This is a genomic window from Ruminococcus sp. 1001713B170207_170306_F1 (assembly GCF_015668065.1).
In the GTDB taxonomy this organism is placed as follows: Bacteria; Bacillota; Clostridia; order Lachnospirales; family Lachnospiraceae; genus Blautia_A; species Blautia_A faecis.
Genome location: NZ_JADPEX010000019.1, coordinates 1 through 57,671, shown reverse-complemented (window position 1 = coordinate 57,671; position 57,671 = coordinate 1). Strand labels below are relative to the sequence as shown.

The window sequence follows — 57,671 nt, the reverse complement described above, 5'->3', positions numbered from 1 at the left end:
TTTATCTTCTGAAATTTCTGCACTCTGAATACGAAATTTTCTTCTTATCTTTCGTATTACAGCTACATCACAGCTTCCACCTATCCATGCATTTGTCTCCGCAACTGCATTACTCAACGCACGCTCAAAATCATCCTCTCCCCAAATTGTAGTATTTTTCCGTTCCAGTTCATATCCAAGCTTTGGAAGAACTCTCTTAATTATTAAATAGCCAGCAACCACATCATCCCCACTGACCATTTCCCTATCTAACAAAATTGCAATTTGTGATAAGTAATAATCATGAATCAGATCAACAACATTCGTTATTGGCATTTTCCAGTCTAAATAATCCAGATCTTGATGCTTACTTACAACCGGACAGGTACATGCATACAAAAGTGCCATCATTGGGTTTCGAAGAAGAATCCTTATATTCTTATGCGCCACAATATTATTCCACTCGTTTTCATCAAAAAGGCCATGATATTGTTCTTCTCTAAGATCACAGGTATGAATCATCCAAAAATGACTAAGTCCATAATCTCTCAAAAAATCAAGCCGTGAAGATATTACAATCTGAATTCCCTGTTGCTGTGATAATTTCTTAATTTCCGCAACATATCTCTGTGCACCAGAGCCTGTTAGTTCGTTAAATCCATCAATAAATAATGTGACATCTGGATGCAAATGTCTGGAACATGTTAATGAAACAAAACGGCTCTTAGAGCGCTCATCTATTTCCTTATATATACACTTCAAGACATAATCTAATATTCTTTCGTTTCCAAATCCCTCGCGCGCCTGTAGTGAAACATATACTGCCATTTTTCCATCCTCAAGCAATCTTCTGCACTCTTGATACATCATAGTACTCTTGCCCATTCCGCCGTCGCCAAGAATCAGTGCATTACAGGATACTTCCGGATGTTCATTTTTGTAAGTCCATAATTCCCTCATAAGCGTCGTCAACGGAGTTTCTGTATTATTATTTATATATGTCCGGCCATTCCATTCCAAATCTGCAAAAAGCAGGTTGTTCACTTTGACACCATCAAAAAGATTTCCATCCTGGGAAAGCTGATAACAGGCTTCACGAGCATTAAAAAGCTCTGGTGATACATTCTTTTCTCTTTTAATTCCCGGAAGCCTTAATGAGAAAGGGTAAATTTGATCATTTTCCGATCCAGTTCGTGCAAAGGGATACAATGCCCAGCCTTTTTTCTCATACCAGGCATGAACTTCAAGAATCCCTTCTCCTGTATCTAAATCAAGTTCTCCAGTAAGGAAACAAGATCTTGCCCCATATTGAAGTGCAAGGTTTCCACTTTGGCATTCCAAGAACTTTTCACGCTGCTTGCGAATCAGATTTTCATGTTCATGACCTGCCAACCATAGCTGCACATCTGTACTTTCCAACAATTTTTCAACCTCGTTTCGCTCCTGCTGTGTCAAAAAATCAAACGAATAATGTGTAAGAAGAATTGTTGGCTTGTTTGGAGCACATTCGTCCAATGCATCTAACAGTACACCTGATCCAATTACGAAGTCACGATTTCTTCCCTGACCGTAAGTCAAAGTTGAATCCACATGTAGAATATTAAACTGCTCTGTCTTAACCACAAAATGCGGTTTTGTGTACATCTCTGCACGTTCTGTTCCAAGCAGTTTTCTGATAAAATTTATGAAATCAGTTTCCCCTTCTTTTAGGATTCTAATATCAGATTCTGAAATATTTCCCTCAGCCGGAGTGTAATATGAACTATTCCAATCAGTTAATCTATCTATAATCTCTTTTCTTTCGGAATTTGTAACTTTAACGTCATGATTTCCTGGAACTATAAATAACCGTGTCAAAGGCACCATTCCAGCTTTACATATCGATTTTAAATACTCCACACAGGCATCTGTATAGCAGCCATTCCACTCTTTAATATCACCTGTGCAAAACGCATAGTCAAAATTTCGATTCAATCCAGCAATATATTCTGGCAATTCACGCCTCATAAGACGTGTTTCTGTTGCTTTATCATTTCCCAAGTGCAAATCAGAAAAATGAATCCATCTAACTCTCCCCACTATACATTCTCCTTCATCTGTATTTATAGATAGATTGTATTATAAATCGCCGATATTTCATTAACTAACTTTATACAACTTGCTAGTTCTGGTACTCTTCTATCACACATTCATGTTTCTTCGTCTTCTTATCATAATTAATCCCAACCAGCAAAATCTCTCCAGTATATTCTGCAATAGACTCCGGATATTTTTTCTCGTAAATCTGTTGAAGAGCCGTTTTCGCATTCTTATTCCATTTCAATTCTACTACGAGCGCTGGATAATTGGCTTTGTATTCTGGTTTCGGTATATACACAAAATCAGCAAAGCCACGACCAGTAGGAAACTCTCGGACAGGTTTGAAATAATACTGCATAGAACTTAAGTATGCAATCGTAAGTACACTGCTTAGGGAATTTTCGTCATTGTACTGGATTCCAGATGCATACTGAGTGTGAATCTTTTCTATACTTTCTACAATGGCTTCTTCATCCATATCCAGGGTTGCCTCCAAAAGACTGGCAGAGTTCTTCCAAAATGCTGTCATTTCACTCCATTTTTTGTTCTCTACAGCAAGCGTAAGTTCCTGCCGAATTTCTTCATTAGGAACAAATGCAGACCTTCGATTCTGATCGTATCCCAGATAGCCAAGATGGATCATATACGTAAGAACCTCATCGCGGTTCTGTATATTTACCGTATCATTTTTAAAAGTTGCCGTATTCACTTTCACTTCAGCGCCTGACAACATTTCAATAACAGCGGACTTTAAGCCATCGAAATCCATATTGATCAACGGCACGATTGTCTCGTAAGAAGCAGTCTCTGACCAGTAGCTCTTAAATTCGCCATTTAGCATAACTCCCACAACCGCCCGTGGATTATATATTTGATGCTCATTTAGGAGATAACCATCATACCACCTTTTGACCTTTTCGTAATTCTGATGATATTTTTTTGCAAGCATCTTCACTTCACTTTCTGTGAAACCGACATAAGGCGCCATATTGCCTGCACTAAGCATAGTAAACTCATCAAAATTATTTAGTGCTGACTGGGTTTTCATTTTTTTGATTGGAAGGATACCTGTCAGATATGCGAGAGCAATATATTTAGTTGGCTCAGTACCTTTAAACAGTCCCCTCAGGAAATTAATATAATTTTCCTGTACAGCCTGATTCTGCGCTTCATCTCGAATCAAAACATCCCATTCATCAATAATAATGACAAATTTCTGTCCTGTTTGATTTTTAACTCTTGAAAGCGCATCAGACAAAGAACCCTCTTGGAGAACCAAACACTCTGGATAAATTTCGCGCAACTCGTCCAGTACGCTTTTTGTAATAAACTGTACCACTTTGTTCTTATCTTCACAATTTGCCAGAAACCACTGGATATCAATGTGAATTACATCATATTTGTTAAGATACTTTTTGAAATCCTGTGTTTTTCCTATTGAAAGGTCGGAAAACATCATCTCAGAATCTGCACCTTTGCTGTAATATGCTGCAAGCATATTCGCCGCATAGGATTTCCCAAATCTCCTGGGGCGGCTGTTGCAAATATATGCATCTGTAGTCTCCAGAACGCGATTCATATATTCGATCATACCAGTTTTATCTACATAAATTCTGGAATTCAAAGCAGCCTGAAAAGCACTGTTGTCCGGATTCACAAATCTTCCCATCTATCACACACTCCCTATACAAAAAAGCTTCCACAGTATCACTATTTTCTACCAATAATGATATCATGAAAACTTTTTGGTCTCAATAATTTTATGCGTGTTTATGAATTCTTACTTGTAAAGTGTGAACTTCCAGAAATTTTACAACTAAATCCAGCCTATATCCATTCATGTGAACTTCCAGAAATTTTCCGCCTAAAACTCGCACCACAGCCGTAGCTGTGGTGCATTCCTTGTCTATTCCTTTATTTCTCTCTCAGTTTCTTCCACATTCAGGAAGTTCATTATCTCCTCATAAGACCGTCCACTCTTTACAATTGCTGACAGGATTTCATCTTTCCTTATCGCATCCCGCTTGTCCAATAGCTCTTTCAAAACTGCAGTTGCATGGTCATATCTTTTCTTCGCTACGATCACATCCGCTTCCGCTTTTTCAATCTTTTCATCCAGGGCTTCCCTGCTCGTTCTTCTTGTTCTTGCCATCTTTTTCTCCTCTTTACTCCGCCTTTTTCAATTCTTTACTCAACTCGGATGCATAGTTTTTTATGTGATTCGCATCCAGACCAAACGCATTTAATATTGTTTTCTGATTAGCTGTTACTGCATGATCCAGTCTGTATACATTATCCAGTTGACGCACCATTTCTATCTTTTCAAGTTCCTTTAAGGCTGCTGGAACTGTCATATAATTCGGCTTCTTTTCCAGTTTTTTCATCTCTTCTTTCAGCTTTATATACATCTTACAGCGCAGTATCATTGCCACAAATTCAACAAAAATCTTAGCCCTTTCTGACTCTTCTGAATACACCCGGATGCTCTTATTTCCAAGATAGGATTTATCTCCCCGGAAAAGTTTTTCTGATGTATCACGGCTCTTATACAACTCAATTGCTTCTTTTGCGCTCATCTTTTCCGATGTGATTATACAGAAATATCCTGCCAGATCCAGTTCCCTTTCCACCACACTGCAGCGCTCTTCCGGCAGTACAAATGCCTGTGTTTTTTCATCATAATGGAGAGTAAAATACTCCTCAAACCCTGGCCCGAATTCTTTTACTTTGTTCTGATATTTCTTAAGGTACAATGTCATCTGGTTGAGCCTGTTTTCAATCCCGGCACGCTCTGCACTTTCTTTGGAAATGCTGTAGTACAGATGAAAATACCGTTCTTTTTTATCTCCCGCATAAAGCCTGTGCTTTACAGTCTTCCCATATACTCCATATTCATAGATGTTATTCACCCGCTTACTTTCAAAAGTTCCCTTATGCTCCAAAACCAGTTCATTCACCAGCGCGGACATTCCCTTCACCATGATCACGAAGCTGTACCCGCATCTATCCATATATTGTATGTTTTCACAGCTGAAATAACCCCTGTCCAAAATAAAGCCAATCTTCTTATAGCCATATCCAAAAGCTTTGTCCAACATGAACTGAAGCTGTGAGATATCGTTCAAACTTCCGGGATATTTCTCGTAAAATAATGGTTCCTGGTTATGTGTATCATATGCAACCGCATAGTTAAATACAGGCTGTCCCACATCTACTTTCGGATGTCCGAATTCCACCATTTCAATGTCTCCGGCCTGGCAGTTTTTGTTCGTAGAATCGTAGGAAATATATATTTTTTCACGATGGTTTCTGGTCTCATTCCATGAGTTTAAGAACCCAATACTCTGGTCATCTGTTACGGAATTCAGGAAATCTGAGACGGTAGAATCGCTGTATTGTTTCATCCCATTTGTAAAAAGAGGATGGTTATATGTATAGTCTGGATAGTACTGTGCAGCATTGTTTTCTGCAATGATCGAGTATACTGCCAGATCCAGAAAAAGCCCCAGGTCACACTGTTCAAAATACCCACCAAGGAACTCGACCAGGTTGTATTCTTCTATAATTTTACGCAATACAAAATATGCTCCCACACGCAGGCAGCTGCTTCTGGATGTCCTGTTTTTTGTCTCTGGAAGCTCTGCATCTGGAAAATATTTCAGGAAATTTTGATTCGGCTGCATCAGTTCCGGGTCTGTTTCAGACAGCTTTCCTATTGTTACTCTTTTTGGAAAAGTATATTGCCTGACAGGGTCATAAATCCTGTCATATTCATACTCAACATATACAGCATCCTTCTTTTTCCGACGTGTGATTTTTCCCTGCACAAATGGTATTTTTACTAAAAAATCCAGATACATTAGGCCCTCCTTTTAGGCGGTAATCCACCTAAAATAGGTGTACCATATATCCCGGTCTCATGCAAGCAGAACCTGCAGAAAATCGGGATTTTTTCAATTTTTTATTCTCTAAATTTTATTTAGGTGGAACTTTTTCTGGAAGTTCACATTTTTGCAAGAAATTCCGCATAAATACGGGCTTTATTTAAATTTATTTTCGTTAGGGCTACTCATTTTTGGAAGTTAGGTTTTTTTCAATGTCTGAAGAAGTTTCAAAAGTGTATCAACCTGGAAACCATCTGGAACATAAACTTTCATTCCCTGGAAATAGATCATAAGCTGGTTATCAGCATTAGCCGTTCTGTTTCCTTGGGAATAAGCAGTGTTAGCAGAATGAAGTACTTCGCCAAATGTAGTGACTGTTTCTGAATTTAGTCTTGCCATAAGTGTGCCTCCCTTGATATATGATGTTTCACAGTATATCAGGAAGAATAGCGAGAGTCACTACGCCATGTTTTGAGGCACTTACATAAATTCCACCAATAAATCCCAGAATAGAAGAAAATTACTTTTCATCCATATACTTTCCAGCATCCTTCAGGAAACTTGCAATGATAAGTATGATTACAATGGCTATCGGAAATGCCGCCACAATGCTCACCGACTGTAAGTTATTCATAGAGCTCTCTGCAAAGATCAGTGCCATTGGAAGCAAAATCAACAGAATGCACCACATCAACTGAATGAGCCTATTAGGCTGTTCTCCTTCTTCTAGTTTCTTGTAGCTATAACAAGATGCTGTCAATGCAATCGAATCAAAAGATGTTGCATAGAATGCAATCATAGTAATCAACACTGCTACAAATACAACCGGGGCTCCCGGAATAGTCTTTATGATATTAATAATCAGTCCATAGAGGTCTCCATCAGCCTGATACATTGCAATAAAATCTGCTGCACCTGACGTCTGAAGTCCCATAGAATAATTACCAAGAATAATGAAGCTCACAATTGTAGATCCAACACCGAATACGTAGCCGCCAACAATAGTCTGACGAACAGTTCTTCCCTTTGAAATGCTTCCGATGAAGAACGGAGCAGCTACACACCATACCATCCAGTATGCCCAATAGTAGATTGTCCAGTTCTGTGGGAAACTTGTAGTTCTCTGCGGATCAGTAAACGTGGAAAGTCCAATAAAGTTCTGTACCATTCTTCCGAATGATTCGACACCTGTATCGATGATGTATCTTGCCTCACCACCAAACAGGAGAATGTATGCCAGTAATCCAAAGAACAGGTAGATGCAGACTTTTGCAAGTACACTGATACCTTTAAATCCATGGAGCAATGAATAGGTATAAACAAAGCATGTGATAATCAAAATGATCAGGGTAATTGTCGTTCTGCTAATTGTTACATGAAACAGTTCCGTGATGATGCTTGCCATCAAAGGGGTTGCTACAGAGAATGTTGTAGCGGTTCCTGCAAGAAGTGCAAATACAGCGAGCAGGTCAATGATTCGTCCCCCCCATCCATCCGTATGCTTCCCTAAAATCGGACGGCAAGCTTCCGAATACTTCTGTCTGCTTCTCTTTCTAACATGAAGCATAAAGCCAAATGCGACTGCAAGAACAAGATAGAACGACCAAGGAATAAAGCTCCAGTGAAAAATCGGGAATACCCCTGCCCAGTCCTGAATGCTACCTAATTCTGCGATATGAGGATCGGAGGCGTACATGATCCACTCAGCAAAGGAATAGAACAGAATGTCCGCTGCTAGCCCACAGGTAAACATCATTGCTCCCCATGCGAAGAAGTTATACTGAGGTTTGTCCATTTTCCCTCCAAGTACGATATTGCCATACTTAGAAAATGCTATGTACCAGGATACCAGAAATACACCAAGTCCAATAATCAAATAATAAGTTCCAAACGTATCTCCAAAGAAGAATCTTACCTTACTAAGGACTGCATTCGACTGATCTGGTGCTACGAAGAACACCACGCACAATGCCACGATAATGGCTAGCGGCATCAGTGTGATCATCCAGTCTATTCTGCTTTTCTGCTCTTTCACTTCACTATTCATTGGTTTTATCCCCCTTAGTCAAATACTTTTCATAAGTCTTGTCCATCTCAGCCAGTTCTCTAAGATTGTCAATTTCAATAATATCTCCTACCTTCATCTCATTTATTCCGAGTTGGTATTCATCCGGATAGCAGAACATTGCAACATCATCCCAGTAGATCTGATGATTCTGTTTTTCTTCGAACTCAGTCTCCAGATGTTTCTTCAATTTCCGTCCATCATCCTTACTCCATCTCGAAACACTAAATAGCTGCCAGCCCTTGTTCCCACCGGTTCTGCTACAGGAAGTTACGATGCCTTCATCATTTACTGTCATCAGCCATTCATCTGTATCTTCGTCTGTCCAGATAGCATTGTAGCCAGAACGTTCAAACTCTGGATGAAGGATTTCTGGATTAAAAATGATCTGGTCACCGTCAAGGATGATTGCTTCCTCTATATGATTCCTTGCTACATATAGGGAAGAAATATTGTTGCATGTATCATAGTAAGGATTCTCGATCAATTTCAGTCCAGGATACTCAATTTCCAGAACCTTGAACTGTTCCTTTAGATATCCGACAACCACATAGATTTCTGTGATGTCATTATGATGAAGCCCATCAATCACAGTGTCAATCATACGCTTTCCATTTACTCTAACCATTGGTTTCGGTGTGTACAGCGTCACCGGCTGCATTCGTTTTCCGATTCCTGCTGCCATAATAATGGCTCTTTTTACTTGATTCACCTTACATCCCCTCTTTCACGATTCTATAGAAGTCCTTCGCATATCGATATTGTTTCAAAGAATACTCACCAAACTCAACGCCGAGGTTTCTCTTATATTCGCACCAGTTACTCCAAAGAAGTCCACAGGCGGCAATATAGCAGTATATTTTGAGTCTTCTTTCTTTTGGACACTGGCCATCGAAATATATATCAATGAGATGATCTACCTTCTTTCTGTCATAGAGTGCGTAGATACAGAACATGGCTATATCCACATCAGTGTCCTGCATTCCTGCATATTCCCAGTCAATGAGCCTTAATCCATCATCAGTGAATAGGAAATTATCAGGAACAGCATCTATATGAGTCAATGCATAATCCTCTGGCTTCACCCATTCATCAATTAATGCCTTCAACTCCAGTACCTTTGCCTTTGTCTTTTTATAATCCTTATACTCAGAAGGCTGACCACCCCATAACGATTCATAAAAGTCAATCTTACCAAAGATGTCGAAGAAGTGATCCACCTTGAGTTTTCTTTCATGGAAAGCCCTAAGTTTTTCCATGCACCTCTTTAAGTCATCATCCGACTCAGCATCACAGACTCTTGCTCCAGCAAGGAACTTCGTAATCTTGTATCCGTTCGTCGGATTGATATATACCAAGTCATCACAGATACCAAGACCATCGATTGTCTTATAAACAGATGCCTCCTCAGCTCTGTTAATCAGCTGATCTGTTCCTTCGCCCGGAATACGCATGATATATTTCTGTCCCTGGGATGCGAATAAGAATGATCTGTTTGTCATACCTTTTTTGAGCACTGTAATATCTTCAATTTCATAAGGCTTTACGTTTAATGCCTGAGATATAATGTCAATTGCATCTGACTGCAACTGATTGGAATTATCATCCAAGTCACGAAGTTGCTCATAGGTATTGATTTCAACGACTTCTGAAGAATGAACAACTTTTGCATTCACGATCATCCTATCTTTATCATAAAGAGCCTCTTCCCAAAAGGATTCCTCGTATCTCTTGTCCGCTGCAAGTTTCTTAATTTTTTCTTCTACTCTTCTTGCAACATCACCAGTCAGGTAGCTGATTCCAACCATTGAATTACCGCTAGCACCTTCACTTACCACAGACAGTTCGCTTTTACGATTTACTCTAACAGAACTCTCATCATCAATGAGATCACTTACCATATACCAGGAATAGAGTTCGTTTCTATTAAACGGATTCTTGTTGCACCAGATATCACATGGGATGATATATGTGTTATCCAAAGGTCCCTTGACAAGTGACAAAGAATGAAGGTTATTCTTAGAAGCATAGTCTCTGTTTACTGCAAGCTTCACATCGTACTCATCAATCAGATAATCGAACCGCTCCTTCATGAATCCGACAACAATAGTTATATCATTCACACCAACCGCATGAAGTTGCTTAATGATTCTTTCAATCAGTGACTCTCCATCTATTTCGATAAATGCCTTTGGTGTCTCTGTGTTAATTGGCACCATACGCATTCCAAATCCTGCGGCCAGAATGACTGCTCTCTTTGGAGAAGCCATCTCAACTTCTTTTTTTGCTTTTTCTGTTGGTCTAATTGCTGTATCTAAATATCCATCCTCAGATAGCGACTTAATTGATCGATTCACAATTCCAAGTGAGTGACTGCTGCCTTCTGCTAATATTCTTTGATTTATGTATGGCTCTCTAATGAGCTGCAATAGGATATCCGCTTCTTGTATGTTCATATTTATCAATTCCCCTTATCTCGTGAACGTCTTGTTAAAAAAAACCTATCACCGGTAAAGATGATAGGTCTTAACTGGCTCATAATATTTTCGTTCATGATATTCGTTTTTCAACAAGTTCATGAACATAGATATTATAACCTTATATTTACTGCTTGTCAACGCTTACCTTCCCTTATATTATCACTTTTCCGACTATTTTCTTCACATGCACTGACTGATTGAAATTAGCTGCACCTCGATGTGCATTTTCCGGATAAAGAATAATACAGTCGCCTTTTCTTAATGTGGTAGTTACCATCCTAGAAGGAATCTCCCAGAACATCACATCTTTTTCTTCACTGTACGCTTCATCAATGGTAAGTCGTGAAATATCTGCGATGTCCATTCTCTCCTCACCATCAATCATTATCTGTATGTCAACAAACTTTCTATGTGATTCAAGTTTGCATTGTTCAGTCATCTTTGTTTCATATTCTTGGACTGAATAAAAGAAGTCTTCTCTCACCTCATGTTTGCCACAAGACAGCTGATCGTCAGAAAGATTCATCAAGTACTCAACCGCGCTCTTCACTCTTTCTTCTATACTGTCATTTTTATCAGATACCAACCATTCAGCAAATTCTCTAAGAGCACCTTCGCCAGCTTTCTGCAAACAGGTATAATCAGAAATTGCCTTAACTTCCTGTACTGCATCTGACGGACATCCAACAATTCCACCGGCATCTCTGATTGGAATCATACACTTTTGGTCTAAGACATCATCTCCAAAGTATGCACAGGATCCGATATTCTCTTCTCCCACAATATCTTTAAGTGTAGAATATTTATCATGTTTCCCCTGATAAACTTCTGCAATTCCAAGTTCTTCACAGCGACGCATAACTATGTCGCTTGTTCTAGCTGTAATTATAATTGGCACAATACCATTTGGCTTTAATATATAATTAATTACATATCCGTCTTTCACAGAGAAGGCTTTCATTGCTTCTCCTGTTGGTCCCATGTAAATTTTACCATCTGTCAATGTTCCGTCAACATCCATTACCAAATACTTAATCATAATAAAATGCTCCTCTGCGTTATCTTGTACATCAGAAGCACAGGAGAGTCCCTTCTTTTAAATATTATCCAATTAATGCTTTTACCTTAGCCAACATCTCATCATCGATATCCGGCTTAATTGTACCAGTCTCCCACTTTATCTTTGGAATAAGTAAGGTACCTGGAGTCAGCATAATATTCAATAGGCAAGGCTCGCTATCTTCTAACCATTCTTTATAATCCATGATTTCTTTATAACTGTCAAGCTTTGCACCCTTAATTCCATAAGCATTTGCGACCTTAACAAAATCAGGAACTGTGTAACCACTTTCTGGAGTCGTAATAATATATCGATCCTGATATGACCCATGTTGAATCTCGCTAATTTTACCAAGCTCTCTATTGTTTACTACAAGGATCTTGATTGGAAGTTGCTCCCTGCTGATGGTTTCCAGCTCTTGAATATTCATTTGCAATCCGCCATCACCGGTGATACAGAATGTCAAACCATTACCTGTAGAAATAGAAGCACCAATTGCATAAGGCATGCCTACACCCATAGCACCATAACTACCGCCAATAATAATTCTTCCTTCGGTTCCCTTTAAATAAAGCGACTGTGCCGCCCAACAAACATTCTGTCCTATGTCAACTGTAACTGTTGGATTCTCTGGAAGTACCTCAGAAATAGCCTTCATCAGCTTATTTCCTTCTGTGTCATCGTACTCATCGAGTAAATCTCTTACTTCTCTGCAGTTATTCCACCATTCGCTATAGTCTGGAATATCTTCTGCCAGAAGCTGCTCCATGAACGCTTTCGCATCCATATTATATTTTTCTTCATCATCCTTAATCTGACGTGCTAATTCATACTGATCTACATCACAACGGATAAGCTTAGCATTGGGTGCAAACAATTCTGGCATATGCCCAATCTGTCGAAGCCCAAGTCTTGCACCAACCGAAATAACTAAATCGCACTCATTTAGAATCATATTAGATGCACGGTTACCATAAGTTCCGATAAATCCAATTCGATATTTATCCTGAATCATATCGACTGTATTCATTGTTGCCAGAACAGGAATATGCGTCTTTTCGATGAATTGATAAATCATTTCTGAAATACCAGCTGATCTAGCACCATTACCGACCACTAACACTGGTTTTCTGGATGTCATATGGAAAATCAATTACAACGCCCCCTTTCCGACCTGTAGTAGCTAAGTTGTAAGCTCGAGTAATAATATCCGGGAAAGATTCCGCTCTATTTGGAGCAACAGAATACTTTGTAATATGTTTTGTCATAGAGACAACGTCCATTTCTTGAAAACCGTTTTGACGAACACCAGAGAAACCTCTTTGCTCATTAGTTGGAACATTACCACTGATACACATAAGCGGAATCCCATCAAACCATGCATCTGCCAGTCCACAAAAACCATTAACAGCTCCCGGACCTGATGTTGTAAAGTACACACCAAGTTTGCCACTTGTTCTTGCGAAGCCATCTGCTGCATATGCACAACCTTGTTCATTGTAACAAACGTGAACTTTTATCTCATCACGTCTTGCATAAAGGGCATCCATGAAAGGCACAATGTATCCACCAGAATAGCCAAACACATCTGTGACACCCTTTTTTATGAGAAAATCAACTAAATATTCCGAACAGTTCAATTATTTGTTCTCCTCTCTATATGCCTCGTATGCAGCATCCAAAACAGAAAAATCAGTTTTTGAATATCCTGTTCCATAACGAGTTCTCTGCTGTGGTTCGAGTTTATCTACAACATCATACATTTCATTCGCGGTACAGTTATAAGCTTTCTTCAAATGGTATACATTATCAACATGTGAATGTTTCGTACCACATACATACATTGGCAGATCATAACCCCAATGAATCTCTGGAAGAATTGGCATTATGTATTTATCTATTGTTTCAAGAAGCTTCTGCAGATCATAATGTCCACCGCAATGCTTATTTACGTAGTCAGCAAGTAACTCTGTTTTTGCATTACCAGCGCCACGACCCATTCCAAAAAGGGATCCATCAACAATAATGTCTCTTCCAGACTCTTCTGCAAGCTCGATCATTCTTTCAGCCAGTGCGCAAGAAAGTCCAAGGTTGTCATGGGAATGAAGTCCAATCTTGATGTCCTTATCAAGCAAAGAATCAAACTGCTTAAAGATATGTACAAGATCAATCATATCCATAGCACCGAACGTATCTACGATAGAGAAGCAAGCAGGCTTAACCTTATTAACCTTTTCTATCAATGCTGCTCTCTCCTCATCCGTGTAACTAATAGAATCCATCGGATTAAACTGAACAAAATACCCCTTCTTCATTGCTCCGGCACAAAAATCAAGAGATGCATCAATTTCATGCTTTGCAAAAGAAATTCTAAGCCACTTAAAGGAATTTCCGTCGTAGTCATCAAGATTTTCTAATGAATATCTACTGTTATCACAAAATCCTAAGAAGTTTGTATTTTTTCTATCTTCCGGAAGGTACCTGCGTGCGTCTACTGAATCTTTATATACCAGTGTCTCTTCGGTAACATTTGTCTGAAGGAATCCAGTCTCAACAAAATTAATACCAGCATCTGCAAGACCTTTCATAATTCCCTTTACAAATTCAGGATCAGAATTCTTATTAAAGAGATATCCTCCATCCCGTATTGTACAGTCTGTAATCGTTACGCTCATTTCTTCATCATCTCCTTATAAATTGCATTACAAATTTCGAAATCCTCTGGATAGTCAATATCCATTGCTTCAATTTTATCAACTTCTTTAATGTATGGCTTAGAACCTAATCTTCTATTGTGCTTTAAGAAAGACTCCTTAGTAAACACATATGCAATCGAAGTCTCTCCATATATAAGCGGAAGATCCTGCGTACGTGGGAAATGATCAGGATCAAAGTTAATTGGCTTTCCATCTTCCCACATAAATGTTCTTAATGCCTCAGCACAAAATGCACTATCATATTCGCCACTTGCTACTTTCTCAACACATTCATCGATGGTTTCCGGTTTTGCAAATGGAGATGTGGTATGTGCATTCACGTAGATATCAGCATCTACTGTGTTCATAAACTCTCTTATAAAGTCATTTGCATTAATGTTATCTCCGTCCAAATACTCAGGACGCTTTAAGAATTTTACACCAGGAAGAACATAGTCCTTCACTGCTTCATTTGAGCAATAAATATAAACTTCATCAATATTCTTTGCTTCTAAACATGCCTTCTGAATAAAATGCATCAACGGCGTTCCGTCAAAAAATGGTTTGATATTTTTCTGTGGAACACGTACGCTTCCTAATTTTATTGGAATTAACGCTACTGTTTTCATTTGATTAACCTTCCTCTTTTTTATTAATAGAATTACAAGTGAATTTAATGGGCAATCAGCTCAAAACTGGAAGTCCCCATTCCGGTACTAACTTCTTATCTTTCTTCTTGCAAATTTAAGTAATACGTCTTTTAATGTCGCCCAATTTAATAAAAGCATTATTCCCATAATGACAATTTGAAATACTCTGGAAAGAGCCGTTATTTCTACAATGGACTGTATTATCAGCAATATCCATGTTGCGTAAACTTTCCAATAGCCTTTGATCTTAATTTCATTGCCACAAGCAATTTTTCTTACCGCGTATATAACATAACTTGAAATTGCCGTTGCTATAGCACCCCCCTGAATACCAAAGAAATAAATCAAGAGGAAATTACACGCTATATTAACCGCTAACCCCCACATTGCAGACTTAGCCATCGCCTTGGAATCCTTTTTGGCAGCTAAGATCGGGCCAAGCAGCCCTGCCGCAGTATTCAAAAGGCAACTAAATAGCAAGAATGGGACAAACTTCCAAGCGACATAAAAATCATTTGCATATAAAATTTTTGCAAATAATCTATTTAATAGTAATATCCAAGCCGCTGCGGCTTCCATTAACGTCATAATTACAACAAATGTCTGCCCATAAAATTTTGCTGCATCATCACTATCATATTCCTTAATCGCAGAAATTTGCCATGCTTGGATAAAGATTCCCTGCAACGTATTAAGAATCTGTGGAATTTTATACGCAACGGAGATCAAGCCATTAGCTGAAATCCCCAATAATAAAGTTACTACATACTTATCGGCTGCGTTATTTGCCCACCATGCTAGCGTTGTAAAAATTAGCGGCGCAGAATATGTTACCATTTCTTTCTGCAGCTCTTTTATTCCAATTTTATCCTTTTCCTTTAACAAATCCCAAAACTTAATTGAGAAACAGATAAAAATGACAGAAACTGCTTGTGCAAGAATATTGGCTAAAAAAAAGCCTCCTATACCCCAACGAAATACAAGCAGAAATAAAAGATTTGCGCAAACGGTTACAATCGTACTTATAACACCGGCAATACCCATTACCACTATCTTTTCTAAACCCTTTGCTAACTGAATAAAATATTGGTTCGCAACATAGGCAACGTAATATAACAACGTATATGGCAACAGCGAAGTCATTTCTGGGTACACGTTAAAGGTGTAAAGCATTAATGCAATAACAGTTGCATACGCGAAGCTTCTACATAAAAATTTCCAGCCTATTCCTGCTATAGTTGATGTGTTATATTTTTTATCCATTGCAAATCGCATCACTGCATCTACAATGTTTACTGTAAGAATAGGGTACAATAAAGTCACTGTGGATATTGCCAAATCATACGTTCCGTACTCAGCTGTTGATAAAACACTCGTATACAGCGGCACAAGTAAGAATACTAAAATTTTAGAAGAAAAGTTACTTATGGTTAGTATTCCTGTATTTTTAATAAGATATTTTGCCTTTGTATTCATTTCAAAATATCCTCTAGCGACTCTAGAACTTTGTAGTTTGATAAGTCAACCATTTCTTTATGTCCTAAGATATCTTTAACTCCATCTACAGCCGACTGAATCACGGTGTTCTGTGAAGTATCAACTGTGTTATATAATATGTAAACAGGCGCTCGTTTTTTTAGCATTAAATTAACCCCAAAGACGCTTGTTGATGATATTGTCAAAAAAACATGATTGCTAAAATCATAATTTAACTGTATTGCCTCCCACGGTATTGTTGAATTTTTATCTACACTCAACCCGGATTTTTCAAATTTACCTGTTGCGTCCCTCGGATGTAGTTTTACCAATAAATTATCATACCCAACAAGCTCTGCTATTTTTTTTGCAGTTTCTACTTCTCCAACCTCATGTTCACCTTCAAAATCCCCTACGGAAGCAAAGAATATATATTTCTGAGGATAACTTAGGTTCTTAATATTGAAAATTGCCGCTATTACGTTGTTTATCTTTTCTCGTTCAATTAATGGCACGCCAACTGCTTGCGCCTTTCCCACGTATAATTTAGGATAATAACAATAAAATTTATAAATATCATCAGTTAGATTTCTTTTTTTTGCCAGTTTTCTAACGTGATATATAAATGAATAGTAAACACTATCAAAGGAACCTTCATTAAAACTGGACCCAAAACAAGATGTAATACTCTCCTCAAAACGTGACACTTTAATATTGTTATTCATTTTGTAAATAGAAGCATATATATCCAATGTTGGAATTTGTAGGTTATAATATATAAATTCGTCGTATATATTCTTATTAAGTTCTGGATTTATACGACTTCCAGAAACGCCAAGCATAACTGGCAATCTTTTTAATTTGTCAGTCTTTTTTCCATAATTTTTTTTGGATATATCTTCTAAAAAATACACATTTCTAAAATATCCCAGACCTGCCAGTTTTTTTGTAACCTGATCCATATTTCTTGAATGATCCGATGCAATCACATCAAAATTAGCGTTTTGAAAAATAGTAGCTTTGAGCTGTATTGCTAAAACCAATTGGTAGTATGTATTACATAGACATAAGATAGATTTCATATACATATCACTTTCCTTTATATTTATCATGTTAAATTGCCGCATATATGCTAATCGCTAGTGTCTCAAATACTTTGCTTTAATTACCAAATATATTAAGATTGCATTTTTTCGTTTCATTAAATAAGCCATCAGAAACTTAGATACCGGTAGCTTTTGAATTGGGTATCTCAGTAACACCATCTGCAAATCCTTATCACTACATATTTTTTTTATATTAAAAAGTTTTTCCTTGAATGAAAAACTATTATTGACTTCCTGAATGACACATACACGACCTGCAGCAATAAACATTCTGCTATACTGCACAACGATAGCATCATCATTATATGCTTTTAGAAGCTTTTTACTTCCAATCTTAAACAATTTGACATTTTTTTCAAAACGATCGGGTCTATACGAAGATGTTATAGAAACAGGGTTATATTCGTAATAATATAAACAATCAGGAATCATAACTGCCAAATTAGCTTTTGTCAGGAAATCAATTGCAAACAAACCATCTTCCGATACCACTTCTCGTTCCGAATAAAACCTTATGTCATTGTCTTTTAATATAGCTCTTTTATAGATACCTTTACAGCATGTCGCGCCATACTTTGAATCTTCTGATTCTCCCGGTTTACTGGAAACGCAATCTAACAGAAGATCTTTAATTTCTTCCTTTCCTCTCCACTTAATGCGATTTTGAATTGGATGGGATCCCTGCCTAATCTCACCATTAATCACTCGGTAATACCCACCATATACCACATCCGCATCCTCTTTAATTGCCGTATTATATAGCTTATCAAGCATATCCGAAGCAATATAATCATCTGAATCAACAAATGCAACATATTCGCCCTGAGCTCTCTCTATTCCATAGTTCCGCGTATAACCCAGCCCTTCGTTTGGCTTATGGAAAACCTTAATTCGAGAGTCTTTACATCTATACTCATCACATATTTCCGGGCTTTTATCAGGAGATCCATCATCTACAAGTATGATCTCAATGTCCTTCAATGACTGACCAATTACACTATCAATACATCTCGGCAATGTTTTTTCCACATTATAAACAGGAATTATTACACTAACCTTCATGCCATTCCTTTCTTCTTATAGGCAGTGAGACAAGTAGTTGTTAACAGCATTGATAATACCAACTGGTAATTATAATTTCCTTCCATATTATCCGTGGTGTAGATAATAAAAGAATATACAATAACCATCAACGCTATATAGCCACTATTCACTCCAAATTTTCTAGCTATAAATTTAGGTATATACGAAAGCCAATAGAACGCCCATGCAATAAATCCGGCAAATCCGATTTGCAAATACACCTTAAAAAAATCATTATGTAAGGCACGAATGGATGCCATATTATATAATTCTCGTGCCGTAGTAAATGTAAATTGCTTGCCTACAAATCCAACTCCTCTTCCCAAATATGATGGCGAAAAATCGCAGAACTGTCTAAAGTACGAAAAGATAATATTGCGTCCCATCATTGAAATCCCGTACTTCCCCAATAATTCAATTAATAAATCTGATGCTGAAAACGATACATATATTAAACATGCTACAACTCCTGCAACTGCAATTAAATTATTAGCAAAATATTTATACAGAGCATTTTTTCTTTTTAAAATAATATTTAAACCAAAAACAAAGACAACTGCAAATAAGCCAATACGTTTCCAACTAATGACAAAATATATTGCACAAAGTATTGCCTTCAACTTATTTATTCGATTTCCTCTTCTATGAGAAATCATGTATACAAAACTCAGACCTAAAATAAATGCTAAGGCATGCAATTCAACGTACACATGAGCACCACCAGACATTTCAAACTGAAAAGCTGAAGAAAGAAATTCTCCCCTCATTGTTATAAGACCTATTATGTAGCTAAGTGTATATGTTACAAGTGCAGCATCTACGACTACATCAACAGCATCTTTTTCTAATTCAAGCGCTACGCTCACTCCTGCACATATTGCAAGAATCTGAAAAACTGTATCAGAAATTCCTCGAGTAATGTATGTCAATTGTGTGTTATTAAAACCCCATATCAAGCAAGAATAGATAAAAATCACTATCGAAAGGCCAATTAGTCTTTTACGCATAATTTTTCCTACATTCAATGCTTTGTTCGAATTTCGAGACCAAGAAGAATACGGTATCAAAATCAGCAACAACGAAAGTTCAAGTTTACCATAATACAATACATACCAACTTAAAGAATAAACCTTACCTGTAAACACTGAATAATCACTTGCAAATATTAGAGTCAAACAAATTAAAACAAGTAATTTGTTTTTTTTAAAACGTACCATCATTCTTATATCCAATCACTTTTAATTATTTGTGCATAGTTTGTATCTAATTGCTCTATAGACTCCGCATCAAATTTATAACTCAATTTATGAAAAGGCGTCATCTCTATTACATTGTTAAACCAATTTTCGTTATACGAATCAAATATGTGCAATAACAACGTATGAGGTGTGGAATTGGCACATGGTATTACATTTTTCCACTCCTCTGAATATCTTTCAATCACGATTTCAAAAAAATCATGAAAGATAAAATAGTCAATTGCGAAATTATTCTTCTCCCAATATTTTAATAATAACCACTGAGTTGCACACAGCAACTTATTATTTGTTTTTGAACAAATGTACCAATTACTAATAGAGGTCGCATGCCCATCTTTTCCTGGTTTCAAATCTTGGAACAAAAATAATTCTGAGTCAAGCATATACTCTGGAATTTTCTTAGAAGTGCAAAATACAGTTGCATCTATCCAAACGCCACCATACTTTATTAAAAGAGCCAATCTTAACAGATCCGAGTAATGCGCTCTCCCAATGATTCCACTTTCGTACTTCATCTGAATATATTCTGGAAACTGCACATAATCCTTAATGTTATCATCGGTGAGAACCACAATATCCATGTCCGGCATATTTCTCTTTACTGACTCATAGCATTTCTGGACAATTTCCGGTGCATTCTCTATTCCCTGAAACCAACAAATCCAGACCTTATTGCTTGATTCATGTGGTAAGGTCTGGTCGTACTGCTTGTCGAATTCTTTCAATTCTCTCTTATATTTCTTTTCAAGCTTCTGTTTGCTCTTTAATTGAGTAGAAAGCCTTAATATCTCTAGCGCAGTTCTACTTTTTCCTAACAACAAAAATTCACAAACAGCGGTGAATAAAGCTCCACTCTGATGGTATTGCTTAATTAAATTCATACCACCTTGTTTTTTAAAAATCTCCCTTAATCCCATTACTTACTATTCGTCCTTCTATAAACATCATAGGTATGGTGAGTCTTTCTATCTACCTCCGACGGAGGGGTCATATAATCCCCATAACCCATTTTGAGTATTTTGTCGTAACCAATTGGTATGAAAAACTTGCCATCTTCAAACTCTGCTTCCACCGGAATAAACCATTCCTTTTTATATATATTCTTATTTTCACCGTTCTTTTCTGGCCATGGTTGGGCAACTCCGGTCACATAAGCACTTTCATCATATCCAAAGGTACTGCATAGTTTATTTGCTTTCTTAATATAGTGAGCATTACCAAACGCATTTGCCCACAAATAAGCAGGAACCTTGAGAGCCATTTTCATTTTGGATTTTGTATTATCTACACCAAACTTTTTTCTACTGGTTAAGAAACACAATGATGCATTTCTATAACTCTTATGGACTAATTTATGGGCACCCTTTATATTATTTCCAGCACCATCCAGTGGGTAAATGTCAACAAATAAACCAAGTCCGTAATCCTTTTCGTTTTCAAAATCTAGACGATATCTCGAATCACTCATTCTAGCTATTGGATGTGGATAATTTATATTTAGAGAGTTTTCAAACAGGACGAATGGTTTGATATCGTCACCGTGTTCACGACAATAGCTGATAAGTTGATCATAATCTTTCCTTGGCATCATAATATCCACATCATCATCCCATGGAATAATTCCTTTATTTCTTACTGCTCCAATTAAAGAGCCATACATCAAAAAATATCTAAATTTGTGTTTTCTACACAATTCATCTAGAAATTTCAAAATTTCATATGCTCCTAATTGTGCTTCTCTGAAGGATAGCTTTTCTTCCATTTTCATCCGTTCTCTCCCAACCAAACTTTCTCATACTTCTCACAGATATAAGGCCAGCTATAAGCTTCCTCAATACGCTGCGTACTCTTCGCACCTAATTTACGAAGCTCCTCAGCACCCATCTGATCTGCCTTTTCAATTAATCTTGCTAAGTCTCCATCCTTCTTCGACCAATACAGCGCACTATCTTCTGCGACCTCACGGTTAAAGCCAACGTCTAATAATAGATTCAAATCCGTACTACCAAGAGCCTCTAACAGACTCGGATTCGTACCTCCAACTTCATGACCATGGAAATATCCATAAGCGTTCTCTCTGATCTTCATGAGGCGCTCTTTGTTATAAACGGTACCTACAAATTTAATTCTCTTATCACTCTTAAAATGCAATCTCTCCTCAAGCTCTGCTAAAAACTTATCATTCACATTTGTAATGATGGCAAAGTCCTTCTTGGTCTTGCTTTTCATGAACTCACGGATCATGGTCTCATAGTTGTTCTCCGGCACAAAACGACCAACTACAAGGTAATACGCCTTCGGCTTTAAGCCTTTCTTCTCATACCACTCAACCAACTTTACATCATCATCAGCCAAAACAGACTTCCTTGTCTCTGCTCCATAAGCAATAAATGTGGTCTTTGGATCTCTGCCATCTATTCCCTTGCCGTCATATTGTTCGTGGATATACTTCTCAATATTCAAACTGTCACAGATATCCAAGTCAGAATACTTAACCATCATCTGCTCTGACATCTTCCAGTACTTCCGTACCGGTGCCGACCATTTAGCTCTCATCCATTCATGACCGTCCGGGTTGAGATAAACCTTACCACCAAGCCTATGGATCTCCTTGTAGTACTTCTTCATGAACGGACCGATACGACACGCCATGATATAGACTATTGGGTGTTTGATCTTGTTCTCTTTAATGTATTTCACACATTCAGAGAGAGCTTTGCAGTCATAGTAAATAGCCTGAGCAGGTCCAAGTTTCTCCGGAACATGAATCTTTAAGCATTCGGCATTGTGGTAAATAAAAAGAGCGTCAGAGAGAATCTTGGCATCAACTTTGGTCTCATCCATATGTCCCTGCCCATTGGCTTTGACAGCAACGTGGTACTGGATTTTTTCATTGTTCTGATGATATTCCGTCATTTTATCGATAAATGTCTCGTATCCTCCGTAAGCCCCCAGACTCTTGGCGCCCACTAAAAATACGTGCTGTTTTTCTGCCATCTCTCCTCAACTCTCCCTTTTCTACAATCTAAAAAAGCCGTCCACTGCACCCACGCAACAGATTCCTGTTTCCATTCATCACATCGATCCGTCTTTCTTCGCAACTACCATCACCGTCTTCAAAAGAATCTTAATATCCAACCCAATATCCCAGTTTTCAATATATTCTTTATCCAGTCTCACAACCTCTTCGAAGTCCGTGATATCGCTTCGCCCGCTGACCTGCCACATACCGGTGATTCCCGGCTTGATTGCCAGTCTCGCTTTATGCCGAGGCTCATACAGATTGGTCTCCGAAATCAACGGCGGTCTCGTCCCCACAATGGACATATCCCCTTTCAGCACATTAAAGAACTGCGGAAACTCATCCAGGCTTGTCCGTCTGATGAAGTCTCCCACCCCGGTCTTATGTGACCCATCCGGCAGCACCTTATTTCCAATAACTCGGGGGTCGAAGTCCATCTTGAACATTTTTCCATCGCCCAGTTTGTTCTCTTTCATAAGCTCGGCTTTCCGCGCTTCCGCATCCATGTACATGCTGCGGAATTTGTACATTTTGAATTTCTTTCCATTCTTGCCAACGCGCTCCTGGGAGAAGAAAATCGGGCCCGGGGATGCCAGGTAGATGGCGGGGCCAACGAAGATGGTAATGATTCCCGTGAAAATACAGCCAACCAGTCCGCCGCAGATGTCCATCAGGCGCTTCAGAAAAAGCTGCCCGAAGGATGCATAGTTCAGGCTGGTGGTCAGAACTGTATAGCTTCCAACCTTTTCTACAAATTGTCTTTTGCCAGTCTGGTTGGTGATTTTTGCAAGGTTCAGATGAACAGTTACGCCGGTTTCGGTGAGCTTGTCGATAAGCCCGTCCGGGTATGGCAGATTTTCGGAGATGACAATCAGCACCTCGTCAATCCACTCCTGGCAGACATACATAGGCACGTCACTTTCGCCGGCAACAACAGGAATGCCACAGATTTTCTCACCGGTACATTTCTCATCGATCACAGCCACTCCGGCAAGGGAATATCTGGCATAATTGTTTTCCTGCATGCTGTGCACTACGTTCTCTGCTACTGCTTTGGAAGTGATGATCAGCAGCTTCTTGTCTCCGCCGTTTTCCATTTTTTTATGTAGGGAATTTTTCCAGATTTCTCTTATGGCATAGGTGAGGACCAGGTAGATCACAATTGTGGTGATCAGGATCATTCTGGAAAAGCTCTGGCCTTCCTGGATTATGAACAGGTAAGCGATTGCAAGAGCACCTACTGCCACAGCATTTTTCAAGGTGGTGACAAATTCCTTATAGTGACCTCTTTTCAGAACGCTTTTCATGGTGCCGGAGGTGAAAATCACCACCAGGTCGGCAAATCCAAGGAATATTGCCATATTTCGATACAAAATGTCTCCATACACATTAAATCCGTACCCGCGGAATGCATATGCCAAAATAAATGCCAGCTGCAGACAGATCATATCCAGAACAATAAAATCCGCATGTTTTAACCAGCCCTCTGAGTCCTTCCGATACATATTTTCCTTTTCCCTCCCAAGTACTTTTCTTCCGTTCAGCTTAGGTAAATACAGCTGACAGAAGCCTTCCATTCTCTAAAATGCAATGGCAAAATCTATTTTTTGTCTTATATTTATAACTTATCTAAATTTATATTTTCCCGCCAACGCTTCCCGTTTATGATTTTTCTCAGGCATCTTTGGGTCACCTCTCTCTTTGGATCTGTAACCACCGTTCATGCGTCAGCGGTATTATTTATTCCTTTTTTTCCAATTTTGACAAATTTCACCATTCCAGTCTTCTTAATAAAATACCACCCTGCCCTATTAGTGTCAACCCCCCCAGGTTTCTTTCTGGCCTTTCCGGCAAAGTTTGGTAATTTTATCCACTTAACCCGATTTTCCCACTGGTTTTTTCCACTACTTTTTCATAAAGTGTTTGATAAACAGGTACATGAGAATCAACAGTGCCCCAAAGTACCCCAGCACTCCAAAAGCCGGAATTCCCATTATTTTCGGTGTCATGTCTGTGGTGCAGATAATACTGGAGCTGATCAGAAGTGCCATGACCCAAAGACCAAGCACGATGTTCCGGATCAGGCGGCGCATCAGCCACGCCAGGTCATCGGAGGCGTGAAGGTCCAGATTGATCTTGGTCTGGCCCTTCATGCAGCCCTGCAGGAAATCTGCTGCCAGCGCAGGGATATCCACGGCGCGGAGCATGGAGCGATACAGCTTTTTCCCGGTGCCCTTCATCTGCTTCTTCCAGTTTCCCTCCTCCAGAAGGTTTCCCTTCAAACGGGCTGCTGCAATCTGCACCATATTGATCTCCGGGCTGATATCTGCCAGTACCCCTTCCATATGAGTCAGCCCTCTTGCAAGCATGGTAAGGCCATGGGGCATGACGATCTTGTTCTCCTTCATTACGTCCATCAGATCTGTAAGGATTTCTACGATATCGATTTCGCCCAAATCTGCGGTGCCGTATTTCGCCATAAGGTCTCGGATGTCTGTGTAAAGGCGGCTCTGATTGGGTTTCCCCTTGAATTCTCCAAGTGCCAGCACTGCATCCTGGATTTTTCCAATATCATTCAGTGCCACTCCTTCGATAGCCTGCCCGATCAGCTCGCGGTCACGTTCATTCAGCCGTCCCATCATTCCCATGTCGATCCACACAATCTTGCCGCCTTGGATCATCACATTTCCAGGATGGGGATCTGCGTGGAAAAAGCCGTCGTCCATAACCTGCTTGATAAAATTATCTACAAATTTGCTGCCGATCTCATCAAGGTCATAGCCGCCTGCGAGAAGCTCTTCCTTATGGTCGATGGGAATACCATCAATATATTCCATAACAAGGACGCTGGCTGTGGTATATTCCCTGTAAAGAATAGGCGTTTTCACAAATGCCACCTTTTTATTTTTCCTGGAAAATTCTTCCATGTTGGCGGCTTCCGTCAGGAAATTCATCTCTTCCTGGGTGACGCGCCACAGCTCTTCCAGCACAAGATTCAGATCTACCGCTTCCTTGATGCTTACAGGGGGAAGGAGCTTCACCGCCTTCTTCATCAGTCCGATATCGCGGGCCATGATTTCGTAGATGCCCTTTCGCTGAACCTTTATCACAACTTCTTCGCCGGTTTTCAGGACGGCGCGGTGTACCTGGGCGATAGAGGCTGAGCCAAGGGGCTTCTCCTGGATTTCCTGAAATTCTTCCTGCCAGGGACAGCCAAATGCTTCCCGGAGGACTTCTTCAACTTCTGCAAATGGCATGGGGTCTACATCAGAGCAAAGCTTCATCAGCTCGTCGCAGTAACGCTTGGGCAAAATGTCGGAGCGCATGGACATGATCTGTCCCAGCTTGATGAAGGTGGGGCCGAGATCTGTGAGAATGAGGCGGAGCTTCTCCGGGGAGACGCCTCGGGTGATGGCATGCTTGTGGAGAACGGCTGTGATTTCTTTTAGCCTTTCTTTATACGTGCCGGTGTCTTTACCATTTGACTTCTTACCAGCTGTGCTGTTTTTCTCATTTTTATCCTGTTGGATTTCCACTTCCAGATTCTTTCTTTGTGTCTGGTCTGCTTCTGACTTCATCGTACTGTCATTCTTTGTCACGCCCATGTCTGTTCCCCTTACTGAAAAGGCAGGATTCGGGTACTCTTTCTCCTCATCCTGCCTTCATAAATTTCTTTATTTTGTTCTGCAATGCCGTTCAGGATTTCCTGCTGCACTTCTTAAACAAGGCAATACTATTTCTTTTTCGGAAAATGTTATTGCTTATTCCTGAGGGTCGTCCTCGTATTCTTCTTTGGCTTCCTCCACTTCTTCTGCCTCTTCCTCTTCTTCGGCAGTCTCCTCTGCGTCTACGTCTTTCGCCTGCATCTTGCTGATCTGCTCTTTCAGGGCGGCCAGCTGATCCGGAGTCATTTTGCCAAGGACTTCCTTCAGCTCGTCCGGGTTGGACGGCTTCAGAGTTACGTTTACGTTCTTCTTCACGCTCTCTTTGATATTGTGCTTCAGTTCCTGATTGAGGACCTTGCCCTGTTCTACAGTGAGCTCACCTTTCTTTACCAGTTCATCCAGAACTTCTTTGGATTTCTCTGCGGTCACTGCTGCAGTGCCGATTCCTGCAAGTAATATTTTTTTGATGCCTTCTCCAAGTTCCATAGTGTGTGCTCCTTTCTTATTTACAGCTGTATCTGCCAACTCCCTGTGGGATTTTCGTTTTCAGCAGATCGGACTTCTCATAAAAGTCCAAGAAATACCAGCCCTTTAGGTACGAAAATGATCAGTCCGGCGATGGCGGCCATGATAGCGGCGATCAGGACGGCGCCTGCTGCGGTGTCCTTGGCGATCTTCGCCAGGGGCTTGTACTCGCTGGTCACCAGATTCACCACGGATTCTACGGCGGTGTTCACCAGCTCCAGTGCCATCACCAGTCCGAAAAGGCCAAGACAGATGCACCATTCCACTGGGGAAAGCTTCAGGATGATGCCTGCGATCACTACCAGGACTGCCATGATACAGTGGATCTTCATGTTCCGTTCCTTGCGGATACAGATGAAAATTCCTTCAAATGCGTATCCGAAACTTTTCGTAATTGGTGGTTTCTTGGGTGCTGTCATTTCGTACACTTCCTGTCTGTTGGTTTGGGAGTAGTATAGCATATTTTGTGAGAAATTACTATAAATTTAGATAATTTTTACATTTTTCTCATTATTGCTGTACGAATTGCAAAAAGGGCAAGCCGAAAAACAGGCCTGCCCTTACATACATTTTCTAAATATCCAGTTTACTAAAATCAATCACCAGGTTCTCATAAATTTCTGCTTTTACCGAATCCTGCAGTGTATATTGTTCCGTATCTCCTTTTTCAAAATTATATACAAATATCTGATTCTTAGCCGCATCTATGATCCAGTATTCTCTTACACCTGCTGTTCTGTATTTAAAAAGCTTCGTATAATAGTCCATTCGTTTACTTGCAGGAGAAACAATCTCAATAATCCAGTCTGGTGCACCATTGCAGCCTTGATCATCCAGTTTATCCGGGTCGCAAATCACTGAAATGTCTGGCTCTACATAAGTACTAGTCGTGTCATCCAGATATACTGCAAATGGAGCAGCATAGACTTCGCATTTCCCCTTATGGGAACGGATGTACTCAAGAATTCTGGCTGACAGTTCCATGGATATTTTCTGGTGTGTTCTGTTAGGTGGTGCCGTATAGTATATATGTCCATCAATAAGCTCCGCTCTCTCCCCTTCTGGAAGAGCATATATATCATCTATTGTATAAACTTTTTCTTCGAGTAATGGCATGTAATCAGTCCTTTTCGATGATTTCTATTACTTCTAAGTATATCGAAAGAACTTCTTCAAATCAACCATTTGAAAATGAATTTTCATTGAAATAAATCAAAAAGCAGTTTATAGCTTTATATCTTTCTGCCGTTCTTTTAGTTTCTCCATAACCGTAGGATACCGCTTATAATCTGTATGTGGCAATGCTTGGGCTGCTACCATTAGTTCCAGGAAGTCTTCTACCTCAGCGAACTGAATGTAGACCATTTCTTCCAGGATCTGGTCGATGTCAGTGAGAAGGCTCCGGTTCAGAAGCAGCTTCTGGGCTCCTTCCAGTGAGGAATTTCCAGCGTTGATAATATGGTCGCGATCCATGTCAGGATACATGCCGATGGTGATGGCAGACTCTTTGGATACGTGTTTACCAAAGGCTCCTGCCACGTAGAAGCGGTCAGCCTGGTCTAAGTCAAGACCGGATTCACGGAGCATGATCTCCACCATGGTGTGAGCGGCGGATTTGGTGCGGATGAATTCGTCAATGTCTTTCTGGTAGAAGTACAGACCTGGGGCATATTCCACACAGAGCTGGTTGTCTCTCTCCTGGATAAGAGGGCTTTTTTCCGGGGAAAGCTTGCCGCGGATGTCGATCCAGCCTTCCAGGAAAAGCTCTGCGATCAGGTCTATGATGCCGGAACCGCAGATTCCCTGAGGCGCAGAATTTCCAATTACATGCACAAAGATGTTTCCATCCCTTATCTTCACTTCATCTACTGCCCCTATGTCCGCCCGCATTCCGGTACGCACCACGCCCCCCTCCAGCGCTGGTCCTGCTGCGCCTGCGCCGCATAGAAGAAATTCTTTATTTCCAATCACCAGCTCGCCGTTGGTTCCGATATCGAAGAAAACACTGATCTCGTTTTTCTTGTATAATTCAGTGTCAATCATGCCGCTGATAATATCGCCACCAAGGTAGTTTGACTTGGCAGGGTAACAATAAACGTAGCCTTTCAGCGGAATGTCCAGATCGCGCGCCAGCTGGAAGCCGGGGCGATCGGCGTGGACTGCATGTGGAGTGTAGAAAACGCAGAAGGCGTCCATTCCAAGAAGGAAGTGAATCATGGTGGTGTTGCCCGCGATTACCATGGAGAGCGCGGAGTGGCTTGCATCCAACTTATCCATGCATTCACAAATGGATTCCACCGTAGCCCTCCGCACTTCTTCCAGCTTTTCTTTATTATCTTTGCAGTAAAAAATCCTGGACAGAATATCTGTCCCCCACTGGATCTGCTTATTGAAGCAGCTGACTTCCTTCAAAATCTCTCCACTGTTGCAGTCCAGAAGTTTCGCCACCACAGTGGTACTTCCCAGATCCACCGCCAGCCCATAATGCTGCGCGGTGGTATCTCCTTCCTCTATCTCCACCATTTCCCAGTTGTCCCCATTCCAGGCAAGGGAAACCGTTATTTTCCACTTTGCGTTGTCCAGCAAAGGGTATAACTGCCGCAAAATGTGGACAGGTATATGAACCCGCTCTTCCACACCTGCTGCCGCCAGACTATCCAGGATCCGCTGCTGGTCTGAGCGGGGATCGTCTTCGGTTGGGAGGGGGAGTTCGAGATATATTTTTCGGCTGAGACCGTTCATCGTTTTTCAGCTCCTTTACATAAATCTTCAAACGTTATAAGTACTACTTCCAGTCATTAAAAACCGATTGATTCCTTATTTGAACCAATCGGTTATGTATTCAACCTATACAACTTAATAACCTTGCTTTTTATTTTACTGCTTTGCTAATACTTAAAACGTTTGACAAAATTTCTTTCCAGTAATTGAGGTGTATAAGCATATGCTTCTTTGAAAATATATTTTTCCAATTTTTTCATATATTCTGGTTGATATTTCACTCCAGCAAGCTGACATTTCTCCATTTTATCAGCTTCTAACTTATTTTTATCTTCGCTTACTACCAAAATATAAACCACATTTTTCCTTGCAAACTCTATCGGATTGTCATAATTAAATGTATCGTACTTCAGTTGTTTTTGTTCCCACAATTCATATAAAATATCTACAAGCCAAAACCAGTTCTGATAAGCCTTCTTCGTTACACTCTCTTTTGCTCTCGTTATTTTTTGATTTTTAAATTCTATAAAATACCAAATATTATCCGAACTTATTACAAATGCATCTGCTGAAGCTAATGATTCCTCTTCTTTTTTAGAATCTGGAAACCGCACAAGACGATATACATTATGCGCAATTTCATCCATATCTATAATATCCATATCTTGTCTGGTATTCTCGTAAACCAGTTGTCTGACATCCCTATTTGGGGATTCAGTTTTATCCTCCGACACACTCGAAAGCTTTGTTTCTATACCGACATGTCGATTGTGATTATCTTCAAATGTATATAGCAATTTTTTTATTTGCTCATAATTTGTCATTTTCCGTATCTAATTCCTCTCTTAATCGGCTTAATAATAGAGCTGGATCAACCATTTGTTTATATATTTTGCTGATATTTTCTGTTACATTTTCAAAAACGACTCCCTCTTCTTGCAAACTTGTTAAGTAGTAATTACATCTTTCTGCAATTTCATACTTTCGGGAATATAACTCTAATGCTTCCAAAAAATGAGCACTATGTGTTGTCACAACAATATGGAAATTAAACTTTTTCTGTAACAATACGATTATTTCCGCATATAAAAGCTGCCATTCTGGATGTAAATGTATTTCAGGTTCATCTAATACAATAACGTCTTTGTCCTGTAAATTTCCATTTAACAAAATTTGCTTTAGAACTAAAAATGCCTTTAAACCGGTTGACAATGACGCAACATCAATTTCTTTAGAGGATTCTCCAGCCAATTGATACATATATTTTTGTTTTTTGGTAATTTTTCCATTAGCTACAGAATCAATAATTTGCATAATATCTTCAAGTTTGTTATTCGCCAATAAACCTAAAAACGTTTTTTCTTCTACTTCCCTCTCCTCTTTTTGCATTAATTTTTGTAATATATTTCTTTTCTGAATTGGTAATTCAGAGATTCCAAATGATAAATTATTATTCAGCTCATCTATTACAAATGGATCGTCAATATAGAGAGATGTATTAAAAATATCCAGGTGTTGTCTCTTTGCTTCTATACACTCATTATTCTTAAAAGCTAAATAAATTTCCTTTTCCTTTATAGACAATGTAATTTCTGCCAGCTCATCAAAATAATATAATGAATTTATTTGTTCATGAAATGTTTCTCCAAAATAACTTGTATATATGGCTTTGCAAAATGTTTCGTTCGATATGTTTAGATTTTCTTCCAATTTTTCTAAAATTTTTTCTGTAAACTTAGTTTCTTCCTCCTGTGGCAATAGCAAAACATTTTTATACTCTTTACACAACTCTTCTCTCTCATCTTCTTTACATTCTAAAAGATCCTTTGCAAATCCGCGATAAGTACGTGGTAAATATCTTCTTACCGATCTGTTAACTCTAGCCATACTACCTTCAATTTCATTTCGTAGCATAGATGCCAATGAATCAATTCTTGCCTTATTCATCTTCTCATCTATATTATATGATGAATTAAAAACAGAATCTAAAATTTTACCGACCGTGCTTTTTCCCGTATTATTATTTCCCGCAATAATGGTAATTCCATCAATTTCAATATCTGCCTTTGAAATCTTTGCAAAGTTTCTAATCCTTAATTTCATCATCCTACCTCATTTTTAACAACATCAAATTCACCAAGAAATATTTGATCATAAAAAGAAGGAATAACTCCCTCTCTTTTTCTCCGTTTCATACAATAGCTATAATAATATTTTATTCATTATATCCTATTTTAGAACAAAAATCTATTATATTCCACAATAAAGTTAGAGTCACGGAATGAACAGTAATAACACCGAAAGCGGTCTTTCCTATAAAGCCACAAAGTTTTTGACAATCCTACCTTTTTTTGCTACATTTTTAATAGATCAATTTCATTTAAGGAGGGACAAATGGAGCGAAAATCATTTAAGCGACCACTTACACTTTTAGCTTTTTCCATGCTGCTTACTATGCTCCTTGGAATATCTTTTCCAGTGAAAACACAGGCGGCATCTCCGGGAACATGGGTGCGGGTCTGCCACAATGGGTACGGCGATCCGGTGGAAATTGGCGGATATTCCTATTACTATAACCATGAGCAGGGAAGCCCTCTTTTCCAGGTGTGCCGTCAGGATTGCCAGACAGGGGCGACCCAGGTGATCCTCGATTTTAAGCCACAATATATAAGCGTTGCCACATTCATCTATACCAATGGCAAATACCTGGTCTACCAGGATGACATAGGCTATGTCTACTGCAAAAATGCCGATGGCACCGGTAAAGCGCGCAAAATCCTGGATCTCCACATATATAAGACCAAGAACAGTTTTACCACCATGATTCCCTATAGAAACAAAATCTTCTATAGCACCTGCAGCGGATACACCACCCATTACAAAATTTACAGTGTAAACATCAACGGCAAGGCCAATAAGAAGACGATCTCCAAATCCTACAATCTGGAATTCCCATCAACCCAGGTTCAGGACCGTTACTTCTACGTGTCTAATAAAAGGAATCAGGCTGCTGTCTTAGATGCCAAAACTGGCAAGATCCGAAAATTAAACAGCAGCGGAACTGCTTCCACAGTTACCCGCATAGGAAATTACTGGTATTACGCCGTATCCACCAGCCCCTATGCTTCTGGCACGAAGATAACTTTCTATAAGAAAAAAGCCTCCGGTTCCGGCTCTGCCAAGAAACTTGCCGCCGTTTCCAGAAAAGGCTATACCTTAGACAGTATTCAGGAAATCACTCCCACCGGCGCCTATTACACCAATAAGACCTACTATTTTCTCAATTTCAAAACCAAAAGCTTCAAAAAAACCACCCGTACCTTCTGGTACTACGTGAGCAAAAACGCTACATACTTGTAACTATTATAAAACTTCCCATACCAAATGAATTTTTATTGTTGGTGTGGGAAGTCTTAAACAATTATTTTATCTCTTATTTTTCTAATTGAATTAATAAATCGTCTAGCATTACCTCAAAAAATTCTGCTGTTGGTTGTTCTTCTTTTTCTTTAATATTGATTAACTCAATTAAATCTTGGTCAGATAAGCACATAATTAATTTTCCATTTTCACGTAAACATCCTCTTGCTGCTGAAAGAGCATTCTTACTAGCTCCTTTTCTTGATATAATTATTGCAACACGTCTTAAAGCCTTTTCATATAAATACTTTTCTGTTGTGTATATTTCCTTTTGACTTATTTCTTTTTCATAGTTTTTGAATTCAAACACTATATATTTTGTATTAAAATAATTTTTAATTGTATCAAAAAAATCTTGATTTACACCATTTTTTATTTTACAACATAAGTCAAAACGATATAAGCCATTATTTGAAGACTCCTGAACTTTCCATAATCCCAGATATTCACCAAGCACATTTTTTAATATTTCTACACAAATGTCCTCATATTCTTTAGAACGCTCTCCCTTTCCAGGTTTGATAGCTAACAACTTGGACTTCCATGTACCTTCATTTTTTTTATTTCTCTGTTCTTGAAATAAAGAATGACAAGGCTTTTCTAATTTCAAATCATCCACACTATACGTTAGTAAAGAAATGAACTCATTCTTAATGTCCGGATATTCTTCAAACAACCAAAGTATATTACTTAAGGTCCAAATATGTATTTTATATTTTTCGAAATATTTTTCTACTATTTCTTTTGAAACAATATTCCCAACAACTAATATCATATCTTCCTTAGCTTTTAAAGACACCAAGTATGCGCAAACTCGCTCTATATTTTTTTCAATAGCATAATTACTATTATAAATTTTTAATTCAAAACAAATATCTTTTCCCTGCACATTGCATTCAAAATCCACACTCTTTCCTATTTTTACACTTTGACACTTTTTAAAAAGATATTTTCTAAATATATCAGCAAACACATCCTCCCTTACCACATAAGACGTTCGTAACAAATTTTCTTCTGTATTTCCTAGTTTTTTCGCTATCTGAGTTACGATTTCCACATTCGGGCTATACACCAATTGTCTATACATCCATGCCTTATTACTTATATCAAGATTAAAACTATCTGGAATCGCCTTCAATCTTGCAAATTCCCGATGGGTTATTTTTCTAATGACTCCATTGTTACATATCAATGGAATTTTTCGTAAATTTGTATCTGCTAAATCAGCCTCTACATATTGATTTTTTTCCCAGCACAAAAATGTATTTTTTCTAATTTTCTTGTCAATCTGCTCAGAATTGACTTTATAATAATACCCATCCACCTCATCACTTTCTAATATTTCATTTATCGAACATATACTTTGTTCTTCAAAATCAGGAAATTTCAACTCACATTCTGATGAATCTCTAGTACCTATAAGATAAACACAAGCTTCCTTAATAGGTAATCCAGTAGAATTCTCGGTACATATAATTTTATAACTATAATTATAACCTTCAGCCTTTAAATAGTCTAATAATGCTTTAAAAGGCTTTAATCTAGCATAACCACACGGAACAAGAAAGAAAACCTTTTTTGGCTGTTTAAATTCGACAACTGCCTTTACCGCATTTCTAAAATGATATGTTTTCCCCATACCTGCACTCGTAAAAGAAAATCCTCTACGAAAATCACATGCTAAGATATCCATATCAGGTATTTCTTCAAAATTATTATAATCAAGCTCCCCTATTTTATATGTTTTATCCTTTGCATTGTTTTCATAAAGATCTCTAGCTCTTTCATCATGTTCATAAGCAGCCACAACTTTACAACTGGCATTTTCAAATCCCATTGCCATTGCACCAATTCCTGCCCCCAATATTACAACCCTGTTTTCCCTAATTTCCATAAATTCATCCTTCTGTACAATACTATAAATTTGAAAAACCGATTGATTTTTCACGACCAATCGGCTATGTATCATTGTGCAACTAAACTAACTTCAATGCAATTTCTTTTATTTTCGCTTCGATATTCTTCATATTATCTGACCACTGATTTTCTTTTATAAAATAGTCTTTTATTTGAAGATAACTTGATTATATCTTACAAACTCCTTCTCCGCAAGGTTTACTATAGGTTGCATTACAGGTTATCAGTTAGATTGCGATCAATAACTTTACTTTCAAAAAAACTCCCCACCGATCATTCAGTGGGGAGTTTCTCAATTCCAGTAATCTTTATTTCGCAACAAAGTTTACAATCTTATTCGGTACATAAATCTCTTTCACAAGAGTCTTTCCTTCCAGGAAGGAAGCCACTCTCTCATCCTTCTTAGCCAGCTCAAGAGCTTCCTCTTTCGCACAGCCGTTAGGGATTACGATGGTTCCGCGAACCTTACCGTTGACCTGAACACCGATTTCTATGGAGTCCTCTACAGTCTTACTCTCTTCATATTCCGGCCACTGGGAAAGGGAAAGTAAGCCTTCTCCGCCGATGGTCTCCCAGATTTCCTCGCAAAGATGAGGTGCAAACGGGCAAAGGAGCTTGATGAAGATTACAAGGTCATCCTTGCTGATCTTACCAACAGCATAAATCTCGTTGATGAGAGTCATCAGGCAGGCAATTGCAGTGTTAAACTTCATAGCCTCAATATCGGAGGATACCTTCTTGATTGCCTTATGGATCTTAACCTCCATATCCTTGGCTGCCGGCTCCTCTGTCATGATATCGGTCAGTCCTGCAACTCTCTCAAGGAAACGCTTGCAGCCTCTTACGGAGCTGTCGTTCCACGGAGCAGCTGCGCCGTAGTCACCCATGAAGAGAACGTAGGTACGAAGTGCATCTGCACCATACTCATTTACAATATCAAGCGGATCAACAACGTTGCCCTTGGATTTACTCATCTTGTCGCCGTCTGAGCCAAGGATCATACCCTGTGCAGAACGTTTCGCATATGGCTCCGGAGTATTGACAATTCCCATGTCATACAGGAAATGATGCCAGAATCTGGAGTAAATCATATGTCTGGTTACATGCTCCATACCGCCATTGTACCAGTCAACCGGCATCCAGTATTCCATCTTCTTGCGGTCTGCAAGAGCTTCTGTATTGTGTGGATCCACATAACGAAGGAAATACCAGGAAGATCCAGCCCACTGTGGCATGGTATCAGTCTCTCTCTTGGCATCGCCGCCGCATTTCGGGCATTTGCAGTTTACGAAAGAATCGATCTTTGCAAGTGGGGACTGTCCGTCCTCACCAGGCTGGAAGTCTTTGATCTTCGGCAGACGAAGCGGAAGCTCCTCATATGGAACTGCTACATCACCACATTTCGGACAATGAACGATCGGGATTGGCTCGCCCCAGTATCTCTGACGGTTAAATGCCCAGTCTTTCATCTTATACTGAACGCCAGCTTTACCAATGCCCTTCTTCTCAAGCTCTTCCAGCATGCGCTTGATGGAATCCTTCTTATTTGTATAGCCATTCAGGAAATCGGAGTTGATCATCTCACCGTCACCTGTGTAGGCTTCTTTCTCAATGTCGCCGCCCTTGATAACCTGGATAATGTCAATACCAAATTTCTTGGCGAAATCATAGTCTCTCTGGTCATGTGCCGGTACCGCCATGATCGCGCCGGTACCATATCCCATCATCACATAGTCTGCAATGTAGATCGGGATCTTCTTGCCATTTACAGGATTTACGCCCTCAAGTCCCTGGATGCATACACCTGTTTTCTCTTTTACAAGCTGGGTTCTCTCGAACTCAGTCTTCTTCGCACACTCTTCACGGTAAGCCTTGATCTCATCCATGTTGGTAATGCGGTCAGCATATTTGTCGATCAGCGGATGCTCCGGTGCGATAACCATGAAGGTTACACCAAACAGGGTATCTGGTCTGGTGGTGTAAATCTGCAGTGTCTCATCAATTCCGTCAACTGAGAAGTTTACGAAAGCACCTGTGGATTTACCGATCCAGTTTACCTGCTGCTGCTTGATGTTCGCCGGATAGTCCACATCCTCCAGTCCTTCAAGAAGCTTGTCTGCATACTGGGTGATTCTTAAGTACCAGACATCCTTGGACTTCTGGATAACGTCGCTGTGGCAGATATCGCATTTGCCGCCCTGACTGTCCTCATTAGAAAGAACAACCTTACAGGATGGGCAATAGTTAACTAATGTCTTATCACGGAAAACAAGTCCGTTCTCAAACATTTTCAGGAAAATCCACTGAGTCCATTTATAGAAATCTTCCTGTGTGGTATCGATCACACGGCTCCAGTCAAAGGAGAATCCAACACTCTTCAGCTGATTGGTGAATTTCGCAATGTTCTGGTCTGTGATCTCACGAGGATGTGTATTCGTCTTAATCGCATAATTCTCAGTAGGAAGTCCGAATGCATCGAATCCGATGGGGAACAGTACATTGTATCCCTGCATTCTTCTCTTTCTGGAAAGTACCTCGATACTGGAATATGCCTTAATATGTCCAACGTGCATTCCCGCACCACTTGGGTATGGGAACTCTACAAGGCCGTAGAATTTCGGTTTATCACTTCCGTCAACAGCTTTAAATGCCTGCTGTTCTTCCCACTTTTTCTGCCATTTCGGCTCGATTTTCTTAAAATTGTGTTTCATTGATGGTTCCTCCACATTTATTGTGCCTGTCATAACTGTTCAACGCCTTCACAGCTATTGCCTGTCAACAAAATAACTGTCGGCTGATCCGCCTGTTTATCGCGCAGATCAGGCGCGTTATTTTGCAAAAATCCTTTTACCATTCTAATCCAACATAGTGGTTTTGTCAACGAGAAACCGCCTCTATTGCGGCCTGAAGCTGATTATCCTCGTCATGGGTATAATCCGTCCGATTCAAAAGACTGGCATCCAGTTTCACCTCCACATCCGGTGTGATTCCAACCTTGTGGATATCATTGCCCTTGGGGGTAAAATATTTCGCCGTAGTCAGCTTCACCGCACTTCCATCAGAAAGCTGGCGGATGCTCTGAACGATTCCCTTTCCATAAGTGGTGGTTCCCACAATCGTTCCAATCTCATAATCCTTCACTGCCCCGGCAAAAATCTCTGATGCACTGGCGCTGTTCTCATTTACCAGCACTGCCAGCGGAATGTCGATCGGGGTGTCGCCGTCACACTTCATCTCCTGTTTTTCCCCATATTTATCCTCTGTATACACGATCAGTCCTTCGGGCAAAATCTGGCGCAGCACATCGCACACAGAAGAAAGCACCCCACCTGGATTGTCACGAAGATCCACGATCAGCTTCTCCATGCCTTTTGCCTGAAGATCTTTGTAAGCATCCTCAAACTGCTGGGGTGTTACCATGGTAAACTCTGTAATTCGCAAATATCCTATAGAATCCTCCAGCATTTCATAAGAAACAGTGGGCAGCTCCACATCGCTCAAAGTCACTGTAATTTCTTCCGGTTCATCTGCCTCCTGGTGATAGACGGTCAGGATAGAAGTACCGTCCTCCTTTTCCCGGATCATCTTTGAGACCTCAGCTGGCGTCATTTCCGTTACATCCGTTCCGTTCACGGCCGTGATCACATCATTCGCCTTCAGCCCGGCCTCATCCGCCGGACTGCCCTCATAACAGTCCACCACCAGAATTCCGCCCTCCGTATTCTGGGTAATGCTCACACCGATTCCAGAGTAAGAGCCCTCGGTGTCTCTCATCTCCTCCTCGTATTCTTCCTCCGTATAATATCTGGAATACGGATCCCCCAGCCCATACAGAAGCCCGGTATAAATCCCCTCTTTCAGCGAATCCTCCTCCACATCTTCCAGATAATTCTGATCTATAATATCTTCCAGATACTTAATCTTCTGGGTAACCGCCACATCCGACAGAACTGTACTTCCTGCACGCCCCGCTTTCTGGAGACCAACATAGCCTCCCCCCAGTACCAGAGACGCACACAGCACTCCGGTTACAGCTCCCTTTATAAATTGTTTATCTGCCATTTATAGTTCTCCTCATTTTCGCAATATAAGTTCTATCCAGTTACCTGCCAGTTCACCGGAACGTTGCACCAACTTGCGTGGAATATCATTTGCCCAAATGCGTCCGCCCTGAATACCCTCTCTGTCTCTTTATACAAAAGGACTGCCAGATCTCTCCAGCAGTCCCCATATCCTCTTCTCATATTCTGGCGGAATGCGAATAACCGCCCTTATTGTAAAACAGAATTCTCACACCTTCAAGTGTTTTCTTGTAGTAATAAAGCTTCCCACAAGACCGATTCCAATTCCCAGTGCCAGCGCCACCGGAACCAATGTCTGGTAGATCTGTCCAACCGGAATGAAATCTACAACACCCAGAAGTACGCTGAACTTGGTATATACATAGGTTACCACATTATTGTAACAGAAATACAAAATGATCAGTGGAATTCCCGCACCGATCAGTCCCAGGATCATACCCTCCAGAAGGAACGGTGCACGTACAAAACTATCGGTAGCACCAATATATTTCATAATTCCGATCTCGTCCTTACGAACTGTAATACCAACGGAAATGGTATTACTGATTAGGAAAACAGCGATCAGCAGCAGGATCACGATCACAGCCACAGATACATAGGAAACAATACGGTTAATGGAACCAAGAGTCTTGGCAGCCTGTTCAGACTGATTGACCTCTCGTACATTATCCAGTGTCTTGATGTAGGCAACCAGCTCAGACTGTTTCTCAATGTTGTTCATGTACACACGGTAGTTGGATGAGTTTGCCAGCGGGTTATCATCCTTGAAGCCGTCTGCTGCCTCAGAGTCATCACCGAAATATTCCTGCTTCATCTTCTCCCAGGCTTCATCACCGGACTCAAATTCAATCTTGGAAACCTCCGGGCGCTGCCTGATCAGTTCTCCAACTGCATCCATCTGCTCCTGTGTGGTTCCTTCATTAAAAAGCACTGTGATCGGCACATCTTCCTCAACCTTATGCGCCAGCGTATTCACATTATTTACAATGGAAAAGAAAATTCCGAAAAGAAAAATACATGCTGCCATCGTAATAATAGAAGCAATGGAAAACATGAAATTTCTTTTGATGTTCTTGATACCCTGCTTCAGAGTATACCAGATGGTACTAGGCCTCATAATATTCTCCCTCTTTCTCGTCGCTGATGATCACTCCATTATGCATGGTCAGTACACGCTTCTTCATGGAATTGACAATCTCTTTATTGTGGGTTACTACCAGAACGGTGGTTCCACGCTGATTGATCTCCTCAAGGAGCTTCATGATCTCCTCGGATGTCTTCGGATCAAGATTACCAGTGGGCTCGTCTGCAAGAAGGATGTCCGGACGGTTTACAATCGCCCTGGCAAGGGCAACTCTCTGCTGCTCTCCACCTGACAGCTCGTCCGGGTATGCCTTGTATTTCCCTGCAAGTCCAACCTCCTGAAGTACCTCCGGAACTCTCTTGCGGATAACTCTGGTAGGACGGTTCACAACACGCTGGGCAAAAGCTACATTCTCATACACATCCCTGTCCTTCAGAAGACGGAAGTCCTGGAATACAACACCAAGCTTACGGCGGTACTTGGCCACACGACGGTGCTTCATTCCCTCAAGCTTCTCTCCGCTTACGATAATCGTACCGGATGTGGAATCCAGTTCCTTCAAAAGCAGCTTGATCAACGTGGATTTACCGGAACCGCTGTTTCCTACTATAAATACGAATTCACCTTTATCTACATGGAGATTGGCGTGATTCACTGCCGGCAGTCCCGGTCCATAGGACTTGCTCACATCTATCAGATCAATCATGATATCCTCCTACATTTTTCATATAAAAATTCAATTCAGCAGTTTGCTTAATTTTTATGTAACATTATTGTAATATATGTCTGATGAAAATGCAACCTTATTTTTGCAGTACTTTATTATAACAGAGAAAACCAAGAACGCAATAGATTTCACAAAGGAAACACAAAGCAGATCCAGGAATATTTTCCAAATACCGCGTTCAGAGTTTTCAAACACGCTCTAGTACATCACAAAAGATGAAAAATGCCTGCCACAAACAAATGCAGCAGGCACAGAAATTACAGATATGAAAATTAATACTCCAGAGTCTCCATATACTTCATGTATCTTACAACCATCAGCGCAATCTTGAATGTGATCGCATCCTCGAATACACGAAGGTCAAGTCCGGTGCTCTTCTGAAGCTTGTCCAGACGATAAACCAGAGTATTACGGTGAATGTAAAGCTGTCTGGAGGTCTCGGATACATTCAGGCTGTTCTCGAAGAACTTGTCGATGGTGACCAGAGTCTCCTCGTCAAAATCATCCGGGGACTTGCCGCCGAAGATCTCCTTAATAAACATCTTGCACAGCGGGATCGGAAGCTGATAGATCAGACGACCAATTCCAAGAGAGCTGTAAGCAATAACATCCTTCTCAGGTGAGAAAATCTTGCCTACATCAAGAGCCATTCTGGCTTCCTTGTAGGAACGGGAAACTTCCTTCAGCTCGCTTACGATAGTTCCGTATGCAATATGTGTAGTATTCTCTTTCTCAAGTCCTAAGGTATCAAGGATGGTCTGGGCAAGCTTGTCCATCTCCTCGTATCCTTCATTCTCCTCAAGCTCCTTGACAATGATAATGCTCTTCTCATCAACAGCTGTGATAAAGTCCTTGCTCTTGCCGCCGAACAGACTCTTCACGCTCTCCATGGAGCTGTGCTCTCTCTCCTGCTCAAGCTCCAGGATCATAACCACCCGTCGAACATCCGCATCAATATGAAGCTTCTTCGCACGATTATAAATATCTACCAGAAGCAGGTTATCAAGAAGCAGGTTCTTAATGAAGCTGTCCTTGTCAAAACGCTCCTTATATGCAACGATCAGGCTCTGGATCTGGAAAGCGGCAAGCTTTCCTACCATATAAGTATCTTCATCTTCTCCGTGGGCGACCAGAATGTATTCCAGCTGGTAATCATCACAGACCTTGAAATACTGATAACCTTTCACAAGCTGGCTGGCAGCCTGGGATTCCACAAATGCCTGAATATCCTGTGGCTGAATCTCAAATTCACTGTAGGTGGACGCCAGTGTCTTGCCATCTGTGTCAATAATGCAAAACTCCGTCCTGGATATCTCCCTGAGCCCCTCAAGTGTATTCTGCAGTACCTGATTTGATATCATTACCCTTCCGTCCCTTCTTGTAAATTATAGGGCTACTGGTCTCACAGCTGTCAATGTATTCCAGGATAGTGAAAACATCGTCAAAGAGAGCAGTAACATTATATGTTCGCCGGTATAACCGGCATGAATCGCTGTCCATTAGTGCCAAAATTCGCGGTCTCAAATCTGTAATATTGCACAAAACCTCAGACAGTCTTAGGAAAATCTACTGATTCCAAAAATCCATGAACCTATTTTAATACAAAATCACCAAAAAAGGAAGAGGAAAGTAGAAAAAATTTACAAATTTCCAGCAATTTTTTTTAACTTTTTCTATATCACTCCAATTTCAAGCCCTATTTTTCCCCTTTTTGCGGTGCACAAAAGGCTTTGGTAAAGTTTTTCTTTTTACTTACGTTCAATAAATCCCTCACCATGGACTTCACGCACGTCAGACACGATCACAAAAGCATCCGGGTCAATATGGTCTACCAGCTCTTTCAATGCCACAATCTCCTTGCGTCCCACAACGCAGTAAAGAAGCAGCTTGTCCTGGCCGGAGTACATTCCCTTTCCGTGGACTCCGGTCACGCCGCGATCCAGTTTGTCCATGATTTCTTTGGAAATCTCGTCAGGCTTGCTGGTAATGATATACGCCTGTTTTGAAAATTTCAGACCTTCGATCAAGCTGTCAGATACCTTTGTTACAAGATAAACGGCGATGATGGCATAAAGTGCTTTCTGCACACCGAACACATACATACCTACAAGTACGATGGCTCCATCAATAAACTGCATAATCTGAGCAATGGAATAATGGCGTAGCTTCCGTTGCAGCAGTGCCGCCATCATGTCTGTGCCACCGGTAGTTCCTCTTCCAAGAAACACAAGTCCGATTCCAATCCCCTGGATTACACCACCATAAACGGCTGCCAGCAAAAGATCATTTCCTGCAATATCAAATGCCGGAAGAACCGCCAGCCAGAATGACAGGCAGATTTCTCCCACCAGTGCCCTTTTCACAAACTGGAATCCACTGAGCTTCATTCCGATCAGAAACAGCGGGATATTCAGACTTAAATTCGTGATCCACAGTGGGATGCCTCCCGGCACGACTCCCTCCGTCCACTCTTTTACCAGGATCGCAATACCAGAAAATCCTCCGGTTACCATACCGGACATATCGAAAACACTGTTTATGGCAGTTGCCATAAGGGCTGTACCCACAATGATCATCAGGTAGTCCAGGAAGGCAGCTTTTTTGTTATTTTGGAACATGGCGTTACCTCCGTATTCTGCTTTCTTATTCATCATCCTCCAATTGCTTTGTAAGATATCTTCCAACGATTTTGGAAAATCCGGTAATATTTCGGATATATGCAAAATCCTTTCCAAAAATCTTCTTCTCCGTCGCCAGATCTTTCTCTTCCCCGGCGAAAACACCCAGCACGCTCACTCCCTGGCTGCGCAGCTTACGGATCTGGGCTGCAGTGTCGGTAATTGCGTACTTCCCATGATACGGTGCCGGATTCTTTGCATTGGGACGATTGACAATAACATCGTAAGGACGTCCATCACTGAGAATGATCAGAATCTTTTTCTCTTCCTCTCGGTTCAGCAGACCGTATCCTGCTGCCCGAATGGCAAGTCCGTCACGGTTGTTGGATGATGTTACATAGTTAAATATATTTTCATTTGCACTTCTTGGGTCGTCATATTCTCTGAAGCGGTGGAGAATGGTATAATCCCAGAAAGTGCAGTAGCTCATCACTCTGTGGGGCAGCTCTGCATTGCTAAGTGCCTCGCTGATAATGTATGCCTGCAGCGCTACCTCACCCTGGCGGCTCATCTGGGAACCACTGGCATCGATCAGCACATCTACCACAAAATCAGAAGAATCTCCCTTCAATTCCCGCTTAAAAACCTGTGCATCACTGCTTCTTCCAAGCCGCCACAGCCTTGATGGAACAATCATTCCTCTGTCTGAAAGAATCTCCTGATTTTCACTTTTGATGACCAGTGACTTTTTCAGCATTTCTGTGAGTAGGGCGATATTCCGCTTCACAATGCGGTGTTTGTCATGATAAAGCCAGATATTCTTATTTTTCAACCTTTTTGCATATTCATACTGGTAATTTCGTTTTACCGGACTTTTCAGAATCCCCTCAGTAAAATACAGGCTGCAGTCGCTGTGGATGTCACGGCACATCAGCTGGTTCATCCGCTTCTCTTCCAGCTCGCTCAGATACGTTTTTCCAAAATTCAGCTCTACATAGGTGTGGGCTTTTTCCAAAGCCTCCTGAGGCAGAACTGTAATTTTCTGTTTCGACTGCCGTTCCTCTTCCATCTCCCGAGTGACATCCGCATTCTCCATGCCCGCCACATTGGAGGTAAGCTGCTCCATATAGCTTTCCAGTGCGTCCTCATACATTTCTTCGGAAAGATAGTCATGCCAGTCGAACTCCGTCAGATCCTCCATAGTGACAGCAAGCACCTGCTCAAGGGTTGCCTTTTTGGAAAAATCAAGGTCAGCGACTTCATTGTATACAGTATCTATGATGCGGATTAAAGACATTGTATCCGCAGTCTCTGCTGCACTGGAAATCAGATCAATATAGTGATAGATTCCTTTATGTTTTCTATCTTTTTGTTCTTTTTCTGTTATATTTGTTATGGTTTTGTTTGATGCATCCGCATTTTCCCCTCTGTCAATCCGCCTTCTCAGCAGGTTCACTCTCAGATAGCCCAGCTTATCTGCTGCCGACGGCATAGTCTCATATTCCTGATCCAGTATGTCCTCGCAGGCTTTCCTCTGCATCTCCCAGATCCCAGGGCGCTGTTCACAAATCCGTTCTCCGATGGCTTCTTCAATACAGAGCTGCGAAACAAAGGTAAGCGCAGCTTCATCCGCGCCCATGAAGATTTTTTTCACCAGATACATTCCCAGAAAATCTTTATCGAAGAATTTCGCCAATGCGCCCTGCTTAATTCCATCATACAATGCAATATCCTTTGACCTGAGGAACAGGGAAACATCCGGCTTCATCTGCTGGGTGTAGTCCCCGCTGATAGTCCAGAGCAGATTTCGGATACGGTTTTCCAGCTCTAATTGATAATCCTGGAGATTCAGTTCTTCACAGTTATCCTCTCTTGCCTGAAAATTTTCGCTTTTCTCCGCTACAGGTACTTCCATTGAAACTTTTTCTGATTTCTTATCCCCAGCTGCAATTTTAATTTTTTCTTTCCCAATAGCTGATTTCTTCAAAAATTCCTCTGCATCTTCAAGATCAACCAATTTGGCAGAAATTTTTAAAGATTCGTTTTCTTTATTCTCCATAAACATCTTCCCGTGTCCAGCCCTGTGGAATCCTGGTTCTCACCACATCCTCCACGATTTCCTTCTCAAACACATCAAATGTTTTATTCACAATGCCCATGCGTACCGCCTGCCATGGGGAAAGCCCGGTACGCACGATCTTCATGGCAGCAAGCAGGCCGCGAAGATCCAGCGGCTTTGTGGAAATCTCACTGTTCATGGATTTCTGCTGCAGATCCAGAAATACTCCTATAAACTGCTCCACAACCTCTTTCTTTGCATCCGGGAACATCCTGTTGAAAATAAATCCAAGCGTTTCCTCATTCTGTGCGGGCATGTCGATTACCAGAAAACGGGAAACCAGAGCCTCATTCAGCTCCTTGGTTCCGGCATACCCGTAGTTCATGGTTCCAATAAATCTTGCCGCCGGGTGAAGGTCTATTTTGTCATATCCTGGCACATCAATAGACCGGCGGTAATCCAATGTGGCGTGAAGTACAGAAACCGCATCATTCTTCGCCATATTGATCTCATCCAGAATACCGAATCCGCCTTCCTCAGCACACTGGTAAATGCTTCCCTTACGCAGCTTCACCTGATTATCCACGAAAGTATCTGTTCCAATCAGGTCACCGCTGTTTGTATTCACATGGAAGGACACGTTATACACCGGTCTCCCGAAAATATATGCCAGATTCTCTGCCAGCACATTCTTTCCCGTAGCCTTCGGTCCTGCCAGAAGCAGATTCTCCTGCTCCAGCACCGCTGCCATGGCCATCTCCAGTGTTTCCTTCCCATAAAATGGCAGCGCCGGTTTTATCCGTCTGTGCTTCGCTTCCTCTGAAACACCATATTCCTGTCGAAACTCATCCGCAGCCTTAATAAGTGCCGCACTGACACCTTGTTCCTCTAAAAAATCAAATTCACTCATCTTTTTCCTGCTTTCACTTTACCTCTTTAATTGAAAAGAGGACTGCGGCTGCAGTCCTCCTGATCACTTTACGGCTCAAACACCAGATCTCCATAAGATGGCATCGGCCACATATCTTTATCCACTAACATTTCCAGTTCGTCAACCGGCTCTCTTAATTTCTCCATTGCCGGAACCAGTTTCTCTCTGCAGAACACTGCCCTGTCACGTCCTTCCGGATGCGTCTCGATCTGATCTACCAGCTTGCTCAGCTTATTCATGGTACTGTTCACTTCTTTCAGAAGCTTGCTTGCTTTCTTCAGAAGATCCATCTGAACGCTCACGTCAATTGGTCCAACTGCCTTCACCTGATTGATGGACTCTGCCAGTACAGTTGTATACTTGATAACTGCCGGAATGATCTGCTTGGTTGCCATGTCCACCATGGTTTTCGCTTCGATGTTAATTGCTTTCGCATAAATCTCATACTGGATCTCCGCTCTGGACTCCAGCTCAGTCTTTGTAAATACTCCAAATTCTCCGAACAGTTCTACAGCCTTATCTGTAGTAAGTGCCGGAATGGCATCTACCATAGATGGCAGAACAGGAAGTCCGCGGCGGCGTGCCTCTTTTTCCCATTCAGGAGCATAGCCATTGCCGTTAAATACGATTCTCTGATGCTGGGTAGCATATTCCTTGATCAGATCATGGACTGCCAGATCAAAGTCTTCTGCGCTCTCCAGAACATCGCAGGCTTCCTTAAACGCCTCAGCAGTAATGGTATTCAGCACCACATTGCATGCGGAAATGGAATCCTTGGAACCAACCATACGAAACTCGAATTTATTGCCGGTAAAAGCAAAGGGTGAAGTACGGTTACGGTCTGTAGCATCCTTCATGAAATCCGGAAGCGTCTTAACGCCTGTATCCATTTTCTCCCCGGTCTTACTTCTTGTAGCAGTACCAGTGCTGATCAGCTGCTCCAGCACATCCTCAAGCTGCTCTCCAAGGAAAACCGAAATAACAGCTGGCGGAGCCTCATGACCGCCAAGGCGCTTGTCATTTCCAACATCTGCAGCGGACTCACGAAGAAGATCTGCATGCTTGTCAACTGCTTTCAGGATACAGGTCAGAACCAGAAGGAACTGAATGTTCTCATGTGGTGTCTTCCCCGGCTCCAGAAGATTAATTCCGTCATCAGTAGTCAGGGACCAGTTATTGTGCTTACCAGAACCATTCAATCCTGCAAAAGGTTTCTCGTGAAGCAGACAGCGCATGCCATGACGGCTTGCCACCTTTTTCAGGATACGCATCATGATCTGGTTGTGATCTGCTGCAATATTAACAGGTGCATAGATCGGCGCAAGCTCATGCTGTGCCGGTGCAACCTCATTGTGCTGGGTCTTGGCTGTAACTCCCAGCTTCCAGCACTCTTCATTTACTTCTTTCATATATGCGGAAACTCTCTGACGGATGGTTCCGAAATAATGGTCATCCATCTCCTGTCCTTTCGGAGGCATGGCTCCGAAAAGAGTGCGTCCGGTGTAAACCAGATCCTTTCTCTGCATATATTTCTCTTTATCAACAAGGAAATACTCCTGCTCTGCACCAACAGATGGTGTCACTCTCCTGGAGGTCGTATTTCCGAAAAGTCTGAGAAGTCTTAACGCCTGTGTATTGATGGCTTCCATAGAACGAAGAAGCGGTGTCTTCTGATCCAGCGCTTCTCCTGTATAGGAACAGAAAGCGGTAGGAATGCATAAGGTTCCGCCTGCTGCATCATGTCTTACAAAAGCCGGTGAGGTACAATCCCATGTTGTATAGCCTCTTGCCTCAAAGGTGGCACGAAGTCCGCCAGATGGAAAAGAAGATGCATCCGGCTCTCCCTTGATCAGCTCTTTACCGGAAAAGCTCTGAAGGACTTTTCCATTCTCCATAGGTGCGGTGATAAATGCATCGTGCTTCTCTGCAGTTACGCCTGTAAGGGGCTGAAACCAGTGACTGTAATGAGTGGCCCCCTTCTCGATGGCCCATTCCTTCATCTCGTGGGCAACCACATCTGCAACCTCCATGGAAAGCTCCTTGCCCTCTTCAATGGTTTTCTTCAGCTCTTTGTAAACCTTCTTCGGCAGACGGTCCTGCATGACGGAATCATTGAATACATCACATCCGAATAATTCCTTCACATTAACATAATCTCCCATTGTTCCTCTCCTCTCGTTCATCTCGCTGCTTATTTCCCCAGGCTGCCATTTATCTGCGGTACCTTCTCTCCATAAACAACGATTCATCACACATTACTGGTTCTTATTTTTTCACATGTAAGCACTTAATGCTTTCACAGGTGCAAGGCAAAAAACGCGCAAAAATTCTCTCTGGTGATACCAGCCGGTCTCACCCTGTTTACTTGTCGCTCTTCAGGCAAAGATTCAGTGCCTGCTGCAGATTCTCAATCTCTACCAGCCTTGGGCTTCCGCCGTACTCACCATCCAGTGTCCATGCTACTTCTTCCTCTGCTTCAACTGTAAGCTTCCGGGCCTTGAAAGAATAGATCAGGTCAGAATTATCCTCCATGTTGAGAAGATTCCGGACAATCTCCTGCATTTCCAGCGGGTTCTTAGGCTGTACAATCAAAGTGACCTCAAAAAGGCCGTCGTTCATATCCACATCCTTGGTCAGGTTCTTAAATCCGCCCACAGATCTGGAATTGGTGACCATGCCGTAGATAAAATTATCTTCGATCACACCATTCTCTGTTGTCACTTTCATATGGTAAGCCTTGATATCCAGAAGTCTCTTGGCACCTTCCAGGACATAAGCAAGATGGCCCAAAATGTTCTTCAGGTCCTGACTTGTCTCATACGACACATCTGTAAAAAGACCAAAAGCAGCTACATAGGCAAAAGTCTGGCTGTTAAATCTGCCTACGTCGCATCTGTAAATCTCTTCCTTCATGATCATAGATGCCGCATCCAGCATATTTTTCGGCATAAAAAGGCTGTTGGCAAAGTCGTTGGTGCTTCCTGCCGGTATGTATCCGACCGGAACCTTGCTTCCCACCTCGGTAATTCCTGTAACCACTTCATCCAGCGTGCCGTCACCGCCGCTGCAGACGATCAGATCCACCTTGTCTGCATATTTCTTCACCTGTTCATAGGCATCCTTCGGGGCCTGAGTTGCGCGGATGATCACCTCATAACCGCCTTTATTAAAGATATCTACTATATCCATCAGAGATGTCTTGATCTTGCCCTTCCCTGCTTTGGGATTAAAAATAAATACCAGTTTTTTCTCCAACTTCATTCCTCTTTTTCATTACCATTTATTTTACACATAAAATCAATTCACATATGATACTATAAAAAAAAGAGGGCAAAATGTCAACGCTTTTGCCCTCTTTTATAGTCTTTTTAGAATGAAAACAAGCTAAATTTTTTTGGTCTGTTCTGCTTATTTTTGGAAAAACTGAAGCATTTCTTTTCCATTTTTTATATTCTTCCTGCTTAAGCCTCACGCACAGCGTCTTTCATAGACTTTACATAATCCTTTACATATGGGACGCAGTTTTCTCCATGTGCGGCACAAATTTTCACAATGGCGGAGCCTACAATCGCACCGTCAGACTGGGCAGCCATTTTCTTTGCCTGCTCCGGGGTGGAGATGCCGAAGCCTACTGCACAGGGAATGTCCTTTGCAGCTTTTACCAGCTTCACCATCGCTCCGATATCGGTGGTGATCTGGGTTCTGGTTCCGGTTACGCCAAGGGAGGAAACGCAGTATACGAAGCCATTTGCCTCTTTTGCAATCCGGGTGATCCGGTCGTGGGATGTGGGGGCGATCAGGGAAATCAGCTCCAGACCATACTGTTTGCAGACCACATCGAACTCCTCTTTTTCCTCAAAAGGTACATCAGGAAGAATCAGTCCATCCATTCCGATTTCTGCTGCTTTCCTGATGAAACGCTCTGTTCCATAGGAAAAAACAACGTTTGCGTAAGTCATAAATACCATTGGGATACTGGTTTTTTTACGGATTTTTACCACCATGTCAAAGATCTTGTCTGTGGTTACTCCGCCGCTCAGTGCACGCACATTGGCTTCCTGGATCACAGGACCTTCTGCTGTCGGGTCGGAAAACGGGATTCCAAGCTCAATAAGGTCTGCACCTGCTTCCTCCATTGCATAGACAAGCTGCTCGGTGATCTCCAGAGATGGATCTCCGCAGGTGATAAATGGGATAAATGCTTTTCCTTTTGCAAATGCTTCTGAAATTCGGTTACTCATGGATATCCTCCCCTCTGTATCTTGCGATTGCTGCACAGTCTTTGTCGCCCCGGCCGGAAATAGTGATAACTACGCACTGATCCCTGCCCATCTGCGGCACGATTTTTCTTGCATAGGCAACAGCGTGGGCGCTTTCAATGGCAGGAATGATTCCTTCTGTTTTGGAAAGATATTCAAAGGCTTCTACTGCTTCTTCATCTGTTACAGGTACATACTGGGCACGGCCAGTGTCGTAAAGGTGGGCATGCTCCGGTCCGATTCCCGGATAATCCAGTCCTGCGGAAATAGAGTAAACCGGCGCGATCTGTCCGTACTCGTCCTGGCAGAAATAGGATTTCATTCCATGGAAGATTCCAAGTCTGCCAGTGGCAATGGTGGCTGCGGTCTCTGCAGTATTTACGCCGCGGCCTGCTGCCTCGCAGCCGATCAGCTGTACATCTTTGTCTTCAATAAAGTGGTAAAAGGTTCCGATGGCATTGGAGCCGCCGCCTACACAGGCAAGTACTGCATCTGGAAGCCTGCCTTCTTTTTCCAGCATCTGTTCTTTGATTTCTTTGGAGATAACTGCCTGGAAATCGCGGACAATGGTTGGGAAAGGGTGAGGGCCCATAACGGAGCCCAGTACATAATGGGTATCTGCTATACGGTTGGTCCATTCACGCATGGTCTCGGATACGGCATCTTTCAGGGTGGCAGTTCCGGAGGTTACAGGATGAACTTTTGCTCCAAGGAGACGCATCTTATATACATTTAATGCCTGGCGCTCGGTATCTTCTTTTCCCATGAATACCTCGCATTCCATTCCCATAAGGGCTGCTGCTGTGGCTGTGGCTACACCGTGCTGTCCGGCTCCAGTTTCCGCGATGACACGGGTTTTGCCCATTTTTTTTGCAAGAAGCACCTGACCTAAGACGTTGTTGATCTTGTGGGCGCCGGTGTGGTTTAAGTCTTCTCTTTTTAGATAAACCTTTGCGCCGCCAAGGTCTTCGGTCATGTGAGCTGCGTAGTAGAGGTGGGATGGTCTTCCTGCATATTCATTTAAAAGTTCTGTAAGCTCCCGGTTGAATTCCGGGTCGTCTTTATAATGGTTGTAGGCTTCTTCCAGTTCGATCACCGCGTTCATCAGAGTTTCGGGGATATACTGGCCGCCGTGGATTCCAAATCTTCCGTTTGACATAGTGTTGGTTCCTTTCGTTTCGCTGTTTTGTATATGAATTACTTTCTTCACTCTAAATCTGCTTCTCGCTCTTTTCTGTATGCTTCCAGTGTATTAATCTGCTTCAGCATACGGGCAATCTGCTGGATTTTCGCCCGGTCTTTTCTTCCATCGGTTTCCAGGCTGCTGCTCAGGTCTACAGCCCATGGGTGTAAGGTTCCGATGGCGCTGCGGAGGTTTTCGGGACCGATTCCTCCGGCAAGGAAGAATGGGCGGCGGACTGGGGGAACCAGGGTCCAGTCGAAAGGTTCGCCGGTTCCTCCTGCGCCCTGGTCTAAGAGGATGTAGTCGGCAGGGCTTCGAAGGGCCCGCTGTACATCTTCAGGTGTTTTTATGGAAAAGGCCTTGATTACAGGCTTTCCGGTCATATTCTGGATTTTTTCGATGTAGTCTTCGTCTTCATCCCCGTGAAGCTGGGCTGCCCATAGGGTGCCATCTCTTAATAAGGAAATGGGGAGTTCCGGGGCAGCGTTTACGAATACACCTACGGGAAGGATTTCCTTGTCCAGTCCCTTAACCAGGACTTTGACCTGTTCTGCCGTAAGGCTTCGTCTTCTTCCCGGAACTTCAATTATGAATCCCGCAAAATCCGGTTTTGCTCCATTTACAGCTTCAATATCCTCTTTGCAGGTCAGACCGCAAATTTTTAATTTTGCCATACTGTTTCGTTCCTTTTCATTAATTTTTTATTTTCCAACTATTTTATCAGCACATTATACATCTCCGATTGCCAGAGCGTGCATGGAATATCACTTATCACCATGAGTCAGCTCAGACAATCCCTGCATTTAATGCCCCAAGTGCCGCTTTCTTGTCAGGGCTGCGCATTAAGGTCTCCCCGATCAGGACTGCATCTACTTTGTTTTCATATAATATACGGATATCCTCCGCTGTCTTAATACCACTTTCGGAAACAAACACCGTATCAGCAGGTGCCATGTTCCGCAGTCTGATACTGTTTCCCATATCAACGGTAAAATCATGGAGATTCCGGTTGTTCACTCCCACGATTTTTGCTCCAAGATTCAAAGCACGGTCCACTTCCCACTGATCATGAGCTTCTACCAGAGCATCCAGCCCCAGCTCCTGTGCCAGTTCCCCAAAGGCTTTTAACTGGCTGTTATCAAGAATCGCACAAATCAGAAGTACAGCGGAAGCCCCAAATGCTTTTGCCTGGTAGAGCATGTACTCATCTACTGTAAAATCCTTTCGAAGCACCGGAATATTCACTGCCTGGGAAATTTCCTGCAAATACCTGTCTGCGCCCTGGAAATAAAAGGGCTCTGTGAGGCAGGAGATTGCAGAAGCACCGGCCTGCTCATATTCCTTTGCAATGTCCAGATAAGGAAAATCTGGTGCGATCAATCCTTTTGAAGGAGATGCTTTTTTTACTTCACAGATGTAAGACATTCCCGGCTTTTTTAATGCCTCCAGAAAAGAGATTTTTTCCTCGGCATGTTTCGCCAGATCGGAATTCTGCTGTGAGATAAGTTCCCTTAATGGGAATTTAAATTTTTCCTCCGCAATACGCTCTTTTGTGCGCGCTGCTATCTCGTTTAAAATACTCATTCTATCTCCTGTAAAACTCTCTGTGATGTCATTCTCTCTTGTCGTCATCTTTATCCAAATGAGTTATATTGTTATTTTTCAGTGCTATTTTGTTTTGTGATGTGATTATTGTTATTTTTGTTATTATTTGTGTTTATTTTTCACTCCTGATTACTCTTTTGTATAAATTCTTCCAGTTTCTTCAGTGCAGCCCCGCTGTCGATCAGCTGCTCTGCCATCTTCACACCTGCTTCAATGGAAGCTGCTTTGCCTGCAATATAAAGTGCGGCACCAGCATTCAGGCAAACTGCATGACGTTTCCCACCTGTCTCTTTGCCTTCCAGAATTGCTTTTGTGATTTCGGCGTTCTCCTGCGGGGTTCCTCCCTGAAGCTCCTCTTTTGTGCAGCGCTCATAGCCAAACTGCTCCGGAGTGAGTACATAGGATGTAAATTTGCCATCTTTGATCTCGCATACAGAAGTCGGTGCACTCATGGAAATTTCATCCAGACTGTCCTGTCCGAAGACAACCATTCCTCTTGTTACTCCAAGGTTTGCCATGACCTGCGCAAGAGGCTCAACAAGGGCTTCATCATAAACACCCATCAGCTCCATATTGGCGCCAGCCGGGTTGCTTAACGGTCCAAGAATATTAAATACAGTACGGATTCCCAGCTCTTTACGGATTGGAGCCACATACTTCATTGCAATGTGATAGTTCTGTGCAAACAGGAAGCAGATTCCGATTTTTTCCAGAAGTTCCTGGCTTTTTTCCGGTGGAATTGTGATCTTAACGCCCAGAGCTTCCAGCACATCTGCGGCTCCTGATTTTGAAGAAGCAGCTCTGTTTCCATGCTTTGCTACCGGTACACCTCCTGCTGCGATCACAAGGGAGGCAGTAGTGGAAATGTTAAAGGAATTGGAGCCGTCTCCACCAGTACCTACGATTTCCAGTACATCCATGTCATGAAGCAGCTTGATGCAGTGTGCTCTCATGCCTGCCGCGGAAGCGGTAATCTCATCAATAGTTTCCCCTTTCAACGCCAGAGCAGTCAGATAGGCTGACATTTGTACCGGAGTAGCTTTTCCGCTCATAATCTCGTCCATTACCTCTTCTGCTTCCAGATAGGTTAAGTTCTGTTTCTTCGATAATTTGATAATACTTTCTCTGATCATTTTTTCTGCTCCTCTCTGATGTTGTCCTTTATAAATTGTCAAATCTGACTTGCGCTTCCAGAGCGTGTTTGAAAAATCATTCCCGCAATCTGCACGCCCCACTTTGCGGGAGATTTTGCCCGAATTCGGTTGCCGTAGCCCGCTACGGCGCCCTCATCCGGACAAAATCTCCCACAAATTGTGACGCACATCTTGCAGAAAGCCTTTTTCAAACACGCTCTAGAAAATTCTCAATCATCTTCCTTCCATCGGGAGTCATAACAGACTCAGGATGAAACTGTACACCATAAACCGGATATTCCTTATGCTCCACTGCCATGATTTCTCCATCTTCTGCTCTGGCTGTCACAACCAGCTCCTCCGGAAGAGTCTCTTCTATTGCTGCCAGGGAATGATATCTTGCTGCCGGGAACTTTTTCGGGAGTCCTTTAAACAGGACATTGGAACCGCACTGGATCATCTCATCTCTTTTCCCATGCTTCAGTTCTTTTGCATAGGAAACCACTCCGCCAAAGGCTTCGCAGATGCTCTGATGTCCCAGACACACACCCAGAATTGGGATTTTTCCAGCGAACTCTTTGATCACCGGAATACAGATGCCTGCCTCCTCCGGTCTTCCAGGACCCGGGGAAAGAACAATTGCTTCCGGTGCCAGCTTCTCTATTTCTCCCAGGGAAATTTCGTCATTTCGAACCACCTGAATATCCGGATTAACGGACCCGATCAGCTGATACAGGTTATAGGAAAAGCTGTCGTAATTATCAATCAGTAAAATCATTCTAATCCCTCCTCTGCCTGGCTGATGGCCCTTACCACCGCTCTTGCCTTATTCTGGCACTCTTCAAATTCTTTTTCCGGTACGCTGTCTGCCACGATTCCGGCTCCCGACCGGATACAGATTTCATCTTTTTTCTTATATACCAGACGGATTGCAATGCACACATCCAGATTTCCTGTGAAATCCACATATCCGATTGCACCGCCGTAAATGCCTCTCTTGCTTTGTTCCAGTTCCTGAATGATCTGGCAGGCACGGAATTTCGGTGCCCCTGAAAGGGTTCCTGCAGGTAAGATGGCATCCACCGCGTCTATGGCATCTTTACCCTTTTTGATGGTTCCTGTTACTGTGGAGCCCAGGTGCATGACACAGGAATAACGTTCCACAGTCAGATATTTTTCTATTTTTACGCTGCCAAGCTCACTGATTTTTCCAATATCGTTTCTTCCCAGATCCACAAGCATGTTGTGCTCGGCAAGCTCTTTTTCATCCTGAAGAAGATCCGCTTCCAGTGCTTTGTCCTCTTCCGGTGTTTTTCCTCGCGGCCTTGTTCCTGCCAGTGGGAAAGTGCTTAACTTGCCATGATCTAATTTCACCAGTGTCTCCGGGGAGGCACCTGCGATTTCAATGTCATCACTGGAAAAATAGAACATGTAGGGGGATGGGTTGGTGGCTCTCAGAACACGGTAAGTATCAAACAGGCTGCCCTCTGCTTTTGCCCTCATGGGGTTTGACAAAACCACCTGGAAAATATCGCCCTCGTGGATATAATGCTTCGCCGTTTCCACCATCTGGCAATATTTTTCTTTAGGGAACTGAGACTGGATTTCAGATTTAAGCCTGATCGGAGGAAAGATTTTTTTCTCACCCTTTTTGATCAGCTCTGTCATTTCTTCCAGTTTTTCACAGGCCTGTTTATAGGACTTTTCCAGATCATCTGTCATCACACCTGTAATAAGAAAAACCTTCTGACGGTAGTGGTCGAATGCGATCACATCATTAAACAGCATCAGATCCAGATCCCGAAAATCCTGCTGTTCCTTATCTTTTAGTTCCAGCTTGGGTTCACTGTATTTGATGTAGTCGTAGGAGAAGTAACCTACCAGACCGCCGGTAAATGTGGGCATATCGTCCATAACCGGACTTTTGTACTGACTGATGATTTCACGGATAGCATCGCCTGGATGGGCAACCTGTCGAACCTCTTCTGTACTGCTTTCTGTACTGCTTTCTGCAGCATTGCCGCTTCTACCAAAAGTTTCCGTCTTACTGGTTTTTCGAATTCGCAGGATTCCGTCTGTACAGGTGATTTCCATGGAAGGGTCATATCCCAGAAAAGAATACCTGCCCCACGCTTCGCTCTGGCTGGCGCTTTCCAGCAGATAGCAGTGATGACTCGCCTTTTGCAGAATCCGCATCATCTCTACTGGTGTGTAGCTGTCTGCGTATAACTCTTTGCAGATTGGAATTCTTTTGTAATCTCCTGCTGCCATTTCCCTGATTTTTTCAAACGTTGGATACATAGAACACCTCCCGATTTATTACCTGAACAGTGCACGTGCCGCATCCTCGCAGAGCGTTTTTAGGTGTAACAGGAACATTACGGAGTAATTTTCTAGTACACAAAAAACCCGTCCAGGACAGAATTTCCATATCTGTCAAGGACGGGTCTGAATATTCACCCGCGGTGCCACCTTGCTTCACGATAAAATCGTGCTCTTAACGGAATACCATCATATTCCTGACAACTGACGTATGTCCTACGTCGCATAATACTTGGCTTCTGCAGAATCTACTTTCATGCTTCAATCAGATATGTCTGCAATTCTCTGCATTTGTTCTGCACGCATTCTGCCTTTCCATGCGCCCTCAGCGGCCCATTTAACAAACTGCCTTACCGCCCGGCTCTCAGCCTCCCGGACTCTCTGTGGGTGCACGATTGTTTTTATTCCCGCTTCATCGGTTTAGTTCGTTGAATTAAATTTTTATTTAAAATAGCATACAGGCAATGAATTGTCAAGCAATTTTTTCATATTTTATAAACATTTTATGAACCATTTATGATAATGTCCTAATATACCATAAAGGAAAATGTCCCAATGTAGTATAATGCTTCCATCAACAG

At 41.6% G+C, this 57,671-nt stretch carries 48 protein-coding genes and 1 pseudogene (1 of these 49 running past the window's edge); 2 read left to right on the top strand and 47 right to left on the bottom strand.

Going from position 1 to position 57,671, the window contains the following annotated elements:
• The 28 genes from I4V84_RS12260 to I4V84_RS12125 all read right to left on the bottom strand — a co-directional run.
• A protein-coding gene (locus I4V84_RS12260) for a metallophosphoesterase (RefSeq protein ID WP_195992283.1) crosses the window boundary here: on the bottom strand, positions 1 to 2,058 show its 5' portion. Its footprint begins 1,878 nt before the window's first position; 2,058 of the gene's 3,936 nt are visible here — the first part of the coding sequence; it begins with the start codon at positions 2,056 to 2,058; its stop codon lies beyond the left edge, outside the window.
• An 82-nt stretch (positions 2,059 to 2,140) separates the two neighbouring features.
• Positions 2,141 to 3,727 (bottom strand): AAA family ATPase, encoded by a 1,587-nt coding sequence (locus I4V84_RS12255; RefSeq protein WP_195699010.1) that lies wholly within the window; start codon positions 3,725 to 3,727, stop codon positions 2,141 to 2,143.
• Between the two features lie 237 nt (positions 3,728 to 3,964).
• Complete coding sequence (locus I4V84_RS19960) at positions 3,965 to 4,210, bottom strand: hypothetical protein (protein WP_195478393.1); 246 nt, start codon at positions 4,208 to 4,210, stop codon at positions 3,965 to 3,967.
• A gap of 13 nt (positions 4,211 to 4,223) precedes the next feature.
• Positions 4,224 to 5,918, bottom strand: a complete 1,695-nt coding sequence (locus I4V84_RS19955; RefSeq protein WP_195992281.1) for a transposase — start codon at positions 5,916 to 5,918, stop codon at positions 4,224 to 4,226.
• Between the two features lie 222 nt (positions 5,919 to 6,140).
• Positions 6,141 to 6,341: a hypothetical protein gene (locus I4V84_RS12240; protein ID WP_195992271.1), complete on the bottom strand. Its 201-nt coding sequence runs from the start codon at positions 6,339 to 6,341 to the stop codon at positions 6,141 to 6,143.
• Between the two features lie 121 nt (positions 6,342 to 6,462).
• Complete coding sequence (locus tag I4V84_RS12235) at positions 6,463 to 7,989, bottom strand: BCCT family transporter (protein WP_195992269.1); 1,527 nt, start codon at positions 7,987 to 7,989, stop codon at positions 6,463 to 6,465.
• Positions 7,982 to 8,719, bottom strand: a complete 738-nt coding sequence (locus I4V84_RS12230; RefSeq protein WP_195992266.1) for a phosphocholine cytidylyltransferase family protein — start codon at positions 8,717 to 8,719, stop codon at positions 7,982 to 7,984. Before I4V84_RS12230 ends, I4V84_RS12235 begins: the two co-directional genes overlap by 8 nt.
• A 1-nt stretch (position 8,720) precedes the next feature.
• On the bottom strand, positions 8,721 to 10,463 hold the full coding sequence (locus I4V84_RS12225) for a phosphotransferase (protein WP_195992264.1): 1,743 nt from the start codon (positions 10,461 to 10,463) through the stop codon (positions 8,721 to 8,723).
• Between the two features lie 175 nt (positions 10,464 to 10,638).
• Positions 10,639 to 11,526, bottom strand: a complete 888-nt coding sequence (locus I4V84_RS12220; RefSeq protein WP_195992262.1) for a YhcH/YjgK/YiaL family protein — start codon at positions 11,524 to 11,526, stop codon at positions 10,639 to 10,641.
• Positions 11,527 to 11,590: 64 nt separating this feature from the next.
• Complete coding sequence (locus tag I4V84_RS12215; RefSeq protein ID WP_226854936.1) at positions 11,591 to 12,700, bottom strand: thiamine pyrophosphate-dependent enzyme; 1,110 nt, start codon at positions 12,698 to 12,700, stop codon at positions 11,591 to 11,593.
• Positions 12,654 to 13,187, bottom strand: coding sequence for a thiamine pyrophosphate-binding protein (locus I4V84_RS12210; RefSeq protein ID WP_195992260.1), 534 nt, complete (start codon positions 13,185 to 13,187; stop codon positions 12,654 to 12,656). Before I4V84_RS12210 ends, I4V84_RS12215 begins: the two co-directional genes overlap by 47 nt.
• Entirely contained in the window at positions 13,188 to 14,222 is a 1,035-nt protein-coding gene (locus I4V84_RS12205; protein ID WP_195992258.1) for a hypothetical protein, read from the bottom strand. It lies immediately after the preceding gene.
• The gene (locus I4V84_RS12200; RefSeq protein ID WP_195992256.1) at positions 14,219 to 14,872 is read right to left on the bottom strand and encodes an acylneuraminate cytidylyltransferase family protein; all 654 of its coding nucleotides are present in this window, start codon (positions 14,870 to 14,872) and stop codon (positions 14,219 to 14,221) included. Before I4V84_RS12200 ends, I4V84_RS12205 begins: the two co-directional genes overlap by 4 nt.
• A gap of 87 nt (positions 14,873 to 14,959) precedes the next feature.
• Positions 14,960 to 16,369: an oligosaccharide flippase family protein gene (locus tag I4V84_RS12195; protein WP_195992254.1), complete on the bottom strand. Its 1,410-nt coding sequence runs from the start codon at positions 16,367 to 16,369 to the stop codon at positions 14,960 to 14,962.
• Positions 16,366 to 17,481 (bottom strand): hypothetical protein, encoded by a 1,116-nt coding sequence (locus tag I4V84_RS12190; RefSeq protein ID WP_207748666.1) that lies wholly within the window; start codon positions 17,479 to 17,481, stop codon positions 16,366 to 16,368. Before I4V84_RS12190 ends, I4V84_RS12195 begins: the two co-directional genes overlap by 4 nt.
• Before the next feature lie 27 nt (positions 17,482 to 17,508).
• Entirely contained in the window at positions 17,509 to 18,537 is a 1,029-nt protein-coding gene (locus I4V84_RS12185) for a glycosyltransferase family 2 protein (RefSeq protein WP_195992250.1), read from the bottom strand.
• Positions 18,534 to 19,778, bottom strand: a complete 1,245-nt coding sequence (locus I4V84_RS12180) for a hypothetical protein (protein WP_195992248.1) — start codon at positions 19,776 to 19,778, stop codon at positions 18,534 to 18,536. Before I4V84_RS12180 ends, I4V84_RS12185 begins: the two co-directional genes overlap by 4 nt.
• A 2-nt stretch (positions 19,779 to 19,780) precedes the next feature.
• Positions 19,781 to 20,734: a capsular polysaccharide synthesis protein gene (locus I4V84_RS12175; protein ID WP_195992246.1), complete on the bottom strand. Its 954-nt coding sequence runs from the start codon at positions 20,732 to 20,734 to the stop codon at positions 19,781 to 19,783.
• Complete coding sequence (locus I4V84_RS12170; protein WP_195992244.1) at positions 20,734 to 21,585, bottom strand: LicD family protein; 852 nt, start codon at positions 21,583 to 21,585, stop codon at positions 20,734 to 20,736. Before I4V84_RS12170 ends, I4V84_RS12175 begins: the two co-directional genes overlap by 1 nt.
• Positions 21,582 to 22,814, bottom strand: a complete 1,233-nt coding sequence (locus I4V84_RS12165; protein WP_195992242.1) for a DUF1972 domain-containing protein — start codon at positions 22,812 to 22,814, stop codon at positions 21,582 to 21,584. The genes I4V84_RS12170 and I4V84_RS12165 overlap by 4 nt, the downstream gene beginning before the upstream one ends.
• A gap of 78 nt (positions 22,815 to 22,892) precedes the next feature.
• Positions 22,893 to 24,416, bottom strand: a complete 1,524-nt coding sequence (locus I4V84_RS12160) for a sugar transferase (RefSeq protein ID WP_334286078.1) — start codon at positions 24,414 to 24,416, stop codon at positions 22,893 to 22,895.
• A gap of 327 nt (positions 24,417 to 24,743) precedes the next feature.
• Positions 24,744 to 26,444 (bottom strand): AarF/UbiB family protein, encoded by a 1,701-nt coding sequence (locus I4V84_RS12155; protein WP_243284089.1) that lies wholly within the window; start codon positions 26,442 to 26,444, stop codon positions 24,744 to 24,746.
• A gap of 156 nt (positions 26,445 to 26,600) precedes the next feature.
• A complete protein-coding gene (locus tag I4V84_RS12150; RefSeq protein ID WP_148463236.1) occupies positions 26,601 to 26,990 on the bottom strand; it encodes a hypothetical protein in 390 nt (129 codons plus the stop codon).
• A 77-nt stretch (positions 26,991 to 27,067) separates the two neighbouring features.
• Positions 27,068 to 27,448, bottom strand: a complete 381-nt coding sequence (locus tag I4V84_RS12145; protein WP_195992238.1) for a diacylglycerol kinase family protein — start codon at positions 27,446 to 27,448, stop codon at positions 27,068 to 27,070.
• A 154-nt stretch (positions 27,449 to 27,602) separates the two neighbouring features.
• Positions 27,603 to 28,145 (bottom strand): Uma2 family endonuclease, encoded by a 543-nt coding sequence (locus I4V84_RS12140; protein WP_195992236.1) that lies wholly within the window; start codon positions 28,143 to 28,145, stop codon positions 27,603 to 27,605.
• Positions 28,146 to 28,253: 108 nt separating this feature from the next.
• Entirely contained in the window at positions 28,254 to 29,771 is a 1,518-nt protein-coding gene (locus tag I4V84_RS12135) for an ASKHA domain-containing protein (protein ID WP_195992227.1), read from the bottom strand.
• A gap of 146 nt (positions 29,772 to 29,917) precedes the next feature.
• The gene (locus I4V84_RS12130) at positions 29,918 to 30,574 is read right to left on the bottom strand and encodes a hypothetical protein (RefSeq protein WP_195992226.1); all 657 of its coding nucleotides are present in this window, start codon (positions 30,572 to 30,574) and stop codon (positions 29,918 to 29,920) included.
• The gene (locus I4V84_RS12125; protein ID WP_195699028.1) at positions 30,561 to 31,856 is read right to left on the bottom strand and encodes an AAA family ATPase; all 1,296 of its coding nucleotides are present in this window, start codon (positions 31,854 to 31,856) and stop codon (positions 30,561 to 30,563) included. The genes I4V84_RS12130 and I4V84_RS12125 overlap by 14 nt, the downstream gene beginning before the upstream one ends.
• Positions 31,857 to 32,144: 288 nt before the next feature.
• On the opposite strand from I4V84_RS12125, the gene I4V84_RS12120 reads away from it, so the two are divergent.
• Entirely contained in the window at positions 32,145 to 33,110 is a 966-nt protein-coding gene (locus I4V84_RS12120) for a hypothetical protein (RefSeq protein ID WP_195699029.1), read from the top strand.
• 73 nt (positions 33,111 to 33,183) lie between these two features.
• On the opposite strand, the gene I4V84_RS12115 is transcribed toward I4V84_RS12120, so the two are convergent.
• The 17 genes from I4V84_RS12115 to I4V84_RS20635 form a co-directional block, all read right to left on the bottom strand.
• Entirely contained in the window at positions 33,184 to 35,064 is a 1,881-nt protein-coding gene (locus I4V84_RS12115) for a DNA cytosine methyltransferase (protein ID WP_195992224.1), read from the bottom strand.
• 331 nt (positions 35,065 to 35,395) lie between these two features.
• Positions 35,396 to 37,798, bottom strand: coding sequence for a leucine--tRNA ligase (gene leuS, locus I4V84_RS12110; protein WP_173772547.1), 2,403 nt, complete (start codon positions 37,796 to 37,798; stop codon positions 35,396 to 35,398).
• A gap of 166 nt (positions 37,799 to 37,964) precedes the next feature.
• Positions 37,965 to 39,149 (bottom strand): S41 family peptidase, encoded by a 1,185-nt coding sequence (locus tag I4V84_RS12105; RefSeq protein WP_195992222.1) that lies wholly within the window; start codon positions 39,147 to 39,149, stop codon positions 37,965 to 37,967.
• A gap of 228 nt (positions 39,150 to 39,377) precedes the next feature.
• Positions 39,378 to 40,286: a permease-like cell division protein FtsX gene (gene ftsX / locus I4V84_RS12100; protein WP_187565499.1), complete on the bottom strand. Its 909-nt coding sequence runs from the start codon at positions 40,284 to 40,286 to the stop codon at positions 39,378 to 39,380.
• Positions 40,276 to 40,959: a cell division ATP-binding protein FtsE gene (gene ftsE / locus I4V84_RS12095; RefSeq protein WP_118578359.1), complete on the bottom strand. Its 684-nt coding sequence runs from the start codon at positions 40,957 to 40,959 to the stop codon at positions 40,276 to 40,278. Before ftsE ends, ftsX begins: the two co-directional genes overlap by 11 nt.
• Positions 40,960 to 41,252: 293 nt before the next feature.
• Positions 41,253 to 42,341 carry a helix-turn-helix domain-containing protein gene (locus tag I4V84_RS12090; protein WP_173716296.1) on the bottom strand — a complete coding sequence of 363 codons (1,089 nt, stop codon included), beginning with the start codon at positions 42,339 to 42,341 and terminating at the stop codon, positions 41,253 to 41,255.
• A gap of 387 nt (positions 42,342 to 42,728) precedes the next feature.
• Positions 42,729 to 43,598 (bottom strand): YitT family protein, encoded by an 870-nt coding sequence (locus tag I4V84_RS12085; RefSeq protein ID WP_173769330.1) that lies wholly within the window; start codon positions 43,596 to 43,598, stop codon positions 42,729 to 42,731.
• 25 nt (positions 43,599 to 43,623) lie between these two features.
• Entirely contained in the window at positions 43,624 to 45,657 is a 2,034-nt protein-coding gene (locus tag I4V84_RS12080; protein ID WP_334286076.1) for a nitric oxide reductase activation protein, read from the bottom strand.
• The gene (locus I4V84_RS12075; protein WP_195992220.1) at positions 45,647 to 46,567 is read right to left on the bottom strand and encodes a MoxR family ATPase; all 921 of its coding nucleotides are present in this window, start codon (positions 46,565 to 46,567) and stop codon (positions 45,647 to 45,649) included. Before I4V84_RS12075 ends, I4V84_RS12080 begins: the two co-directional genes overlap by 11 nt.
• Before the next feature lie 68 nt (positions 46,568 to 46,635).
• Positions 46,636 to 48,750, bottom strand: coding sequence for a glutamine synthetase III (locus I4V84_RS12070; protein WP_195992218.1), 2,115 nt, complete (start codon positions 48,748 to 48,750; stop codon positions 46,636 to 46,638).
• Between the two features lie 199 nt (positions 48,751 to 48,949).
• Positions 48,950 to 49,849 carry a diacylglycerol kinase family protein gene (locus I4V84_RS12065; protein ID WP_334285775.1) on the bottom strand — a complete coding sequence of 300 codons (900 nt, stop codon included), beginning with the start codon at positions 49,847 to 49,849 and terminating at the stop codon, positions 48,950 to 48,952.
• 200 nt (positions 49,850 to 50,049) lie between these two features.
• Positions 50,050 to 50,829, bottom strand: a complete 780-nt coding sequence (trpA, locus tag I4V84_RS12060; protein ID WP_118578364.1) for a tryptophan synthase subunit alpha — start codon at positions 50,827 to 50,829, stop codon at positions 50,050 to 50,052.
• Positions 50,822 to 52,006, bottom strand: a complete 1,185-nt coding sequence (gene trpB / locus I4V84_RS12055) for a tryptophan synthase subunit beta (protein WP_195992340.1) — start codon at positions 52,004 to 52,006, stop codon at positions 50,822 to 50,824. Before trpB ends, trpA begins: the two co-directional genes overlap by 8 nt.
• 47 nt (positions 52,007 to 52,053) lie before the next feature.
• A complete protein-coding gene (locus I4V84_RS12050) occupies positions 52,054 to 52,704 on the bottom strand; it encodes a phosphoribosylanthranilate isomerase (protein ID WP_173718792.1) in 651 nt (216 codons plus the stop codon).
• Positions 52,705 to 52,816: 112 nt separating this feature from the next.
• Positions 52,817 to 53,614 (bottom strand): indole-3-glycerol phosphate synthase TrpC, encoded by a 798-nt coding sequence (gene trpC / locus I4V84_RS12045; protein WP_195699035.1) that lies wholly within the window; start codon positions 53,612 to 53,614, stop codon positions 52,817 to 52,819.
• A gap of 140 nt (positions 53,615 to 53,754) precedes the next feature.
• A complete protein-coding gene (trpD, locus tag I4V84_RS12040; RefSeq protein WP_195992216.1) occupies positions 53,755 to 54,768 on the bottom strand; it encodes an anthranilate phosphoribosyltransferase in 1,014 nt (337 codons plus the stop codon).
• A 38-nt stretch (positions 54,769 to 54,806) separates the two neighbouring features.
• Entirely contained in the window at positions 54,807 to 54,959 is a 153-nt protein-coding gene (locus tag I4V84_RS20635) for a DUF6783 domain-containing protein (RefSeq protein ID WP_319017267.1), read from the bottom strand.
• On the opposite strand from I4V84_RS20635, the pseudogene I4V84_RS20630 reads away from it, so the two are divergent.
• Positions 54,897 to 55,043 (top strand): annotated as a pseudogene (locus I4V84_RS20630) (DUF6783 domain-containing protein); the annotation flags it as partial. The gene I4V84_RS20635 and the pseudogene I4V84_RS20630 sit on opposite strands and share 63 nt — an antisense overlap.
• Here I4V84_RS20630 and I4V84_RS12035 read toward each other — a convergent pair.
• The gene (locus tag I4V84_RS12035; RefSeq protein ID WP_118578370.1) at positions 54,977 to 55,546 is read right to left on the bottom strand and encodes an aminodeoxychorismate/anthranilate synthase component II; all 570 of its coding nucleotides are present in this window, start codon (positions 55,544 to 55,546) and stop codon (positions 54,977 to 54,979) included. The pseudogene I4V84_RS20630 and the gene I4V84_RS12035 sit on opposite strands and share 67 nt — an antisense overlap.
• The gene (gene trpE / locus I4V84_RS12030) at positions 55,543 to 57,069 is read right to left on the bottom strand and encodes an anthranilate synthase component I (RefSeq protein WP_195992214.1); all 1,527 of its coding nucleotides are present in this window, start codon (positions 57,067 to 57,069) and stop codon (positions 55,543 to 55,545) included. Before trpE ends, I4V84_RS12035 begins: the two co-directional genes overlap by 4 nt.
• Between the last annotated feature and the right edge of the window lie 602 nt (positions 57,070 to 57,671).

Bases quoted from the DNA above. Each gene is read 5' to 3' on its own strand.
- I4V84_RS12155 (WP_243284089.1), bottom strand. From the start codon at position 26,444: ATGGGCGTGACAAAGAATGACAGTACGATGAAGTCAGAAGCAGACCAG.
- I4V84_RS12085 (WP_173769330.1), bottom strand. From the start codon at position 43,598: ATGTTCCAAAATAACAAAAAAGCTGCCTTCCTGGACTACCTGATGATC.
- I4V84_RS12220 (WP_195992262.1), bottom strand. From the start codon at position 11,526: ATGATTAAGTATTTGGTAATGGATGTTGACGGAACATTGACAGATGGT.
- ftsE (WP_118578359.1), bottom strand. From the start codon at position 40,959: ATGATTGATCTGATAGATGTGAGCAAGTCCTATGGACCGGGACTGCCG.
- trpC (WP_195699035.1), bottom strand. From the start codon at position 53,614: ATGAGTATTTTAAACGAGATAGCAGCGCGCACAAAAGAGCGTATTGCG.
- I4V84_RS12120 (WP_195699029.1), top strand. From the start codon at position 32,145: ATGGAGCGAAAATCATTTAAGCGACCACTTACACTTTTAGCTTTTTCC.
- I4V84_RS12185 (WP_195992250.1), bottom strand. From the start codon at position 18,537: ATGAAGGTTAGTGTAATAATTCCTGTTTATAATGTGGAAAAAACATTG.
- I4V84_RS12090 (WP_173716296.1), bottom strand. From the start codon at position 42,341: ATGATATCAAATCAGGTACTGCAGAATACACTTGAGGGGCTCAGGGAG.
- trpE (WP_195992214.1), bottom strand. From the start codon at position 57,069: ATGTATCCAACGTTTGAAAAAATCAGGGAAATGGCAGCAGGAGATTAC.
- I4V84_RS12235 (WP_195992269.1), bottom strand. From the start codon at position 7,989: ATGAATAGTGAAGTGAAAGAGCAGAAAAGCAGAATAGACTGGATGATC.
- I4V84_RS12255 (WP_195699010.1), bottom strand. From the start codon at position 3,727: ATGGGAAGATTTGTGAATCCGGACAACAGTGCTTTTCAGGCTGCTTTG.
- I4V84_RS12240 (WP_195992271.1), bottom strand. From the start codon at position 6,341: ATGGCAAGACTAAATTCAGAAACAGTCACTACATTTGGCGAAGTACTT.
- I4V84_RS12160 (WP_334286078.1), bottom strand. From the start codon at position 24,416: ATGGAAGGCTTCTGTCAGCTGTATTTACCTAAGCTGAACGGAAGAAAA.
- ftsX (WP_187565499.1), bottom strand. From the start codon at position 40,286: ATGAGGCCTAGTACCATCTGGTATACTCTGAAGCAGGGTATCAAGAAC.
- I4V84_RS12225 (WP_195992264.1), bottom strand. From the start codon at position 10,463: ATGAACATACAAGAAGCGGATATCCTATTGCAGCTCATTAGAGAGCCA.
- I4V84_RS19960 (WP_195478393.1), bottom strand. From the start codon at position 4,210: ATGGCAAGAACAAGAAGAACGAGCAGGGAAGCCCTGGATGAAAAGATT.
- I4V84_RS12145 (WP_195992238.1), bottom strand. From the start codon at position 27,448: ATGACAGCACCCAAGAAACCACCAATTACGAAAAGTTTCGGATACGCA.
- I4V84_RS19955 (WP_195992281.1), bottom strand. From the start codon at position 5,918: ATGTATCTGGATTTTTTAGTAAAAATACCATTTGTGCAGGGAAAAATC.
- I4V84_RS12130 (WP_195992226.1), bottom strand. From the start codon at position 30,574: ATGACAAATTATGAGCAAATAAAAAAATTGCTATATACATTTGAAGAT.
- I4V84_RS12200 (WP_195992256.1), bottom strand. From the start codon at position 14,872: ATGAAAACAGTAGCGTTAATTCCAATAAAATTAGGAAGCGTACGTGTT.
- I4V84_RS12180 (WP_195992248.1), bottom strand. From the start codon at position 19,778: ATGATGGTACGTTTTAAAAAAAACAAATTACTTGTTTTAATTTGTTTG.
- I4V84_RS12195 (WP_195992254.1), bottom strand. From the start codon at position 16,369: ATGAATACAAAGGCAAAATATCTTATTAAAAATACAGGAATACTAACC.
- I4V84_RS12165 (WP_195992242.1), bottom strand. From the start codon at position 22,814: ATGGCAGAAAAACAGCACGTATTTTTAGTGGGCGCCAAGAGTCTGGGG.
- leuS (WP_173772547.1), bottom strand. From the start codon at position 37,798: ATGAAACACAATTTTAAGAAAATCGAGCCGAAATGGCAGAAAAAGTGG.
- I4V84_RS12150 (WP_148463236.1), bottom strand. From the start codon at position 26,990: ATGGAACTTGGAGAAGGCATCAAAAAAATATTACTTGCAGGAATCGGC.
- I4V84_RS12050 (WP_173718792.1), bottom strand. From the start codon at position 52,704: ATGGCAAAATTAAAAATTTGCGGTCTGACCTGCAAAGAGGATATTGAA.
- I4V84_RS12135 (WP_195992227.1), bottom strand. From the start codon at position 29,771: ATGAACGGTCTCAGCCGAAAAATATATCTCGAACTCCCCCTCCCAACC.
- I4V84_RS12140 (WP_195992236.1), bottom strand. From the start codon at position 28,145: ATGCCATTACTCGAAGAAAAAGTTTATACAATAGATGATATATATGCT.
- trpD (WP_195992216.1), bottom strand. From the start codon at position 54,768: ATGATCAGAGAAAGTATTATCAAATTATCGAAGAAACAGAACTTAACC.
- I4V84_RS12125 (WP_195699028.1), bottom strand. From the start codon at position 31,856: ATGATGAAATTAAGGATTAGAAACTTTGCAAAGATTTCAAAGGCAGAT.
- I4V84_RS12105 (WP_195992222.1), bottom strand. From the start codon at position 39,149: ATGGCAGATAAACAATTTATAAAGGGAGCTGTAACCGGAGTGCTGTGT.
- I4V84_RS12035 (WP_118578370.1), bottom strand. From the start codon at position 55,546: ATGATTTTACTGATTGATAATTACGACAGCTTTTCCTATAACCTGTAT.
- I4V84_RS12070 (WP_195992218.1), bottom strand. From the start codon at position 48,750: ATGGGAGATTATGTTAATGTGAAGGAATTATTCGGATGTGATGTATTC.
- I4V84_RS12065 (WP_334285775.1), bottom strand. From the start codon at position 49,849: ATGAAGTTGGAGAAAAAACTGGTATTTATTTTTAATCCCAAAGCAGGG.
- I4V84_RS12190 (WP_207748666.1), bottom strand. From the start codon at position 17,481: ATGATAAATATAAAGGAAAGTGATATGTATATGAAATCTATCTTATGT.
- I4V84_RS12170 (WP_195992244.1), bottom strand. From the start codon at position 21,585: ATGAAAATGGAAGAAAAGCTATCCTTCAGAGAAGCACAATTAGGAGCA.
- trpA (WP_118578364.1), bottom strand. From the start codon at position 50,829: ATGAGTAACCGAATTTCAGAAGCATTTGCAAAAGGAAAAGCATTTATC.
- I4V84_RS12075 (WP_195992220.1), bottom strand. From the start codon at position 46,567: ATGAGTGAATTTGATTTTTTAGAGGAACAAGGTGTCAGTGCGGCACTT.
- I4V84_RS20635 (WP_319017267.1), bottom strand. From the start codon at position 54,959: ATGTGCGTCACAATTTGTGGGAGATTTTGTCCGGATGAGGGCGCCGTA.
- I4V84_RS12175 (WP_195992246.1), bottom strand. From the start codon at position 20,734: ATGGGATTAAGGGAGATTTTTAAAAAACAAGGTGGTATGAATTTAATT.
- I4V84_RS12115 (WP_195992224.1), bottom strand. From the start codon at position 35,064: ATGGAAATTAGGGAAAACAGGGTTGTAATATTGGGGGCAGGAATTGGT.
- I4V84_RS12080 (WP_334286076.1), bottom strand. From the start codon at position 45,657: ATGGAGAATAAAGAAAACGAATCTTTAAAAATTTCTGCCAAATTGGTT.
- I4V84_RS12205 (WP_195992258.1), bottom strand. From the start codon at position 14,222: ATGAGCGTAACGATTACAGACTGTACAATACGGGATGGAGGATATCTC.
- trpB (WP_195992340.1), bottom strand. From the start codon at position 52,006: ATGTCAAACGGAAGATTTGGAATCCACGGCGGCCAGTATATCCCCGAA.